Genomic DNA, 56,995 nt, shown 5'->3' with positions numbered 1-56,995 from the left:
ACTCTCGGGCTACTGTCGTAGCCCGATTTTGTTTTACCCACCGGCCAGTTTTACCTTCAGGCCCTTCGCTTCCAGCAGCTGTTTAAGCAGATCGCGTTTATCGCCCTGAATTTCAATCACGCCCTCTTTCACTGAGCCGCCGCATCCGCATTTTTTTTTCAGTTCTGCGCCCAGCTTGTTCAGCGCATCGTCGTCGAGATCGAGTCCGGTAATCAGGCAGACCCCTTTGCCTTTGCGGCCGCTGGTCTGACGCTGAATGCGCACAATGCCGTCGCCTTTAGGACGTTCGATTTTGTCTTTCGGCTGCTCGATGCGGCCCGCATCGGTTGAGTAGACCAGAGGATTATCGCGGCTCATGAGGACTCCTTAAGGCTGGTTAAAATAGCGGTCAGCGTGGCGGCCGGATCGGCCGACTGGGTAATGGGACGTCCGATCACCATATAGTCTACCCCCGCCAGTTTCGCCTGTTGCGGCGTCATAATGCGGCGCTGATCGCCAGCGTCGCTGCCCGCCGGACGGATGCCCGGCGTCACCAGCGTAAAATCCGCGCCGATGGCCGACTTGAAACGTGCGGCCTCATGCGCTGAACAGACTACGCCGTCGAGGCCGCACTCACGGGTTAGCTTCGCCAGACGCTCGGCCTGTTCGGCAGGCGATAAGGTGATGCCGAGGCCGCGCAGATCCTCCGCATCCATGCTGGTTAATACCGTTACGGCAATCAACAACGGCGCCTCCTTGCCGAACGGCACCAGCGCTTCGCGCGCGGCATTCATCATGCGCGCCCCGCCGCTGGCGTGCACGTTGACCATCCAGACGCCAAGATCCGCCGCCGCCGCGACCGCATGTGCGGTGGTATTGGGAATGTCATGAAATTTGAGGTCGAGAAAGACCTCAAACCCGCGCTGCTGCAGCTCTTTTACCAGCGAGGGCCCAAACAGGGTAAACATCTCTTTACCGACTTTTAGCCGACAGCTCTGGGGATCAACCTGGTCGACGAAACGCAATGCGCTGTTGAGATCGTGATAATCGAGCGCCACAAGAATGGGCGAAGCGGTCACGGCTGATGATAAGGGCATGGCATTTCCTCATAGTTAACGGCAGCGGGCGTGTAGGACAAACGGCAAGCATTCTACCCGCGCGTTATGTCAGGGACAACGTTTGCGGCCACCTTCCCACCTGCGTGGCGATAAGTTGCACGTTGCCGCGTGGGTGTTAATTGGCTTTTTAGTATGTTGTAACTATTGCGAAGGCGTTAAGCGAAAGTCTAACGGCCAGTTACTGACCGTCGAGTCCGCGAATAGGTTTGACGGAGGACCAGGTGCGGCAGGAAGGACAATGCCAGTAGAGCGCATGCGCGGTAAAACCACACTTCTGGCAGCGGTAGCGCGGCTTGGTGCGAATCTGTTCGCCGACCATATCGCGCAGCACCATCAGGCTCTCTTTCGCGCGCCCGTCTTCCGCCTCATGCAGGTGAAAGTCCATCAGGCGATGGAAAACGCGCATAGTGGGATGACGCTGCAGCTGACGGTTGATATAGAGCTGCGCGGCATCTGGCCCTTCCTGTCGCTCCAGGATATCAGACATATAGAGTTCAGCCGCCGCGCCCGTATTCTCTTCCACGCAGCGCTGCAAAAATGCCGCCCAGGCATCGGGCTGATTAAGCCGCTGATAACAGGTTTCCAGCATCGGCAGAGTTTCGCTCACCAGCTCTTTATCCTGATCCAGCACGCGCTGCAGATGCTCAATAGCTTTGGCATACTCGCCTTTTTCAATCAGGATGCGTCCCATCATGATCGACACGCGCGCGCTCTGGCGATCGGCGGCCTCGCCTTTTTTCAGCAGCCCCATGGCGCGATCGAGATCGTCGCTGCTCATCGCCTGCAGCGCCAGTTCGCAGTAGAAGTGGGCTATCTCCCCTTTCTGCTTATCTTTGCCGAGCTTCACCAGCCTTTCGGCCACCTCAATCGCCTGATGCCAGTCGCTGGTCGCCTGATGGATCAGCAGCAGCTGTTGCAGCGCGCTAATGCGGAAATCGGTTTCATCTGTCAGCTGCTTGAACATATCCTCGGCGCGATCGTAAAGTCCGGCGGCCATATAATCGCGGCCCAGCTGCTGGATCGCCAGCAGGCGCTGGTCGTAGTTAAGCGAGGCGCTCTCCATCAGCGACTGGTGAATACGTATCGCGCGATCCACCTCGCCCCGCGAGCGGAACAGATTGCCCAGCGTCAGGTGCGCCTCTACCGTGCCGCTGTCCTCTTTCAGCATATCGAGAAAGAGATCGACCGCTTTATCCTGCTGGTTAGAGAGCAAGAAGTTAACGCCTGCAACATAATCACGCGACAGGCGACTCGCTTCCTGTTGCTTGTCCTGCTGCGCGCTGCGTCGCCCCATATACCAGCCGTAAGCCGCAGCGACGGGCAATAACAGAAACAGCAATTCGTGCATGGAGGACTATTCCCGACCCGCGACGGCGGCCGATGAGGTCGCAGGCGGATTGCTTTTATCCAGCTGCGTCTGCATACGTTTGATTTTGCGTTGCGCATGCGCCAGCGAGACGCGGGCGCGCAGCCAGAAGAGACCGCAGATGGCCCAGCCCAGCACAAACCCTGCGCCGAACAGCGAGGCCAGCAGCGTAGAGATACGGAATTCGCCCTGCGCCAGCAGATAGTTGAAGGTGATGACCTGGTCGTTATGCGCGCCTAAGGTGACGGAAATAATAAAAATGACCAATACCACTAAAAAAATCAGCAAATATTTCACAGTGCATCCTGTTGTGAGGTTATCCAGTAGAAGTATGCCAAAAAAGCGGCAACAATGCTGCTCCCTGCAGCGCCAGGCGAATGGCTTTTACGCAAGCGCAATCAATAATATGGGGATAAAGTACGGAATTACAATCCGTTTTCCCTTTGCGCCACGTCCTTTCGCTCTTCCGGCGGTACGGTAAGCGGGCCGCAAAAGCGCTGCGCCAGCCAGGTGGCAAAGGAGACCAGCAGCCAGGAGAGCACTACCGCCATCGCCAGATCGCCCGGCCAGTGCATACCCAGCAGCAGCCGGCTGGCCATGACCGCGCCCGCCCAGACGCCGATCGCCGCGATGGTGATATAGCGGCGGCGAGGCCAGAGCAGACCTACCGCCAGCAGCGCCCAGCTGGCAGCGAATAGCGTATGGCCAGAAGGAAAGGCAAAGCCGGTTTCAAATGCCCAGTGCCGCTTCAGCCAGCCCGGCAGCAGCTGGTCGCTGGCGAGCAGCTGATCGACGCGCTGGCTGCGCTCTTTGCGCGTCATGCTGTAAAACTCGCGATCGTCCAGTCCGTGATTATGTTCAAGCCAGACCACATAGGGACGCGGTTCCTGTACCTGATCTTTGATATAAGATTTGGTGTATTGTCCGGTCAGGATCGTGGCGTTCATGATCAGCAGCAGCAGTAACGCGGGCTTGAGGCGAAAACGCAAACACCACAGCACCCACAGGCTGAGCACCAGGCTCGTCAGGGTTCCCCAGGGGCGCGTCACGGTTTCCGTCATCCAGTAGAGTACGCGCAGCAGCGCGTCGCTTTGGCCGGGCTGCCAATGCCAGCTGGTCAGCCAGACCGTTGCCGGAATAATCATCAGCAGCAACATGCCTGCCGTGGTGCGACGCAAAATCTGCAGCATCCTTTCTCCTTCGATTTGGCGCCCTTGCGCCGCTGGCGAATAATTTTATCTTAAAAAATAATAATATAACTTATTGCGCATTGGATAATTGTGCTTTATCGCTACAATCGCTCTGACAAATTACCAGCCCAACTTCTCGTTGTGGCACAATATTGCCAATTTTTTCAGGCCATACTGGCCTGTGCGCTATTTTAGAATAGCGCATCCTCTGAAGGTTCTGGAGAGTCACATGCAGCTTAAACGGGTGGCAGAAGCCAAACTGCCCACGCCCTGGGGCGATTTCCTCATGGTAGGTTTTGAAGAAGTGGCAACCGGTCACGATCACGTCGCGCTGGTATTCGGCGACATCAGCGATAACACGCCCGTACTGGCGCGCGTTCATTCGGAATGCTTGACCGGTGATGCGCTGTTCAGTTTACGCTGCGATTGTGGTTTTCAACTGGAGGCGGCGCTGAATGCCATTGCCGAAGAGGGCCGCGGCGCGCTGCTTTACCATCGTCAGGAAGGTCGTAATATCGGCCTGCTGAATAAGATCCGCGCCTACGCGCTGCAGGATAAAGGCTATGACACTGTCGAAGCCAACCACCAGCTCGGCTTTGCGGCAGACGAGCGTGATTTCACACTGTGCGCCGATATGTTCAAACTGCTGGGGGTAAATGAAGTGCGTTTGCTGACCAATAATCCGCGTAAGGTGGAGATCCTCAGCGAAGCGGGGATTAATATCGTCGAGCGCGTGCCGCTGATTGTCGGCCGTAACCCGAAGAACGCGCACTATCTCGATACTAAAGCGGAAAAGATGGGCCACCTGCTGCCTAAATCTGAATAAGGTAGCTGTTACAGGCCAGGCAGACGGCGCGGTTGGCAAGGGCCGATCGCAAAGTCGCTCAAGGCATCCCTGCTCGCTCGGCCCGCGCCATCCCTGGCGCGGGACGCTTTGCTCTTCTGCCCATGCCAACCGCGCTTTATACTCAAGCGCTGTTGTATAAGCCGGGTTTCCCCGGCTTTATCATTAGTTCAGCATATTGCGAATCACATAGTGCAGAATGCCGTCGTTGCGGTAATAGGTCAGCTCATTACCGGTATCAATTCGGCAGCGCGTCTCCAGCGTTTCCTGCGTGCCATTCGGGCGCGTCATCGTCACTTTCACCGTGCAGCCCGGCTGCAGCTGCGACAGATTTTCAATGTCGAACACCTCTTCGCCGGTAAGCTGCAGGGTTTTACGCGTCACGCCTGGCGCAAATTCCAGCGGAAGAATGCCCATGCCGATCAGGTTGGAACGGTGGATACGCTCGAAAGATTCCGCTATCACCACGCGAACACCCTGCAGACGCGGACCTTTCGCCGCCCAGTCGCGGCTAGAGCCGGAGCCATACTCTTTACCGGCAATTATCGCCAGCGGCGTCCCCTCTTCCTGATACTTCATCGCCGCATCGTAGATCGCCAGCTGTTCGCCGCTCGGTATATGACGGGTATAACCGCCTTCGACGCCCGGCACCATCTCATTGCGAATACGGATATTGGCGAAGGTACCGCGCATCATCACTTCATGGTTGCCGCGCCTTGAACCGTAAGAGTTGAAGTCAGCTTTATCGACGCCATGTGACTGAAGATAACGTCCTGCGGGACTGTCCGCTTTAATACTGCCCGCGGGCGAGATATGGTCAGTAGTCACCGAGTCGCCCAGCATCGCCAGCACCCGCGCGCCTTTGATATCCTGGACAGGTTTCGGTTCACGCTCCATATCGTCAAAGAACGGCGACAGGCGAATATAGGTCGATCCTTCGTCCCATTCATAGGTGGCCGCTTCGCTCACCTTGATCTGCTGCCAGTCCTTCGTGCCGTAGAACACCTCGGCATACTCTTTATGGAACATATCACTGGTCACCTGCTGCACGGCCGTGGCGATCTCTTCCGGCGACGGCCAGATATCCTTCAGGAAAACGTCGTTGCCCTGCCGATCCTGACCCAGCGGCTCGGTCTGCAGGTTGACCTTCATATTGCCCGCCAGCGCATAGGCGACCACCAGCGGCGGCGACGCCAGCCAGTTGGTTTTCACCAGCGGATGGATACGTCCTTCAAAGTTACGGTTGCCGGAAAGCACGGCGCCGACGGTAATATCGCCCTCTTTAATTGCGGCTTCTATTTCATCGGGCAGCGGCCCAGAGTTGCCGATACAGGTGGTGCAGCCGTAACCGACAAGATTAAAACCGAGCTTATCGAGGTAAGGCGTCAGCTGCGCTACCGCCAGATAATCGGAGACGACTTTCGAACCCGGCGCCAGCGACGCTTTTACCCACGGCTGACGCTTAAGGCCACGCTCTACCGCTTTTTTCGCCAGCAGCCCCGCCGCCATCAGCACGCTCGGGTTAGAGGTGTTGGTACAGGAGGTAATGGCGCTGATGACCACCGCGCCATCCTCGATCTGATGGCTGAGGCCGGTTTTGCTGTCGGTATAGGTAACGGATTTATGCGCCGGCTGGCTATGATTAACCTCAAGCTCGTGGCTGGCGTTGAACGCAGCGGGCACATCGCCAAGAGAGACGCGATCCTGGGGGCGTTTGGGACCGGCGATGCTGGACTCCACGCTCTGCATATCGAGCGACAGCGAGCTGGTAAAAATCGGCTCGTCGCCAGGATTACGCCACAGCCCCTGCGTTTTCGCGTAGGCTTCGACCAGCGCGACCTGCTCGGCATCGCGCCCCGTCAGCGTCAGGTAGCCCAGCGTCACGTCATCAATCGGGAAGAATCCGCAGGTGGCACCATATTCGGGCGCCATATTGGCGATAGTAGCGCGGTCCGCCAGCGGCAGATCGGCCAAACCGTCGCCGTAAAACTCTACAAACTTCCCGACCACACCATGCTTACGCAGCATCTGGGTGACGGTCAGCACTAAATCAGTCGCGGTAATGCCCGGACGCAGCTTACCGGTCAGCTTAAAGCCAACCACATCAGGGATCAGCATAGAAACCGGCTGGCCCAGCATCGCCGCCTCGGCTTCGATACCGCCGACGCCCCAGCCCAGTACGCCCAGCGCGTTAATCATTGTGGTATGCGAATCGGTGCCGACCAGCGTATCTGGCCAGGCAAACTGCTTGCCGTCTATCTGCTCATGCCAGACAGATTTACCGAGGTATTCCAGGTTAACCTGGTGGCAAATACCGGTTCCCGGCGGCACAACGCGGAATTTATTGAACGCTTTCTGGCCCCAGCGCAAAAACACATAGCGTTCATGGTTGCGCTCCATCTCCAGCTGCACGTTCTCTTCAAAGGCGCTGTCGTCGCCGAAGCGGTCTACGGTGACGGAGTGGTCGATCACCAGATCGACCGGCGACAGCGGATTCACCTTCGCCACATCGCCGCCTAAGCGTTTCACCGCCTCGCGCATCGCCGCCAGATCCACCACCGCCGGGACGCCGGTGAAATCCTGCATCAGCACGCGCGCAGGCCGGTAAGCAATTTCTCTGTCGGCATGGCCGGTCTGCTGCCAGCCGACCAGCGCATGAATATCTTCTTCCGTTACGGAATCGCCATCCTGCCAGCGCAGGAGATTCTCCAGCAGCACTTTTAATGATTTAGGAAGGCGGTCGATGTTACCAAGATGTTGGGCGGCGCGGGGTAGGCTGAAAATATGGTACTGCTGCTCGTCGACCTGCAGCGTGTCCTGACTCTGCTCGCGTAGGGTTTCCGACATAGCTCCTCCTTTTCTTATCGTGATCGCGTTAACCTCAGAGAAAACAAGGTTTATGTTAAAGATAGACTACATTTTCCTTAACGTTTTGATTACAACACAAAATGCTACACTATCGCGCACACAAACGAAAACGCCCCGCAGGTTATGCGGGGCGTAAGCGAAAAGAATGAGGGAGAATACTACTTTCAGGTTATACAGCAATCCATACGGCCGCGGCCCAGAATGCAAATGAGAATGCATATGCGCTCAGCCAGGACATCTTAATCATATTGATGTTCATACGTCACTCCTCCCGAAAACGGGCGTAAAAAAGTCCTGCTGTCATCATTTATGTGATGACACCCTTTTTATATGCTGAGTGTAAAGAGTGGGCTTTTAATTTGCCCGCCGGATAACCGGAAAGAAGTATTGCACTGGCGAAGCCAGGTAACGCTGACAGCTTATTTGGCTTTCGGGTCCATGAAAGACTCGATGAAGTGACGCTGATTTTCACTCAGTTCCCAGCTATCCGGGATAGTCACTTTGTGTTCCGTCACGCTGCTCTCTTTGCCTTTACAGGCAGGGGCTTTAAGCTGAGGCGCGGATAACGACTGTTTACTGCTGAGTGTGTTCGCCCACATGGTTTAACCCCATATACGCCAGATCATCAATGCCACAACCACCCAGAACAGCGCAGAAGCAGCTATTACGGTTAACCAGGCCTTGCGACGGATATTACCAGAGCGCTCAACCTTGGTGCTTTTTGCCCGGAAGTCGGGTTGTACAGTCAGTCTCGTAGCCATAGTTTCTGATAATCACTCTCAATAAAACGATTGATAACATCGATTAAGATTTAGGACGAATCCTAAACTCATTAAGGCCTAAAATCCAGTTATTTTTATTGAGCACAACGATTAACGCTATTAATCAACGTGGCCAGAAAACTTAAGGAATAATGAATCGCGACATATTTCCTTAATTGAATTATTAGATTGCAAATTTGAGTTAAATTGCGATTAGGGCCATTTCAAATTTGAGTTAACTTTAAAGAACCTGATAAAAAGCGCTTTCACATCAGGTCTTAACTGGAGTATGGGAATAATCCTGGCAGCACGCAAAGCGGCAAAGTAAATTTTGTGTACTGTTTCTCATTTAAGTAATGCAAACAGAAAAACATGTGATCGGTGTTTCATTTACAAAAAAATAATAACAATTTTCGACATTAAGGTGGCGCTAACGACTACAGACAAAAAAGGCTGCCCAGGGCAGCCTTTAACATTATTAAACGATACGCGGATTTACTTAAACGGCAGCTTAATATCTTTGAACATCGCCTCAATATCTTCATTGGAGCGTAACGCCACCGCCGCATCGACCACGTCGCGCGTAAGATGAGGCGCAAAGCGCTGAATAAAATCATACATATAGCTGCGTAAAAAGGTGCTGCGGCGGAAGCCGATTTTCGTGGTGCTGTTGGTGAAAATTTCCGCCGCTTCGATGCGCACCAGGTCAGGATCGGCAATCGGATCCACGGCCATACTGGCGATAACACCCACCCCCAGGCCTAAGCGAACATAAGTTTTAATAACGTCTGCGTCGGTGGCGGTAAAGACGATACGCGGCGTAAGGCCTGCGCGATTGAAAGCGGTATCCAGTTCCGAGCGTCCGGTAAAGCCGAAGGTGTAAGTAACCAGAGGGTATTCTGCCAGCTCCTCGATAGAAACCTGCTCCTGGCCCGCCAGCGGATGATCGGGCGTGACAACAATTGAGCGATTCCAGTGATAGCATGGCAGCATGATCAGGTCATCATAGAGATGCAGCGCTTCGGTGGCGATAGCGAAATCCGCATTGCCTTTGGAAACCGCTTCGGCGATCTGCGTCGGCGAGCCCTGATGCATATGCAGCGAGACGCGCGGATAGCGCTCGATAAAGCCTTTGATAACGCCTGGCAGCGCGTAACGCGCCTGCGTATGGGTCGTCGCCACGTAGAGCGAGCCTTTATCCGGCCAGGTATGTTCCCCCGCCACTGACTTTATCGCATCGACTTTAGACAAGACTTCGCGGGCGATGCGAATAATCTCCTCGCCTGCTGGCGTGACCTGCGTTAAATGTTTGCCGCTGCGCGCAAAGATCTGCACGCCCAGTTCATCCTCCAGCATGCGCACCTGCTTACTGATGCCCGGCTGAGAAGTATAAAGTCCTTCTGCTGTCGAAGAGACGTTGAGGTTGTGATTAACCACTTCGACGATATAGCGCAACTGCTGCAATTTCATATCTGTTCCATCCCAGTAAGCTACAGAGCGGCATCCCCGATTGACGTATTTTCGCCGGATCGGTGAGAAATGAGGCAAAGCACAGGAACATGTCGGAAATGCTATAACCACTATATCATTGTAAGAAGGAATGTAGAACGTTTTGATATAAGGCTAAGAAAAAGGCCAGCATCGCTGGCCTTTATGAGGGAAAAGAGCTTACTTTTTGGCTTCCTGCCACTTGCCGTCGATATAAAACACCGACCAGCCTGTTGCTTTGCCCTCTTTTTCAGAGGCGACATACTGCTGTTTGGTTTTACGGCTAAAGCGAACCATCGTCTTATTGCCGTCAGGGTCGGTCGCTGGCGCATCTGCCAGATAGCGCAGTTTTTCCGGCAGACGATCTTTAAAGCGCTGCAGCTCTTCCACCAGAGGCGCGCGCGTTTCGCGCGATTTGGGGAACGTGTTCGCCGCCAGGAAGACGCCCGCCGCGCCGTCGCGCAGCACGAAGTAAGCGTCTGATTTCTCGCAGGGCAGCTCAGGCAACGGCACCGGATCTTCTTTCGGCGGCGCAACTTCGCCGTTACGCAGAATTTTGCGCGTATTCTTACAGTCGTCGTTGGTGCACGCCATGTACTTGCCGAAACGGCCCATTTTCAGGTGCATTTCCGAACCGCACTTCTCGCATTCCACCACCGGACCGTCATAGCCTTTGATACGGAATTCGCCCTGTTCGATCTCGTATCCGTCGCACTCTGGATTGTTGCCGCAGACGTGCAGCTTACGCTGCGGATCGATCAGGTAGCTGTCCATCGCCGTACCGCACTTCTGGCAGCGGCGACGCGCGCGCAACGCGTTGGTTTCGGCGTCGTCGCCTTCCAGCACGTTGAGCACTTCGTTTTCCGGGATCAGATTGATGGTCTGCTTGCAACGCTCCTTCGGCGGCAGCGCGTAGCCGGAACAGCCGAGGAAAACGCCGGTGCTGGCGGTGCGGATACCCATTTTCCGTCCACAGGTGGGACAGTCGATAGAGGTGAGCACCATCTGGTTCGGCTGCATGCCGCCCTCTTCCGGATCTTTCTCCGCTTTGTCCAGCTGCTGAGTAAAGTCGCTGAAGAAGTTATCCAGTACGCCTTTCCATTCCGCCTCATTGTTCGCGACCCGATCGAGGCTGTCTTCCATGGTGGCGGTAAAGTCGTAGTTCATCAGATCGCGGAAATTCTCTTCCAGACGATCGGTGACGATTTCGCCCATTTTCTCAGCGTAAAAACGGCGGTTTTCCACCCGCACGTAACCGCGGTCCTGAATGGTCGAGATAATGGCGGCGTAAGTAGAGGGACGACCGATGCCGCGCTTTTCCAGTTCGCGCACCAGCGAAGCTTCGCTGAAGCGCGCCGGTGGTTTAGTAAAGTGCTGGCTCGGGACCAGCTGCTGCAGATCCAGCGTCTCGCCCGTTGCGACATGCGGCAACGTGCGGTCTTCATCATTTTTACGCAGCGCAGGCATCACGCGCGTCCAGCCGTCGAAGCGCAGCGTGCGCCCTTTCGCCTTCAGCTTAAATCCGGCGGCGGCGACGGTCAGCGTCGTGGAATCATACTGCGCAGGCACCATCTGACAGGCGACAAACTGACGCCAGATCAGCTGATAGAGCTTCTGCGCGTCCGCTTCCATATCTTTAAGTTTTTCCGCCACCACGTTAACGTCGGAGGGACGGATCGCTTCGTGCGCTTCCTGGGAATTCTCTTTGCTGGCGTAGGTGTTCGCCGTCTCCGGCAGATACTTTTTGCCGAAGTTCTTGTCGATATAGCCGCGCGCCATCGCCAGCGCATCCTGACTCAGATTGGTCGAGTCGGTACGCATATAGGTAATGTGGCCCGCTTCATACAGCCGCTGCGCCATCATCATGGTTTTCTTGACGCCAAAGCCGAGTCGCGTGCTGGCCGCCTGCTGCAGCGTCGAGGTAATAAAAGGTGCGCCAGGCTTGCTGCTGGTCGGTTTATCTTCGCGGTCCACCACTTCATAGCGCGCATTTTCCAGCAGCGCGACGGCGGCCTGCGTCTGTTCGCCGTTGACCGGACGGAACGGGCTGTCGTTCTGGTGCGTAACGGACATCGCCAGCAGATCGCCTTTCGCCGTATGCAGATCGGCGTTCAGCTCCCAGTATTCTTCCGGCACAAACGCTTTGATTTCACGTTCGCGCTCAACCACCAGGCGCACGGCGACAGACTGAACGCGACCGGCAGAAAGGCCGCGCGCAATCTTCTTCCACAGCAGCGGCGATACCATATAGCCGACGACGCGGTCCATAAAGCGGCGCGCCTGCTGCGCATTGACGCGATCGATATTGAGTTCGCCCGGCGTTTCGAACGCCTGACGAATCGCATTTTTGGTGATTTCGTTAAAGACTACGCGGCTAAAGCGCTTATCGTCGCCGCCGATCACTTCCCGCAGGTGCCAGGCGATGGCTTCCCCTTCGCGGTCAAGGTCGGTTGCGAGGTAAATGTGGTCAGCATTGGCTGCCAGCGCTTTGAGTTCGGAGACGACTTTTTCCTTGCCGGGCAGGATCTGATAGTCAGCTTTCCAGCCGTGATACGGGTCAACGCCCATTCGACTGACTAGCGCAGCTTTTTCGTCTTTTTTAACCTTTTTGGTTTTTTTATCGCCGGCCCCGTCAGCACTCTTTTTCGCTGTTGAACCACTGGTCGGCAAATCACGGATATGACCGACGCTGGATTTCACCACGTAGTCACTACCGAGGTATTTATTGATTGTTTTGGCCTTTGCCGGGGACTCAACGATGACGAGTGCTTTACCCATATGTACCTTTACCTAATGAAAACGTCCTGATAAACGGGAGAGGATTTGATGCCCTGAAACCCATTGGGTTCAATATTGTTGCGCCTTTTTTGCTTTTCAAGGCTGCGGGGTCAATCTCGGGCCAGCTGGCATATGCTTATGCAAGGGTATGAATAAGAGCGACTTTTTCATCTGACTCAACCACACTTCCCGGTGTGATCTCCCTGAAATCTGAATCGCCCACACTCTACCTGATAAAATTCGTTACGCAACTTAATTAGCACTCAGTTGATTTTTGCGCCAGATTTTCGCGCTTTTTGCTGATTTGCCGCGCAGCGGTTTTGGCAAGTAATATAGAAAGGATTTTGTGCATGTCAAAAAGGCGCTATTCAATGCAGAAGAATACTCAGGCCATTTCACGCCAGGCGCTACTGGAAAAAGCCAATGCGCTCATTCGGGAACATGATGATTATTTCGCCGGGCTTGAAGCAGACGACGTGATTCAGCAAGGAGACGTTCTGGTCTTCCGCGGTCCCTTTTTCCTCGATGACGAGGGGCTGCCGACGGCGAAGACCACGGCGGTGTTTAACGTGTTTAAATATCTGGCGCTGACGCTCTCGTCACGCTACCACCTGGCATAAAAAACCCGGCGTAAGCCGGGTTCGTTTATCGCAAGCGCGCGGACGCCCTTTACAGCAGCGGCTTTTCGCCGCGCTGCCACCACTTCATCAGCAGGCGCTCCGCTACCGAGCCGGCGCTGTGAGTGACGCGGTCGATCATTTTGCGGCGGCGCGCATAGTGCACGCCCAGCACGTTAAACAGATCCATCTGGCTGATGATCAGCTCGTCGCTGGTGCTGATATCGTCAATAAGCTTTAAGTCGAGCGCCTGTCGGCCATACCAGTGCTCGCCTGTCGCCACTTTGTCGATATCCAGCGTTGGGCGCATCTGGTGTACGAACTCTTTGAACAGCACATGCGTTTCGTTGAGATCTTCCTGAAACTTCTCACGGCCTTCGTCGGTATTTTCACCAAACAGCGTCAGGGTGCGTTTGTACTGCCCTGCGGTGTGCAGTTCGACATCGATGTCATTACGCTTGAGCAGACGATTGAAGTTAGGGATTTGCGCCACGACGCCGATAGAGCCGAGAATGGCGAAGGGCGCAGCCACGATGCGATCCGCCACGCAGGCCATCATATAGCCGCCGCTGGCGGCCACCTTGTCGACCGCCGCTGTCAGGCGCAGGCCGCGATCGCGCAGGCGCTGCAGCTGCGACGCCGCCAGGCCGTAGCCATGCACTACGCCGCCTGGGCTCTCCAGCCGCAGCAGCACTTCATCGCCCTTTTCCGCTACCGCCAGTACGGCGGAAACTTCTTCGCGCAGCGCCGTCACTTCGCTGGCGTCCATGCTGCCCTTAAAATCAATAACGTAAAGCGTCGGTTTCTGATGCTCAGCAACGCCTTGCTTCGCGGCGCGCTTCTCCGCTTTCGCCTTCTGCTTTTCCGCTTTTTTATGCTGCTTCAGCCACACTTTCTGTACCTGCGGCTTCATTTTAGCCAGCTGCAGATCTTCCTTCATTTGCTGATAATCATCGCCCAGATGCGTCAGCCGGAGCTGCCCGGCCGCCTGGCCGCGCTTGCGCAGCGCCGCGTTCACAATAATCGCCACGACGGCGCCGACGGCTACAACAACCGTCACCGCTTTGGCCAGAAATAATCCATAACTGGAGAGTAAATCCATTCTGCCGCCTTATTAAACAGAGAATTAGCACTAATCAGAGAGTTTACCGGGTTTAGCGCCGCGCGTCGCCTGAAATGCCAGCGCCCGGCACAGAAAGCGCCTGTGGATGATTGCGCCCTACGGCGAATTAAGGCATAAAGCCAAAAACCCGTTTAGCGCTCAAGGAAATCGCCGTGCACTATCAACCGAAAAGCGACCTGCTGCAAAACCGCATCATTCTTGTCACCGGCGCCTCAGACGGCATCGGCCGCGAAGCCGCCATTACCTATGCGCGCTACGGCGCGGAAGTCATTCTGCTTGGCCGCAATCTGGCGCGTCTGGAGCAGACCCAGCAGGCGATCGGCCAGCTGGGCCTGCGTCCGGCGCACTGCGTGGTGTTCGATCTGGCGCAGGCGACCCCGGATGCCTGTCGCCAGCTGGCTGACCAGCTGGCGCAGCAGTTCCCGCGCCTCGATGGCGTGCTGCACAACGCCGGCATTCTGGGCGAAATCGTGCCGCTGGCCGAGCTGGATCCGCAAATCTGGCAAGAGGTGATGAAGATCAATCTTGACGCCACCTTCTTCCTGACGCAGGCCTTGCTGCCGCTGCTGCTGAAATCGAGCGCGGGTTCGCTGGTGTTCACTACCTCCAGCGTGGGACGCACCGGTCGCGCAGGCTGGGGCGCCTATGCCGTTTCGAAGTTCGCGACCGAAGGGATGATGCAGGTGCTGGCGGATGAGTATAAAAACCAGTCGCTGCGCGTTAACTGCATCAACCCAGGCGGCACGCGCACCAAAATGCGCGCCTCGGCCTTCCCGCAGGAAGATGCCGGTAAGCTGAAAACGCCAGCCGACCTGATGCCGCTCTACCTTTATGTCATGGGCGACGACAGCCGCCGTAAAACAGGCGTCAGCTTCGACGCGCAGCCCGGCCGCAAACCCGGAGCCGCAGAGTAATGAGCGACGATCGCCACCAGCAGCGCCAGCAGCGGCTGAAAGAGCAGGTTGATGCACGCATCGCCGCGGCAACGGAAACGCGCGGTATCCTGATGGTCTTTACCGGCAATGGTAAAGGCAAAACCACCGCCGCCTTCGGCACCGCGCTGCGCGCCGTCGGGCATGATAAAAGGGTGGGCGTGATCCAGTTTATCAAAGGGGAATGGCCTAACGGCGAGCGCAACCTGCTGTCGCAGCACGGGGTGGAATTTCAGGTCATGTCTACTGGCTTTACCTGGGAGACGCAAAATCGTGAGACCGATACGGCCGCCTGCCTTGCGGTATGGCAGCACGCCAGGCGCATGCTGTCGGACGAGCGTCTCGATCTGGTGCTACTGGATGAGATCACCTATATGGTGAGCATGGATTATCTGCCGCTGGAAGAGCTGGAGCGCGCGCTTCGTGAGCGTCCGGCGCATCAGAGCGTCATCCTGACTGGACGCGGCTGCCATCGCGCGCTGGTGGAGATGGCGGACACCGTAACTGAAATGCGGCCAGTTAAGCACGCCTTCGATGCGGGTATTCAGGCGCAGCAAGGCATCGACTGGTAAAAAAAACGCAGCCCGAGAGCTGCGTTATTTATTAGCCGCGTTTGCTGCCGCCGCCGTTGCTGCGTCGGCCGTTGCCGCTGACCTGCGTGTGGCGCTTGACCGCACGACGAATTTGATTCGCCTTGGTGCGACGGCGATCTTTCTCAACCGCCAGCTTGGTGACCGTCTCGTCATCCATGCCGACCAGCGAGCGCAGATAGTTAACCGCCGCCAGATCCATTTCCATCCAGCCGCCGCGCGGCAAACCTTTCGGCAGATGGATATCGCCATAGCGCACGCGCATCAGGCGGCTGACCTGCACGCCGACCGCTTCCCACAGACGACGCACTTCACGGTTGCGTCCTTCTGTCAGGGTGACGTTATACCACTGGTTCACCCCTTCGCCGCCGGCGAAGCGCAGCGTTTTAAAGGCTGCCGGGCCATCTTCCAGCTGTACGCCTTTGCTCAGCTGACGAATTTTATCATCGTCCACCTGACCAAACACGCGCACGGCATATTCGCGCTCAACTTCACGGCTTGGATGCATCAGGCGGTTCGCCAGTTCGCCATCGGTGGTGAACAGCAGCAGGCCGCAGGTATTAACGTCCAGACGCCCTACCGCAATCCAGCGGGAGCCGCGCAGGCGCGGCAGGCGATCGAATACCGTTGGGCGACCTTCCGGATCGCTTCGGGTACAGAGTTCGCCTTCAGGCTTGTAATAGGCAAGCACGCGGCATACTTCTGTCGCCGACTCGGCGATAGAAACCAGATGGCCATCGATGCGGATTTTCAGGGATTTATCGTTTTCAATGCGGTCGCCCAGCGTGGCGAGTTTGCCGTCGATACTGACGCGACCAGCGGCGATTTTTGCTTCGATTTCACGACGGGAACCGTGGCCTGCACGTGCCAGGACTTTCTGTAACTTTTCGCTCATAGCGGCCTCACTGTCGCCTTCCCAGGCGTCATTTGGGTTAAACTTCTTTAAAATCAATAACTTAAGTTATGATGTTCCGCCCATTATACCTTTAATTTACTGATTTGTAACCTGCTTTATCAGAATAGCAGCGCAGCTGTTTTACGGCGTATAAAGGCGACGATGACGGCTTTTAGCGTCGCCTCTCCTCCACATGTCCCCTGTTTAACATCTGTGATCATCTTCGCAACGAAAGAGTTTGCAGACTTGTATGGTAGATAAGCCTCTGACAAACGGGAGACCTTTATGACCTCTGTATCCACGCCATCTGCTGGCGCAACCGTTGAAACCGCTCACAGCCATCGGGTCATACGCCGGGTCGCCAGCGCATCGGCTATCGGCACCGCAGCGGAATATTATGATTTCTTCGCCTATGGAACCGCAGCGGTACTCTTCTTTGGCCACCTCTTCTTCCCGAGCGATAATCCGCTGGTCAGTACGCTGGCCGCCTTCGCCACTTATGCTGTCGGGTTTCTGGCGCGTCCGGTTGGCGGGATTATTTTTGGCCATATCGGCGATAAGGTGGGACGTAAAAAAGCGCTGGTCGCCACTATTCTGATTGTCGGCCTTGGCACCTTCTGCATCGGTCTGTTGCCGACCTACGCCACCCTTGGTATCTGGGCGCCGGTCTCGTTAATCGTTATCCGCCTGCTGCAGGGATTCGGCGTCGGCGGCGAGCAGGCTGGCGCGGTGCTGATGACGGCGGAGTATGCCCAGCCCGCGCGGAGAGGTTACTTCGCCAGCTGGGTACAGACGGGCGCGCCGGCCGGCTTTCTGCTGCCGCTGGCGCTGTTCGCCCTTCTGAATGCGTTCCTGACTGCAGATCAGATGATGAGCTGGGGCTGGCGCGTCCCTTTTTTGCTGAGCGCCCTGCTGGTAATCGTTGGTCTGTTTATCCGGCTGCGAATTGACGAGTCGCCGGTTTTCGCAGAGATCCGCGCGACCAAAGCTGCAGAATCGCGCCCGCTGAAAGAGGTAATTCAGGCTTATCCCGGGCTGGTAATCAACGGCGTAGCGGCGAAGCTGATTGAAGCCTGCGCCTTTGCCCTGTTCACCGTGATTATTCTGGCCTGGGCTAAAGCTAATCAGCTCGACAGTAATATCCTGATGGACAGCATGATTGTCGCCGTCATTCTGGAAATCTTCGCTATTCCGCTGATGGGCGCGCTTTCTGACCGCATCGGCCGGAAACCTGTCTACCTGCTGGGCGCGCTGCTGATTGTGCTGTCAATCGTGCCCTTTTTCCTCGCTCTGCAGCAAAACAGCTACTGGCTGACCCAGATCGCTATGATCGTGGCGCTGACGCTCGGTCACAGTATGTGTTACGCGCCTCAGGCCTCGTGGTTTCCGGAGCTGTTTCCAACCCATATTCGCTGCAGCGGCATTGCCGTGATTTGGCAAATTGGCTCGTTAATCGGCAGCGGCCTTCTCGGTCTGGCCGCTGTGAAAATTTTACAGGTTACGAATGGCCACTGGTATGGCCTGGCGATCTATATCGGCGTGCTCGGCGTTATGTCTCTGGTGGGTCTGATTCGTTTGCCCGAGACCGCGCCAGGACGGCGCGGCGAGGAGTATCACAGCTGGCGACGACGTTAACTCTCCTCTTTTTCTCCCTGTTGCCGTCTTCGTGGACGGCAATCATTAATCCGCTGCCGTCAGGCTATCAGCGCGGCTTCGTGACCAACCCACTGAAGCGAAAATGCTTTTTTCTTATTATCAGATCTGGTTTGCACGGCTAATATATCGAGCACACAGAGGATTCATCAGGTAAATGAAACAGTTAAAAGTGCGTTAAGCTTAATTCGCTTTTTCACTGCTTTTTTCATCTGGTAATGCGCAGCGTGGTAGTGAATCATTCTATATTTCGAGGATAAATCGCAATATTAATATAGCTAACGCACTTTAATCCCATTTTTAAAACCAGAGATTGAATTAGCACCCTATTTCCCTGCATTTCTTTTTAGGATTAATCTTAATCGATTGTCTGTTGATAATTTATAAGTACAATCAGAGCCAGAAACGCAAAAAATAACTTTCGCATTATTAATCTTAAGTTGTTGCCCGACCGGAAGTTATTAACAAGCCTTTAACTAACTTTTGCCGTTTCTTTAAAAATAAACCGGCGCTACCGGAAATGCAGCGTTAATACGGCTCAATGATGAGTCTTAAATTGCATGTCAAAAGCCTTCACCAGGGATTTTCCGACATGCCAGCATAAAGATAATCACCATGAGAAAACTGTTCTTATGGCCGGCGTTTGCTGCGCTGGCTCTGAGCGGTTGCTCTGTGGGCCATACCGAATACAGCCGTACGGCAATGCAGCATGTGGACATGAGTTTCACCGGCATTCCTACGATTCTCGGGCTTGGCACGCTAGGCAGCAGCATTCCCATTACGCCTGAATATAGCCTGACGGCAGCGCACGTGGCGAAATTCGCCGTACAGCGCGTAAAGGCTTACCACCCCTATTGCGATCTGGCGATCATTTACCACAAAAACGACGCGACCACGCTGGCTAAATTCCGTAGCAGCGACATCGGCGACCCGGTAAAAATGTACGGTTATAGTTTTATATCCGCCATGCCGGTTGAGTCTTCGGGCACTAATTTAGCGCGCACCGCTATTCGTAACAGCTGGAATAAAAAACCCTGTATGGCGATGGCGTCAAATGCGGGCGTGGTAAAAGGGATGTCGGGCGGCGCGGTTTATAATGCGGATAATACGCTGGGCGGGGTTATTGTCGGATTCAGCGACGAGATAAAAAGCAACCGCAGCGGCAAAATCGTTTTAAAAGATGTGTCGCTCTATATCCCCTATTCAGATTTTCAAAACTGGCTGAAACAGAATATTGGTCAGGCGGCGCAGAGCGGCACCTGACCAGACTGTTACAGGAAAGGCCGGATATCGCCTGAACCTTCGCGCGCTATCAGGGGTGCATCGCTGGTGAGATCGACAACCGTTGTCGGCTGCTGTCCCAGCGTGCCCCCGTCAATAATCAAATCGACCAGCTTGCCGATGCTGTGCTGGATCTCTTCCGGATCCGATTCGGTAAAATCGTTGCCCGGCAGGATCAGCGAGGTCGACATCATCGGCTCGTTAAGCGCTTCCAGCAGCGCCAGCGCAATCGGGTTGGACGGCACGCGCAGCCCGATAGTTTTCCGCTTGTCATTCATCAGACGACGCGGCACCACCTTGGTCGCCTTCAGAATAAAGGTATAGCTGCCTGGCGTATTGTTTTTCAGCAGACGAAAGGCGCTGTTATCAACCTGCGAATAGTTGGAGATTTCCGACAGATCGCGGCACATCAGCGTAAAGTTATGGTTGCCATCCAGCTGACGAATGCGGCAAATGCGCTCCAGCGCATTTTTCTCTTCCAGACGACAGCCCAGCGCATAGCCAGAATCGGTGGGATAGACGATGACGCCACCCTTATTAAGATAGTCGACGGCCTGAGAAACCAGACGCGGCTGCGGGTTTTCCGGGTGAATGTGAAAAAGTTGACTCATAAAAAACCTCTTATCACCTGTCCGCGTCAGAGCCTGCGGGCGCCAGCGCCGGGAAACGCTCCCATACTGGCTCAACGCCAGCCGGAAGCCAGAGTTTGCGGCCCAGCTCAATCCACGGGCAGGGTTGATGAAAATCGGAACCTTGCGACGCAGCCAGATCGTAATCACGGGCGTATTGCGCCAGCTGCGTTCGTTCATTTGGCGCCTGTTGACACTGCGCCACCTCCATGGCGTCGCCGCCCGCTTCGCGGAAATGCGCGATCAGACGCTTCAGCCATTTTGCCGACAAACCGTAGCGGCCAGGGTGCGCCAGCACCGCACAGCCGCCAGAATGGTGAATAGCATCAATAGCTTGTTTAATTGTACACCATTGCGGCGGAACATAGCCGGTTTTGCCGCGCGCCAGATAGCTTTTGAAAACCTGTGCTATCGTGTCGGCTTTTCCCTGCTCAATGAGAAAACGGGCAAAGTGGCCGCGCGTAATCACACCGCCATCGGCCAGTCGGGCCGCACCAGCCAGCGCGTCAGGGATGCGCGCCTTTTCCAGCCGTTCGGCGATCAGCTCCGCCCGTTCCTGACGGCAGCGGGCTTGCTCCGCCAGAAAAGTAGTTATTGCCGGGTGGCTGATATCGATGTTCAGCCCGACAATATGGATTTCATGATTTTCCCACAGCGTCGAGGCTTCCACCCCCGCCAGCACTTTCAGCGGCAGCGCCTGCTCAGCGACGGCGCGCTGCGCCGCTGCAACGCCAGCCACGCTGTCATGGTCAGTAATGGCCAGTACGCCGACGCGCATAGTAACGGCGCGCTGCACCAGCGCTTCCGGCGTCAGCAGCCCATCGGAAGCGCGCGTATGGCTGTGTAAATCATAAAGAGGGAAACGGGCAATCTCGTTCAAATGGCACTCCTGCTGCACGTTGAAGCGGCCAGCATGATAACGATTTTATGCTCAGGTGAAAAAGCGTATTGACTTTTATCCGCTGAACCCGTTAACTAGTACACAAGTTCACAACTAAACGGGTCTTTTCTCATGGCGACGATTTTTATGCTTTCTGCAGGCTGGTGGCGCGATGTTTCCCATAACGGGCAACGTCTGGCACGCCTTGCGTAACGCAGTGCAGAGACCCGAGCCCGCTTAAAGCGGGCTTTTTTTTAGGCGAATTTCAGAGAGACCACCATGCCAAATGCGAAACCTACATTGAAGTTGATTACCGGCACCGCGCCCTACCGCGAAGATCCGGCCGCAGTGTTTCACCAGTTATGCGGCGCACGTCCGGCAACTCTGCTGCTCGAGTCGGCGGATATTGACAGCAAACGTAACCTGAAAAGCCTGCTGATTGTCGACAGCGCCCTACGCGTCAGCGCGCTGGGATCCTGCGTGACGGTGCAGGCCCTGTCCGAAAATGGCCGCGCGCTGCTGCCGCTGCTGGATGCCGCGCTGCCCGACAGTGTCAATATCGAGGCGCGTCCGGATGGCCGCGAACTGCATTTCCCTTCCGTTGACGCCGTGCAGGATGAGGACTCCCGCCTGCAGGCGCTGTCGGTTTTCGACGCGCTGCGCCTGATCCCTCACCTGGTAAACTCGCCCGCTGACGAACGCGAAGCGATGCTGCTCGGCGGCCTGTTCGCCTATGACCTGGTAGCGGGATTTGAAGAACTGCCCGCGCTGAAGAATCAGCAGCGCTGCCCTGACTACTGCTTTTACCTGGCAGAGACCCTGCTGATGCTCGATCATCAGACGCGCAGCGCCACGCTGCAGGCAAGCCTGTTCTGCCCGTCTACCAGCGAATTCCAGCGTCTGCAGAGCCGCATCGAACAGCTGCACGGCCAGATGCTGCAGCCCGCGCCTGCGCTGCCGGTTCAGACGGTCGAGCAGATGACGCTGAGCGTCAGCCAGAGCGACGAAGCCTATTGCGATACCGTGCGCCAGATGCAGGAAGCGATTCGCCTTGGCGAGATTTTCCAGGTGGTGCCGTCGCGCCGCTTCTCGCTGCCCTGCCCATCGCCGCTCGCCGCCTATGAGACGCTGAAGAACAGCAATCCCAGCCCCTATATGTTTTTTATGCAGGATCGCGATTTCGCGCTGTTCGGTGCCTCGCCGGAAAGTTCGCTGAAGTACGACGCCGTCACGCGTCAGATCGAAATCTACCCGATTGCCGGCACGCGCCCGCGCGGTCGCCACGCTGACGGCTCGCTGGACCGGGATCTCGACAGCCGTATTGAGCTGGAGATGCGCACCGACCATAAAGAGCTGGCAGAACACCTGATGCTGGTAGATCTGGCGCGCAACGATCTGGCGCGTATCTGCGTGCCGGGCAGCCGCTATGTCGCCGATCTGACCAAGGTCGACCGCTACTCTTTCGTGATGCATCTGGTCTCCCGCGTGATCGGCACGCTGCGCGAAGACCTCGACGTGCTGCACGCCTACCGCGCCTGCATGAATATGGGCACGCTGAGCGGCGCGCCGAAAGTACGCGCCATGCAACTGATCGCCGCGGCGGAAGGCACGCGACGCGGCAGCTACGGCGGCGCGGTCGGGTACTTCACCGCGCACGGCGATCTCGACACCTGCATCGTGATCCGCTCGGCCTGGGTAGAAGATGGCATCGCCACGGTGCAGGCCGGCGCTGGCGTAGTGCTCGACTCTGATCCGCAGGCGGAAGCGGACGAAAGCCGCAATAAAGCCCGCGCCGTTCTGCGCGCTATCGCGACCGCCCATCACTGCAAGGAGATTTTCTGATGGCCGATATCCTGCTGCTCGATAACATCGACTCTTTTACCTACAACCTCGTTGATCAGCTGCGATCCTTCGGCCACAACGTGGTGATCTACCGCAACAACGTCCCGGCGGCGCTGCTGGCTGAACGCCTGCAGCGTATGGAGAACCCCGTGCTGATGCTTTCGCCGGGCCCTGGCGCGCCGAAAGACGCAGGCTGTATGCCGGAGCTGCTGCAAACCCTGCGCGGACGCCTGCCGATCATCGGCATCTGCCTGGGCCATCAGGCGATTATCGAAGCCTATGGCGGTCACGTCGGCCAGGCGGGCGAAATCCTGCACGGCAAAGCTTCCGCTATTACTCACGACGGAGAAGCGATGTTCGCCGGGCTGAGCAATCCCCTGCCGGTGGCGCGCTATCACTCGCTGGTGGGCAGCAATACGCCTGCGGAGCTGACGGTTAACGCCAGCTACAACGGCATGGTAATGGCAGTACGCCACGACGCCGATCGCGTCTGCGGCTTCCAGTTCCATCCTGAATCCATCCTGACCACTCAGGGCGCCCGTCTGCTGGAGCAGACGCTGGCCTGGGCGCTGGCGACATCACAGGGAGAATGAACATGCATGCCATCCTGGAAAAACTTTATCAGGCGCAGACGTTGACGCAGGGCGAGAGCCATCAGCTCTTCAGCGCCATTATTACCGGCCAGCTGGAGCCCACCCAACTCGCCGCCGCGCTGATCGCCATGAAGGTGCGCGGCGAATCGCCGCAGGAGATCGCTGGCGCGGCCAGCGCGCTGCTGGAAGATGCCAGACCCTTCCCACGCCCCAGCTACGCCTTTGCTGATATCGTCGGCACCGGCGGCGACGGCAGCAACAGCATTAATATCTCTACCGCCAGCGCCTTTGTCGCTGCGACCTGCGGGCTGAAAGTGGCGAAGCACGGCAACCGCAGCGTATCCAGCAAGTCGGGCTCCTCCGATCTGCTGGCGGCGTTCGGCATCAGCCTGGATATGCCCGCTGAGCGGGCGCGCGCGGCACTGGACGATCTCAACGTCTGCTTCCTGTTCGCGCCGCAGTATCACACCGGCTTTCGTCATGCGATGCCGGTGCGTCAGCAGCTGAAAACGCGCACGCTGTTCAACGTGCTTGGCCCGCTGATTAACCCGGCGCGACCGCCGCTGGCGGTTATCGGCGTCTACAGTCCCGAACTGGTGCTGCCGATCGCCCAGACGCTGAAAGTGCTGGGCTACCAGCGCGCCGCGGTGGTGCACGGCGGGGGTATGGACGAGGTGGCGCTGCACAGCGAAACCCACGTCGCCGAACTGCGCGACGGCGAAATCACCCGCTATCAGCTGACCCCGGAAGACTTCGGTTTCGGCTTCCATCCCAAGGAGGCGCTGGCTGGCGGCACGCCCGAAGAAAACCGTGACATTCTTACCCGTTTACTTCAGGGTAATGGCCAGCAGGCCCATGAGGAAGCGGTTGCCGTCAACGTGGCGATGTTGTTAAAAGTATTCGGTCATGAAGATTTGCGCGAAAACGCGCAGCGTGCGCGACAGGCTATCCACAGCGGACAGGCCTACGAGCGCGTTGTCGCTCTGGCAGCGAGAGGATAACCATGCAAGGCACGATTTTAGAGAAGATTGTTCAGGATAAAGCGCAGTGGGTAGACGCGCGCAAGGCGCAGCAGCCGCTGGCGTCCTTTCAGAATGACGTACAGCCCGCATCCCGCAACTTTTATGATGCCCTGCAGGGCGCCCGCACCGTTTTTATTCTTGAGTGCAAAAAGGCGTCTCCTTCCAAAGGGCTGATCCGCGAAGATTTCGATCCGGCGACGATTGCAGGCATTTATCGTCACTACGCCTCCGCCGTCTCGGTGCTGACCGATGAAAAATATTTCCAGGGCAGCTTCGATTTTCTGCCGATTGTCAGCGCGGCGCTCACGCAACCGGTGCTGTGCAAAGATTTCATTATCGATCCGTACCAAATCTATCTGGCGCGTCACTACCAGGCTGACGCCATTCTGCTGATGCTGTCGGTACTGAATGACAGCGAGTATCGTCAGCTGGCCGCCGTGGCGCACAGCCTGAACATGGGCATACTGACTGAGGTCAGCAACGAAGCGGAGCTGGAGCGCGCCATTGCGCTGGAGGCGAAAGTCGTCGGCATTAATAACCGCGATCTGCGCGATATGTCGATCGATCTTAACCGCACGCGTCAGCTGGCGTCCCGCCTGTCGCACGGCGTGACCGTTATCAGCGAATCCGGCATTCATAACTATGCGCAGGTGCGCGAGCTGAGCCGTTTCGCTAACGGCTTCCTGATTGGCTCGGCGCTGATGGAAGAGCCGGATCTGGCGGGCGCGGTGCGCCGCGTGCTGCTGGGCGACAATAAAGTATGCGGTCTGACGCGAGCGGAAGAGGCGCGGGCAGCCTTTGAAGCGGGCGCGCTTTACGGCGGTCTGATTTTCGCCGAAGGATCCCCGCGCCGAATCGATGTGCCGCAGGCGCAGCAGGTAATGGCTGGCGCGCCGCTGCGCTATGCAGGCGTGTTCCGCAATGCACCTATCGGTGACGTTGTCACAAAAGCGACCACACTGAATCTCAACGCTGTCCAGCTGCACGGCGACGAAGACCAGGCGTATGTGGCGGAACTGCGCGCCGCGCTGCCCGCCGGGATCGCTATCTGGAAAGCCCTGAGCATTCAAAACGCGCTGCCCGCGCGCGACTGGCCGCACGTTGACCGCTACGTCTTCGACAACGGCAACGGTGGCAGCGGCGCACGCTTCGACTGGTCGCTGCTGAAGGACCAGGAGTTAAGCAACGTGCTGCTTGCCGGTGGCCTGAGCGCGGATAACTGCGTGGAAGCGGCACGCCTCGGCTGCGCGGGCCTTGACTTCAACTCCGGCGTGGAAAGCGCGCCCGGCATTAAAGATGCCAGCAAAATCGCGGCGGTTTTCCGCACGCTTCGCGCCTACTGATTTGTCAGGTCCGCTGCGGCGGGCCCATAAGGAAGATGAAACCATGACACTACTGAACCCCTATTTTGGCGACTTTGGCGGCATGTATGTGCCGCAGATCCTGATGCCGGCGCTGCAACAGCTGGAAGCGGCCTTTGTCGAGGCGCAGAAAGATCCCGCTTTTCAGGCGGAATTTAATGACCTGCTGAAAAACTATGCGGGACGCCCGACGGCGCTGACGCTCTGCAGCAACCTGACAAAAGGCACCAAAACCCGCCTTTATCTTAAGCGCGAAGATCTGCTGCATGGCGGCGCGCACAAAACCAATCAGGTACTGGGTCAGGCGCTGCTGGCGAAGCGCATGGGCAAGAGCGAAATCATTGCGGAAACCGGCGCAGGCCAGCATGGCGTCGCTTCGGCGCTGGCGTGCGCGCTGCTCGGTATGAAGTGCCGCATCTATATGGGCGCGAAAGATGTTGAGCGTCAGTCGCCAAACGTCTTCCGTATGCGTCTGATGGGCGCGGAAGTGATCCCGGTGCACAGCGGCTCCGCGACGCTGAAAGATGCCTGTAACGAGGCGCTGCGCGACTGGTCCGGCAGCTATGAAACCGCGCACTATATGCTCGGCACCGCAGCGGGTCCGCACCCCTATCCGACCATTGTGCGCGAGTTCCAGCGCATGATCGGCGAAGAGACCAAAGCGCAGATTCTGGAAAAAGAGGGTCGCTTGCCGGATGCGGTTATCGCCTGCGTCGGTGGCGGATCTAACGCGATCGGCATGTTCGCCGACTTTCTTATGGATGAAAGCGTCGGCCTGATCGGTGTCGAACCGGCCGGGCACGGCATTGAGACCGGCGAGCACGGCGCGCCGCTCAAGCATGGCCGCGTCGGTATCTATTTCGGTATGAAAGCGCCGATGATGCAGACCGAAGAGGGCCAGATCGAAGAGTCCTACTCTATCTCTGCCGGGCTCGATTTTCCCTCCGTCGGCCCGCAGCACGCGCATCTCAACAGCATCGGCCGCGCCGACTACGTGTCGATTACCGATAATGAAGCGCTGTCCGCCTTTAAAGAACTCTGTCGTGCGGAAGGCATTATCCCGGCGCTGGAGTCCTCGCACGCCCTGGCCCACGCGCTGAAGATGATCCGCGAGAACCCGGAGAAAGAGCAGCTGCTGGTGGTGAACCTTTCGGGCCGCGGCGATAAAGACATCTTTACCGTTCACGATATTCTGACTGCGCAGGGAGAAATCTGATGGAGCGTTATCAACAGCTGTTTAAGCGTTTACAGGCCAGCAAAGAAGGCGCGTTCGTTCCCTTCGTCACGCTGGGCGATCCCTCGCCGGCGCTGTCGCTGAAGGTTATTGACGCGCTGGTCGCAGGCGGCGCGGACGCGCTGGAACTGGGCATCCCCTTCTCCGATCCGCTGGCGGACGGCCCGACGATTCAGAACGCCACCCTGCGCGCCTTCGCGTCCGGCACCACTACCGCGCAGTGCTTCGAGATACTTAGCAGCGTGCGCCAGAAATATCCCGATCTGCCCATCGGCCTGCTGATGTACGCCAACCTGGTGTTCACCAACGGCATCGACGCCTTCTATGCGCGCTGCGCCGAGGCGGGCGTGGATTCGGTGCTGGTGGCGGATGTGCCGGTCGAAGAGTCGGCGCCTTTCCGTCAGGCAGCGCTGCGTCATGGCATCGCGCCGATCTTTATCTGTCCGCCCAACGCCAGCGATGAACTGCTGCGCGAAGTCGCCTCTCACGGCCGCGGCTACACCTATCTGCTGTCGCGCGCGGGCGTGACCGGCGCGGAAAATCGCGCCAGCAGCCTGCCGCTGCAGCGCCTGATCGACAAACTGTGCGAATATAACGCCGCACCGCCGCTGCAGGGATTCGGCATCTCCGAACCGGCGCAGGTTAAAGAGGCGATCGGCGCGGGCGCGGCGGGCGCCATCTCCGGCTCGGCTATTGTGAAAATTATCGAGCAGTATCATGCGCAGCCGGAAGAGATGCTGGCGAAGCTGACCGCGTTCGTCAGCAGCCTTAAAGCGGCCACCCGCTGAACATTTCATGCCCTGTCTGCGGATGGGGCATGATTTTTCACTCTTTTTTACATTCCAACGTTGCCGCTTTCGTTTTTCCCACCCACACTTGTTTTGCGCCGTTATGGGAACGACGCATCTTGTTTGAGACAGGGAGAGAAGCAATGAAACTGTTTAAAGTCCTTGCAGGCGCACTGGCCGCCGTTGTAGTCGCGCTGACGCTGAGCGCCTGTGCGCCTACCGCAAAGCAGGAAGGCACCGGCGGTTATATTGACGATACGGTGATCACGACCAAAGTCAAAGCAGAGCTGCTGAATGACGATCAGCTTAAGTCGCGTGAGATCAACGTTGAAACCTTTAAGGGCCGTGTGCAGCTCAGCGGCTTCGTCAGCTCGCCGCAGATGGCCAGCCACGCGGTAGAAGTGACGCGTACCGTAAAAGGCGTGAAGTCTGTTGTGAACAATATGCAGATTAAATAACGCAGAAAAGCAAAAGGCCGCGAGCGATTCGCGGCCTTTTTTTATCAGAAGCGGTAACCCGCGCCGAAAAAGAAGACCCAGGGGTCGATGCGCGTATCAATATTTTGTTTCTGTCCGTTCGCCTTAAACTTCACTTCCGTATCGATATCCATATACCAGAGCGAGGCGTTCAGCATCCAGTCACGGTTGATCTGGTAGTCGAGGCCGACCTGTCCAGCCACACCCCATGAATCTTTCACGCTGAGGTCGCTCAGTCCGGCATCGCGGCCGGTCTGGTTGAAATCGGCATCGTAAAACGTGGTGTAGTTAACGCCAACGCCAATGTAAGGACGTACTTTGCTGCGGCTGTCGAAGAAATAATATTGCGCCATCAGGGTCGGCGGCAGCTGACGCACTGTCGCCAGCGTACCGGTGGCGGCAAGCCCCACCTTGTGGCGGAACGGCGTCGCGGCCAGCAGTTCGACGCCGATATTGTCGGTCGCCATATAGGTAAAGGTCAGGCCGAGCTGGGTATTGTTGCTGACGTCAAAGCCGCCCATACCCAGGACATTGTCGGAGCCTTCGGTAGGACGAACCGTCGCGCTGCCCGCGCGCATAAAGAAATCACCCGCTTCATGAGCCAGTGCCAGTTGCGGTAAAGCCATTGCCAGTAATAAAGCGCATTTTGTCAGTTTCATGATCGCTCCTTTGCACAAAATAAACGTAGGGAATTATGGTGTGACGTTGTGGGCAACGTTCTAACGCGATTTAACAAAAAATGCACCTGAATCAACTGCAATAAAGCGCTTAAAAAACAATGGATTGATTCAGATCAATTTTGGCGGGGAGGACTCACCTGAAATTTTGCTTGAAGAAATTCATCGGCGTGATTATTTTGATTTTTCTCCGTGTTGATTTTGGTTCGATGCCTCAGGAGTGGCGGGCGATCAAATGAGCGATAATTCCAACCCTTGCATGACCTGCGGCGCCTGCTGCGCCCACTTCCGCGTCTCTTTTTACTGGGCCGAAGCCGATGACGCCGGTGGCATCGTCCCGACTGAACTCACTGAACCCTTAAGCCTGCTGATGCGCAATATGCGCGGCACCAACGCGCGCGAACCGCGCTGTGTGGCGCTGCAGGGCGAGCCTGGCGGCTGCGTCTCCTGCGGTATCTATGAGCAGCGTCCTTCGCCCTGCCGCGAGTTCGCCATGTCGGGCGAAAACGGCATCCATAATGAAGCCTGCGATCGCGCCCGCGCGCGCTATGGCCTGCCGCCGCTTTTTCACCCTTCTTTACCTTCCATGACAGAAAGTTATCTCGCTGCGGGTGCCAGCTTCGGGCCAGACCATGTACAATCGCCGGGTTAATCAACCCGGTTCCACCAAGGAGTGTACATGTCTATCACGGCAAGCTCGTTATACCGTGACACAGGAAATTTTTTCCGCCACCAGCTGCTGACCATCGTGCTGATGTCGTTACTGACGGCCTTCATCACGGTCATTCTGGTGCACGCTTTTACCCCGGGCGGCGATCAGCTGGCCCAGCTCCAGCAGGGCGATACCAGCGCCTCTTCGCTGTTTGAACTGGTGCAGAATATGTCGCCAGATCAGCAGCGTATCCTGCTGCGCGCCTCTGCGGCCGGCACCTTCTCGGCATTGATCGGCAATACGCTGTTGCTAGGCGGCATGCTCTGCCTGATCCCGATGGTTTCCGCCGGACATCGCGTCAGCGCGCTGCGCGCTATCGGCGCCGCTGCGCCGCTGCTGCCGAAGCTGCTGCTGCAGACATTTTTGATTACCCTGGTGGTGCAGCTGGGCTTTATGGTAGTGATGGTGCCGGGCATTATTCTGGCGATACTGCTGTCGCTCTCGCCGGTTATCCTGGCGAACGAAAAAAGCGGCATTCTGGCTGCGATGCGCGGCAGCTGCCGGCTGGCATGGAAAAACGTTAAGCTGATCGCTCCAGCGATTATTCTCTGGCTGCTGGCGAAAATGGTGCTGCTGTTCGCCTCCTCCTCGCTGACGGCGCTGCCGGATAACGTGCTGGCCGTTACGATAACCGCTATCGGCAACCTCATCTCCGCGCTATTGGTTATCTATCTTTTCCGGCTTTATATGCTGGTCCGTTAAGCCCGCAGCGCCCCTTCGGGCGCGCGGCTTTTTACTGTTTTAGCTGAACTGGAATGACTATGAAGCAGTTACTCGATTTCCTTCCTTTAGTGGTCTTCTTTATTTTCTATAAGCTTTACGACATTTTTGTCGCCTCCGGCGCGCTGATTGTCGCTACCGGCCTGGCGCTGGTGGCGAGCTGGGTGCTCTATCGCAAGCTGGAGAAGATGACCATTTTCACCTTCGCGCTGGTGGCGATATTCGGCACCCTGACGCTGGTTTTCCATAATGATGAATTTATTAAATGGAAAGTTACCGTCATCTACAGTCTGTTCGCGCTCGCGCTGCTCTACAGCCAGTTCTTTATGGCGCAGCCGTTGATCAAAAGCCTGCTGGGCAAAGAGATTAAGCTGCCGGAAATCACCTGGCGCCGCCTTAACGTCGCCTGGGCGATCTTTTTCCTTGCCTGCGGCCTGGCGAATATTTATGTGGCGTTTTGGTTGCCCGAAGCCTTTTGGGTTAACTTTAAAGTATTCGGTCTGACCGCGCTGACTCTGCTGTTTACCCTGCTTAGCGGGCTCTACATCTGGCGACAGATGCCGCAACAAGAAGAAAAATAAACGAGGCCCGGCCAGACCGGGCATGACGGGCGCAGCGCGCCTTCACCTGCATAAGAAGTTGAGCAATGGGCGAAAGACATAAGTTGCCGCAAGGCGAAATGGTGTTGCGTACCCTGGCGATGCCGGCGGACACCAACGCCAATGGCGATATTTTCGGCGGCTGGCTGATGTCGCAGATGGATATGGGCGGCGCCATTCTGGCGAAAGAGATTGCCGAAGGACGCGTCGTTACCGTGCGCGTTGACGGCATGTCGTTTCTGAAGCCGGTGGCGGTTGGCGATGTGGTGAGCTGTCACGCGCGCTGTATACGCACCGGTAACAGTTCGATGACCATCAATGTAGAGGTATGGATCAAGAAGGTCTCTTCCGAACCTATCGGTCAGACCTACTGTGCCACCGAAGCGGTGTTTATCTATGTCGCCGTGGATAGTGAAGGTAAATCGCGCCCGCTGCCGCCGGGACGCGCGAATCTCGAACCGGCGGAGTAAGGTAAAAGCGGTCAGAGGACCGCTTTTTTTATTCGATGCTGGTGCCGCCGTTGATCTTGAAGACGATATTCATCTTCAGGTTTTTACCGGGACGGCCAGGCTGATAGCGCCACTGCTTCATCGCCTGTTTAACCTCGCGCTCGAACATATTGCGCGGCTGGGCGGAAAGAATAGTGACATTTTCCACCCTTCCGTCAGCGCCTACGTCAAACTGCACCTGCACCCGTCCTTCAATGCGCAGCGCCAGCGCGCGCGTGGGATATCCCGGCTTCGAGACGCTGATCGCCTTAGGCCCCTGCGAAACTGACTGCGTCGGCGACGGGTTCGATTTCGGCGCGGTCGTCGGTTTCGTCTGCGTAGCGGGCGCGTCCTGATTAAATGGATTCTCCTGCGGCTTCGCCTCCTGACGCGGTTTCACCTCGCGCTTGTGCTCGACCTTAGGTTTGGGCTTGGGTTTCGGCTTCGGCTTAGGTTGCGGCACAGGAATCGGCACCGGCTCGGCCTTAGGCGGTTCCGGTACCGGCTGAGGTTCCGGCTCCGGCTCAGGCTGGGGTTCCGGTTCCGCCTGCGGCTGCTTTACCACAGGCGCGGGTTCAGGCTGCACTTCCGGCGCGACCAGACTGACGCTGATCGGCTGCGATACCTTGGGTACGTTGATAACCTGATGAAACGAGGCATAGAGAATGCCGGCAATTACTGCACCGTGCAGGACAACAGAGAGCAGCACGGAAACAGGCGTACGTTTATGAATGGGCATTGTCAACGTGGTCATAGCAGTCGCAGTCAAAGAATGAAGCAACGATTTTAAATGCAAATAGCAATCAGTTTCAATAACTGCTGAAAAATGGTCAGATATTGCTGTTTTTTAAACTAACCTGCTCCACCTCATACATTACGCCATCTTTCGTTTGCACTCTTATTTACGATCCCTTACCGTGTTGCGAAAATATGATGAGCCAATGGGGGCTTTCAAGTGCTGTACATCATCTACGCCGAAGATAACGCTGATTCTCTGGAAAAACGCACCTCTGTGCGCCCTGCCCACCTGGCGCGCCTGCAGCTGCTGCAGGATGAAGGCCGTTTGATCGTCGCCGGTCCAATGCCGGCCGTCGACAGCAACGATCCGGGCGTCGCAGGTTTTACCGGCTCAGCTATCATCGCGGAGTTCAGCTCGCTGGAAGCCGCGCAGGCCTGGGCGGAAGCCGATCCCTATATCGCGGCTGGCGTCTATAAAAACGTCTCGGTAAAACCGTTCAAACGCGTTTTCTGACTGTTCGCCCGGTTCTGTCCTGATGGCTTCCGCGTCCGCGCCGAAGCCATTTTTATTTCGCTAACGGAGTCACCGCTATGCAATGGCTGGTTATTGCGCTGCTGGCGCTGGTCCTGGTTCTGATTGCCAGCGCGCTGCTGCTCTGGCGTCGTCACGGCTGGAAGCAGAAAAAACACTTGATTGTGATGCTGATCGTTATCGCCGCGGCGGCGCAGCTGGTGAATCTGGTGCTGGTCAGTCGACCACACTGAGCAGAAACGTCAACCTTTCGTAAAGAAAGCCTCCTTACAACATTAAGAATTCCCTCAATTACCGTTATACTGCGCCTCCTTTTAGCCCTCTGGCGCGTATGACGTATGGAAAATAAACAGATAAATTCTGTTCAGGCATTGCGGGGCATCGCTGCGCTTGCTGTTCTGGCCTTTCACTATCGCTACACCATTAATATGCAGTTTCCAGGAGCAGGCGATCGTCTGTTCGGCTGGGGCGCTATCGGCGTGGATCTTTTCTTTGCTCTCAGCGGTTTTGTCATTACGCTATCTGTTGCGCGTATGTCTACCGGACCGCAAGTCGCATGGCGCTTTATTCAGCGTCGCCTGCTGCGTTTATTGCCTGCTTATTATTTCCTGCTTTTACTGAGTTTTGCGCTGGGTGGTGGCATGAGTCTTTTGCACTATCAGGATAAACTCGACAACCTGATTAGTGCCCTGACGTTTACTACGGTTAGTGCTGATAATGGCCCCTTTTACGTTGATGATTCAGGTCTCTACGGGATCCGCTGGACGCTGAATTATGAGATCTGGTTCTATTTGCTAATGGCCTTCAGCCTGTTACTGCGTCATCGCTGGATAGTGCTGGCTGCGTTGCTGGTAGCGTCGCTAATTCTTTTTCCTCTGTTACAGGGGCAATCTTTGTCGCTGGAAACACAGGGTTATGCTTTCCGCTACGGAATGCTTAATCTAATTACTAACCCCATTATCTGGGAGTTTGCAGCCGGTGTGGCTGTAGGACTGGCATGGCCTGCGCTGCTGCGCTTACCGACGCTCACTCGGCGACTAATGCTTATCGTAAGCGTGGCCTGGACTATCTTTCATATCCTGGACCGCACGCATGTCGCGCACGGCATTACCTATTCTGGCGGGGTAGTGTGTCTGCTGCTGATGTCGGTAGCGATTAATGACGATTTGCTGGCCCGGCTGACGCCACGCTTTTTGATTTGGCTTGGCGATATTTCTTATTCGCTCTACCTGATCCACAACGTTATTATGAGAATGGTAGACAGAAGAGTGCCTGTACATGGCGTTATGCAGTTTCTGGTCGCGCTGGCGCTCTCTCTTCTCGTCGCATGGCTTTCGCAGCGCTATATTGAAAAGCCAGGATACCGACTCTTTACTTCACGATCCGCCGCGCGTATCAAATCAACATAAAAAAAGCCGCCCTTGCGGCGGCTCTGGTCAGATATTCTGCGTGATGAACAGAATCGAACGGCGCTGCTGCTGCGCCAGCTGCTGGCGAATCGCGTGGATACGACTGTAGCGACGCGACTGGCCTTCCAGCCAGCGGGCGCGTCGGCGATGCACCTGGCGCAACATTCTCCAGCGTGCCACTTCATTTCTGCTCTTTCTCATCACCTGCTCTCCTGCTTCGACATCACGCGGCCGCATTATAAACATCTTCGCGCCAATGCCAACTCGGATCTCTTATCGAACTCCTGCGGCGATTGGGGGTTTCGTTGTCCTCTGTCAGCACGTAAACTTCTCTGACCAAGCGCGAACGGGATGTCCACTTAATGACCACTTTTTACACTTTAATCAGCTGGTTGCTGCTGTTTGGCTACTGGTTGCTGATTGCCGGCGTCACGCTACGTATTTTGATGAAGCGCCGTACGGTCACTTCCGCCATGGCCTGGCTGTTGATTATCTATATCATTCCTCTGGTGGGCATCATTGCATACCTCTCTTTTGGCGAATTGCATCTGGGCAAGCGCCGCGCGGAGCGGGCGCGCACCATGTGGCCCGCCACGGCAAAGTGGCTAAGCGACCTTAGACAGCGCAGCCATATTTTCGCCACCGAGCACAGCGACGTTGCACGCTCACTGTTTCAGCTCTGCCAGAATCGCCAGGGGATCGCCGGTGTCAAAGGCAATCAGCTACAGCTGCTCACCAGTTCGGATGACGTCATGCATGCGCTCATCCGTGATATTCAGCTGGCGCGCCACAATATTGAGATGGTTTTTTATATCTGGCATCCCGGCGGGCTGGCGGACGAGGTGGCCGAGTCCCTGATGGCGGCCTCGCGGCGCGGCGTGCACTGCCGTCTGATGCTCGACTCCGCAGGTAGCGTGACCTTTTTCCGCAGCCCCTGGGTGGGCATGATGCGCAATGCTGGCATCGACGTGGTGGAAGCGCTGCAGGTCAGCCTGCTGCGCGTATTCCTGCGCCGAATGGACCTGCGTCAGCATCGCAAGGTGGTGCTGATTGATAACTACATCGCCTATACCGGCAGCATGAATCTGGTCGATCCGCGCTTTTTCAAGCAGGACGCGGGCGTCGGCCAGTGGGTCGATCTGATGGCGCGGATGGAAGGCCCGGTCGCAACCACCATGGGCATCGTCTACAGCTGCGACTGGGAGATCGAAACCGGCAAACGTATTCTGCCGCCGCCGCCCGACGGTAATATCATGCCGTTCGAGCGCGAAAGCGGTCATACCGTGCAGGTCATCGCCTCCGGGCCCGGCTTCCCGGAGGATATGATCCACCAGGCGCTGCTGACTGCCGTCTATTCGGCACGCGAGCAGCTGATTATGACCACGCCCTATTTCGTGCCGAGCGACGACCTGCTGCACGCCATCTGCACCGCGGCGCTGCGCGGCGTCGAAGTGAGTATTATCGTGCCACGCCATAATGATTCTCTGCTGGTCGGCTGGGCGAGCCGCGCCTTTTTTAGCGAGCTGCTGGAGGCAGGCGTCCGGATCTATCAGTTTGAGGATGGTTTGCTGCACACCAAGAGCGTGCTAGTGGATGGACAGCTTAGCCTGGTCGGGACGGTGAATCTGGATATGCGCAGCCTGTGGCTCAATTTTGAAATCACGCTGGTTGTGGATGATGCGGGCTTCGGCAGTGATTTAGCCTGCGTGCAGGATGATTATATCGCGCGAGCGCGCCTGCTGGACGCAAAGCGCTGGTCAAAACGTGCCTGGTGGCAACGCATTGTTGAACGACTGTTTTACTTCTTTAGCCCTTTACTGTAAAACGAGCGGAAATTGCAACGCGGCCACAGGCAGACAGAACCGATGATGGATTTAAATAATCGCCTTACCGAAGACGAAACGCTGGAACAGGCTTACGACATTTTTCTTGAACTGGCAGGCGACAACCTCGATCCGGCGGATATTATTCTTTTCAACCTGCAGTTTGAAGAACGCGGCGGCGCAGAGCTGTTCGATCCTTCGGAAGACTGGAAGGAGCATGTCGATTTTGATCTCAACCCGGACTTCTTCTCTGAAGTGGTGATTGGGCTGGGTGAGGCGGACGGCGAGCCGATTACCGATGTTTTCGCGCGCGTGCTGCTGTGCCGCGAAAAAGATCACAAGCTGTGCCATATTCTCTGGCGCGAGTAAGCGACCCGACAAACTGCTACAGCAAATAACAGGGACCGAAAGCCGCAGACAGCTCCGGCAGCGAAGCCTTTTTGCGAACGGCCCTGTTACACATTAGTCAATAAAACGCCGGGCTCCTGCCCGGCGTTTTGTTTACAGCGGATCCACCTTCAGGCAGGAGACCGCATGGCGGAAACTCCCCTCGAGCAGCGGCCGCGTTTTAGCGCACTCCGGACCGGCAATCGGGCAGCGGGTACGGAACACGCAGCCTGACGGCGGATTGATCGGCGACGGCAGCTCCCCTTCCAGCAGCTGAATCTGCTTGTTCTTCTCCAGATCGGGATCGGGAATCGGCACCGCCGACATCAGCGCGCGCGTATAAGGGTGCTGCGGATTGTTATAGACCGCATCGTAGGTGCCCAGCTCTACCGCATGTCCAAGATACATCACCAGCACGCGGTCGGAGATATGCTTCACTACCGCCAGATCGTGCGCGATAAAGATTAGCGACAGCCCCATCTCGCGCTGCAGCTGCTGCAGCAGATTGACCACCTGCGCCTGAATCGAGACGTCGAGCGCTGACACCGGCTCGTCGCAAATAATCAGCTTCGGCTCCAGGATCAGCGCGCGCGCGATGCCGATACGCTGGCACTGGCCGCCCGAAAACTCATGCGGATAGCGGTTAATCAGGTTCGGCAACAAACCCACTTTCATCATCATATTTTTGACGCGGTCTTTCACTTCCTGACGCGGCATCTTTGGATGATAGGTACGCAGCGGCTCGGCAATGATATCGCCGATGGTCATACGCGGGTTAAGCGACGCCAGTGGATCCTGGAAGATCATCTGGATATCGCTGCGTGCCTTACGCCACTCCTCTTCGCTCTGGCCGAGCAGATCGCGCCCCAGCCAGGCGACGCGGCCCTCGGTGGCCTTTACCAGACCGATAATCGCGCGCGCCAGCGTCGATTTGCCGCAGCCGGACTCGCCGACCACGCCCAGGGTTTCGCCCTCATAAAGGCGCAGGCTGACGCCATCCACCGCCTTCAGGGATTTTGGCGGCTGCCAGAACCACTGACGACCATCTTTAATGTCGAAATGCACCTTGAGATCGGCGATTTCCAGCAGAACTTTTTTCTCAGCGACGGTACTCATACTAACTCCTCCACCGGCTTAAAGCAGGCGCGCAGGCGCCCTTCACCAAACGGCAGCAGCGGCGGCGACTGGGTGCAGATATCCATCGCATGCGGACAGCGCGGCTGGAACGGGCAGCCCTGGGGCAGACGCAGCAGGTTTGGCGGGTTGCCAGGAATGGTGGTCAGGCTTTCGCCTTCGGCGTCCAGGCGCGGCACCGCGCTCAACAGGCCGATTGAATAGGGATGCGCCGGCTGGTAAAAGACGTCGCGCGCGCGGCCATATTCCATGGTGCGCCCGGCGTACATTACCAGCACCTTGTCGCAGATGCCTGCGACCACGCCCAGGTCGTGGGTAATCATAATAATCGCGGTATTGAACTCGCGCTTCAGCTCGTTGAGCAGCGTCATGATCTGCGCCTGAACCGTTACGTCGAGCGCCGTAGTCGGCTCATCGGCAATCAGTAGCTTAGGCCGACAGAGCAGCGCCATGGCGATCATTACGCGCTGGCGCATCCCACCGGAAAACTCATGCGGGAACATTTTCATGCGCTTGCGCGCTTCCGGCATTTTCACCGCGTCCAGCATGCGCACCGACTCTTCAAAGGCCTGCGCCCCACTCATCCCTTTATGCAGCTTCAGCACTTCCATCAGCTGATCGCCGACGCGCATATAAGGATTAAGCGAGGTCATCGGATCCTGAAAGATCATCGCAATCTGCTCGGCGCGCAATTTATTCAGCGCTTTTTCCGGCAGGTTGAGGATCTCTTTGCCATTAAACAGCGCGGTGCCGCCGATGCGGCCGTTTTTCGCCAGCAGTCCCATCAGGGCGAACGCCGTCTGCGACTTGCCGGAGCCCGACTCGCCGACGATGCCCAGGGTTTCGCCGGCGCGCAGCGAAAAGTTCAGGTCGTTGACCGCCGTGACGTCGCCATCATGGGTCTGGAAAGTCACGCGTAAATCCTTCACTTCCAGTAACAGGTCGCTTCCCGCGCGGGCAGCCATCGCTGGCTGAAATTCATGAATAGTCATCGGGAAACTCCTTAGCGATCTTTCGGGTCGAGGGCGTCACGCAGGCCATCGCCGATAAAGTTGAAACAGAACAGCGTCACCACCAGAAAACCAGCCGGGAACAGCAGCAGCCACGGCGCGACTTCCATTGAGTTAGCGCCATCGCTGAGCAGCGCACCCCAGCTGCTCAGCGGCTCCTGGGTGCCGAGGCCGAGGAAGCTGAGGAAGGACTCAAACAGGATCATGCTCGGCACCAGCAGCGAGGCGTACACCACCACCACACCCAGCACGTTCGGCACGATATGGCGCAGCACGATGCTGGGGGTCGAGACACCACCGACGTGTGCCGCTTCGATAAACTCTTTACGCTTCAGGCCCAGCGTCTGGCCGCGCACGATACGCGCCATATCGAGCCACGAAACCATGCCGATAGCGGCAAAAATCAGCAGGATATTGCGACCGAAAAAGGTCACCAGCAGGATAACGAAGAACATAAACGGAAAAGAGTTCAGGATCTCCAGAATACGCATCATCACCGAGTCGATTTTGCCGCCGAGATAGCCAGCGAGCGAGCCGTAGAGCGTGCCGACGATCACCGCGATCAGCGCCGAGGCGATACCGACCATCAGCGAGATACGTCCGCCGATGGCGACGCGCACCAGCAGATCGCGCCCGGACGAGTCCGTGCCGAACCAGTGACCGGAAGTGGTATCCGGCATGGCTGACATCATTCCCCAGTCGGTATCGTCATAGGCGAACTGAGAAAACATCGGGGCGAAAATTACAAATAACGTAATCAGCATCAGCACCAGCAGACTGATCAGCGCCGCACGGTTATGGATAAAACGGCGACGCGCATCCTGCCACAGGCTGCGCCCTTCTACCTCCAGCTTTTCGCTGAAGGCATCAAGAGCTTCGCTGTTCTTCTTACTCAACATCATCGCGAGCTCCAGCTTTAGTAACGGATTTTCGGATCGATCACGGCGTAGAGCACGTCCACGATCGCATTGAAAATAATGGTAAGCACCCCGACCAGGATAGTCAGGCTCATGACCAGCGAGTAATCACGGTTCAGCGCGCCGTTCACAAACAGCTGTCCGATGCCCGGCAGGCCGTAAATTGACTCAATCACCATTGAACCGGTGATAATGCCGACAAACGCCGGACCGAGATAAGAGAGCACCGGCAGCAGCGCAGGCTTAAGCGCATGGCGCATCACGATGCGTCGCAGCGGCAGGCCTTTGGCGCGCGCGGTGCGGATGAAGTTGGAGTGCATCACTTCAATCATCGAGCCGCGGGTAATACGCGCGATACTGGCGATATAGGCCAGCGACAGCGCCACCATCGGCAGCAGCATATAGCGCAGCTGTCCGCCGTTCCAGCCACCGCCGGGCAGCCATTTCAGGGTAATGGCGAAAAGCAGCACCAGCAGCGGCGCCACCACGAAGCTGGGTATCACCACGCCGGTCATGGCGACCCCCATCACCGCATAATCCCACAGGCTGTTCTGCTTCAGCGCCGCAATGACGCCCGCCGTCACGCCAAGTATCACCGCCAGCACAAAGGCCGCCAGGCCAAGTTTGGCGGAAACCGGGAAGGCGTGAGAGACCAGATAGTTAACCGTATAATCTTTGTATTTGAACGAAGGGCCGAAATCGCCGTGCGCCAGCTGGATCAGATAATCGAGATACTGCTTGCCGATGGGATCGTTCAGATGGTACTTCGCTTCGATATTCGCCATCACTTCAGGCGCCAGCGTGCGTTCGCCGGTAAAAGGACTGCCTGGCGCGAGGCGCATCATAAAGAACGAGATAGTGATCAGCACGAAGAGCGTGGGAATCGCTTCGAGCAGTCGACGCAGGATAAATTTTAACATTGCCGTACCTACCAGGCTTATTGCTTCATAAAGCGTACAAAGTACATAAGGGCGACGCGCCATGCGCCGCCCTTGCCGATAGCCTGTTTGCTATTAGTGTTTGATAATATAGAAATTCTTGTCGAGAGTTTTATCCAGCGGATCTTTCCCGGTATAGCCGCCGACGTAAGGTTTCACCAGGCGTGCGTTCACGTAGTAGTAAACCGGCACGATGGTGCTGTCCTTATCCATAATCTGCTCTGCTTTGGCATAATCCGCCGCGCGCGCTTTGTCGTCTGCCGCCTTGATCGCATCGTGGATCACTTTATCAAACTCGGCGCTCTTGTAATGCGACGTGTTGTTGCTGCTGTCGGAGAGCATGGTATTCAGGAACGACGTCGGTTCGTTATAGTCCGCGCACCAGGCCGCGCGCGCCACGTCAAAATTGCCCTGATGACGCGTATCCAGGAAGGTTTTCCACTCCTGGTTTTCCAGCTTGATATTGACGCCGATATTTTTCTTCCAGATTGAAGAAGCGGCGATCGCCAGCTTTTTATGCAGATCGGAGGTGTTATAGAGCAGATTGAACGTCAGCGGCTTATCGGCGGTATAGCCCGCTTCCGCCAGCAGTTTTTTCGCCTCTTCGTTACGTTTATCCTGCGACCACTTGAACCAGTCCGGCGGGAGAATATCCATACCGTCTGTCGCTGGCGGCGTATAGCTGTAAGCCGGCAGCTGGCCCTGCGCCAGCACTTTGTTCACGATAATATCGCGGTCCAGACCCAGCTTGAGTGCGGCGCGCACGCGCGGATCGGTAAATGGCGCTTTCTGGTTGTTGATTTCATAGTAATAGGTGCAGAGATAGGGATCGACATGCAGCTCTTTGCCGTTTTCGCGCTGCAGTTTTTTGAACAGCTCAATCGGCATGTTGTTGTAGGTCATGTCGCTGCCGTTTTCCGAGAAATAGCGGTTAACGTCGCTGACTTCGGAGTTGATCGGCAGGAAGGTTACCTTGTTCAGTACGGTATGGGCGTTGTCCCAGTATTGCGTGTTGCGCACCAGGGTAATGCGTTCGTTAATCACGTGCGCTTCCAGCTTGAACGCGCCGTTGCCGACCCAGTTCTGCGCCTGCGTCCACTGGTCGCCGAATTTTTCAATCGCCGGCTTATAAACCGGTGACATCACAGCGTTAATCAGCAGTTTGTAAAAATAGGGCACCGGCTCGCTCAGCGTCACCTGCAGCGTATGATCGTCCAGCGCTTTGACGCCCAGCTCAGAGGTCGGCTTTTTACCGGCGATAATGTCATCGACGTTCTCAATATGGCCATACTGCAGATAGCTGGCGTACGGCGAGGCGGTTTTCGGATCGGCCAGACGCTGCCAGCTGTAAACGAAGTCCTGTGCGGTCACCGGCTCGCCGTTTGACCATTTGGCATTGTTGCGCAGATGGAATGTCCAGACTTTAAAATCTTTGTTTTCCCACTTTTCTGCTACGCCCGGCACCGGGTGGCCGTCGCTGTCGCTGACCAGCAGCCCTTCATAGAGATCGCGCGCAACGTTATCTTCCGGCACGCCTTCAATCTTGTGCGGATCCAGCGACTGCACTTCATCGCCGTTGCCGCGCACCAGCTCTTGTTTCGCCGCCAGTTCGACGCCCGCCGGAACGTTTGCCGCCACTGCATTCCCTGCCAGTGCACCGATCGCCGCCAGCACGCCAGCGGCAATCAGGCTTTTTTTCGTGATGTTGTTCATTATTACACTCCAGTTTTTTATCTTCACCGAGACGGCAAGCCGTATCGGCGTCCCCCGTTAGCGGGTTCCTCATTTTGGCTGAGGATAGTCATGTGCCCCGAAAGGCTTCGGCACTGCGCGCGCTTCCCGGCTTATGTTGCCGGGTAAGCCTCAGTGCTTTTTAATGTAGTAATATTTCAAACCGGTCATATCGAGCGGGTCTTTACCGGTGAAACCGCCTGTCCAGGGTTTCACCAGCCGCACGCTGACGCGGTAATAAACTGGCACAATCGCCGAGTCGCTGTCGAGTTGCGCTTCAGCCTGCTGATAGAGAGCGGCGCGCGCCTCCTCGCTGCTGGCGGATAAAGTTTGCGCCAGCAGACGATCGTATTTTTCGCTGTGGTAAAAGGCGGTATTGATAGAAGCGTTGCCGATCAGCATATTGAGAAAGGTCGACGGCTCGTTGTAATCGGCGCACCAGGTGGCGCGCACCACGTCATACTGTGCCTGATGCCGCGTCTCCAGCAGGGTTTTCCATTCCTGATTTTGCAGGCTGACCTGCGCACCGAGGTTCTTTTGCCACATAGACGCGGCCGCAATTGCCTGCTTTTTGTTTTGATCCGAGGTGTTATAAAGCAGCGTAAAGCGCAGCGGATGTTGCGCATTGTAGCCCGCCTCGGCCAGCAGCTTTTTGGCCGCCGCGTTGCGCTCCGCCTGGCTCCAGGTAAACCACGCGGGCGGCGTCAACGTTATGCCCGCCGTCGAGGGCGGCGTCAGACTGTAAGCGGGGATCTGCCCCTGCCCCATGATCTTCTGCGTAATGATATCCCGATCCAGCGTCAGCTTGATGGCGGTGCGTACGCGCGCATCAGTAAACGGCGGCTTTTTGTTATTAATCTCATAATAAAAGGTGCAGAGCAGCGGACTGACTTTCACCTGATCGCCCAGCTCGTTCTGAAGCTTATGGAAAAGCTCAGGCGGCACCACGCTGTTGGTCATGTCGGTATTGCCGCTGCGATAGCGGTTAACGTCGTTATGATCCGACTCGATCGGCAGGAAGGTACCCTGCTCAATCACCGTATGGGCGTTATCCCAGTAGCCCGGATTGCGCTTCAGCACCAGCTTCTCGTTGATCACCCATTCGCTCAGCAGATAGGCGCCGTTACTGACGTAGTGCTCTGGACGGGTCCAGGCGTCGCCCCACTTCTCTACCGTCGCCGCATTAACTGGCGACAGCGCGGCATTTGCCAGCATGGAGACAAAATAGGGGACGGGTTCGCTCAGCGTGACCTGCAAATGATGGTCGTCCAGCGCCTTAACGCCAAGACGATCGGGCGGGGCTTTCCCGGCAACGATTTCATCGACACTGGTGAGGTGCGCCGCCTGGAGATAGCTGGCATAGGGTGATGCGGTTTTGGGATCGGCGAGACGTCGCCAGCTGTAAACGAAATCCTGCGCGGTAACGGGCGCGCCGTTGCTCCATTTTGCGTCGTCGCGCAGGGTAAAGGTCCAGACCTTCCCGCCCTCGTTTTGCCATGATTGCGCCACGCCCGGCACGATAGTGCCGTTGTTGTCGGTCGTCACCAGCCCTTCCAGCAGATTGGCTATGATGCGCGACTCAGGCACGCCTTCGATCTTTTGCGGATCAAGCGACGAGACCTCTGTGCCATTGTTAATAACGATATTTTGCGTGGCGGCGATTTCAGTGCCTGAGGGTATGGTTGCGGCGTGCGCGGCGCCGAACATTATCATTAAGCTGACTGACAGCGGCGTAATCTTCCATTTCATCAAAAAAGTAACCCTTCTTTTTTTTTAAGCCCTTTAGCTCATAAGCAAGAAGCGTTCTCACTTTGAGACCAAATGAAAAACTATTGCGCCGAAAATTAGCAGACCGGCCGACCTGCCGACAAAGTAAAAATAACAAAAATGTTACCTGATTCTCTTTTATCACATCTGCATGCGGGAGCATAGCGTTAATTTTTACGGGGAAATAAGGCTTATCACTCTGTTTCTACAGGCATTTATCAGCTTTACCAGCTTTACAGGCGCTTTACCCTTCTTTCACTCTTTAAAATGCGCGACCCTTCTGCGTTTTTCATCTTTGTAAAAACAAAACGCAAGTAATTGCAGCTTTCGTGCCAGTTTATTGTGGCATTTCTGCAGAAGCTGACATTTTATGATGTGAAAATAGTCACAGCGAGATGAGATCGTGCCTGGTGCGACAGGCAGACTAGTAATTTACTTAATAATTTTTGCAGCCGATTAAGCCGCAGGAATAATTGCATGGTTATGGTGCAATAAAAGAAGCAATTGCACCATTAAGAGACATAAGGAGATTTGCGAAGGAAATTAAGCAGCGATTAATTTACCAGGCCGGGAAACAGCGCTTTGATGCCTGTGACGACAAACTCAATTCCCAGCGCCATCAGCAGCAAACCCATAATACGTGTGATAACGTTGATGCCGGTCTGGCCAAGCACGCGCACCATGAGCGGCGCGGCGCGAAACAGCAGCCAACAACAAAAAGCGAACAGAGCAATCGCGACGCTAAAGCCCAGCAGGTTTTGCCAGCTGTGATAGCGGGTGCTCCAGACAATAGTCGAGCTAATGGCACCAGGCCCTGCCATAAGCGGCAGCGCGAGCGGCACCACGCCGATGCTTTCGCGGATGGCGGTTTCTGATTTTTCCTGTTTGTTCTGTTTATCTTCGCCCAGCTTGCCGCTGATCATCGACATCGCAATGGTCACCACCAGAATGCCGCCCGCGATGCGGAAAGAATCGATAGAAATGCCAAAGATATGCAGGATAGCGTCGCCGAGAAACAGCGAGGTCCAGAGAATAATGGCGACCGCAAGATTAGCGGTCATATTGGTTTTATTACGCTCAACCGCCGCCTGATAGCTGGTCATGCTGATAAAAACCGGAATAATGCCGACTGGATTCACCAGCGCGAACAGGCCAACAAAGAATTTGATATAGCCCGAAAGATCAAGCAAAGCAGGGTTCACGGTTCGCTCCGATGAGGGAAAAGAAATCGCCCTTAATTTACGCAAAAACCAGGCCGTTAACCAGTCGGGGCAACAGAAAATTCTGCTGCATTACGGCAGAACAGCGAGTCTGTTACGCCGGCAAGTCATGCGAAAGAAGAATAAAGAGGGGCGACGCGCGTTGATGCGCAAACTTTAGCAAAAATGGCTGCTGAAAGGAGTCAGCTTGGGCTTAAATTGATTTACATCAATATTGACCTACCCCATTCCAGGTAATCTTTTCACATCGAAACTAAACAGTAAGGTTCTTTACCAGGGCAAAAACTCTTTCAGTAAGCCGACAAAAATTCTGTCTTTTTGGCTTAGACCAAAATATTAGCGCAGTATGGCTATAATCAGGACTCCAGGCAGGTTTACTAACAGAGTTTAACTTCCTTCAGGAGAGCACCATGGCCGTTACTAATGTCGCTGAACTTAACGCACTGGTAGAACGCGTAAAACAAGCACAGCGTGAATACGCCAGTTTCACTCAAGAACAGGTTGACGCAATCTTCCGCGCTGCCGCCCTTGCCGCCGCTGACGCCCGCATCCCTCTCGCTAAAATGGCGGTCGCTGAATCGGGTATGGGTATCGTCGAAGATAAAGTTATTAAAAACCACTTTGCCTCAGAATATATCTATAACGCTTATAAAGACGAAAAGACCTGCGGTGTGCTGGATACCGACGATACCTTCGGCACCATCACTATCGCAGAGCCGATCGGCCTGATTTGCGGTATTGTTCCAACCACCAACCCAACCTCAACGGCGATTTTCAAAGCGCTGATTAGCCTGAAAACGCGTAACGGCATTATCTTCTCGCCACATCCGCGTGCGAAAGACGCTACCAATAAAGCAGCTGATATTGTATTGCAGGCCGCGATTGCCGCAGGCGCACCTAAAGATATTATCGGCTGGATCGACACCCCGTCCGTCGAGCTCTCTAATCAGCTGATGCATCACCCTGATATCAATCTGATCCTGGCGACAGGCGGCCCCGGCATGGTGAAAGCCGCTTACAGCTCTGGTAAACCGGCGATCGGCGTCGGCGCGGGCAACACGCCGGTGGTGATTGACGAAACGGCCGATATCAAGCGCGCCGTCGCGTCTATCCTGATGTCGAAAACCTTCGATAACGGCGTCATTTGCGCATCTGAACAGTCTGTTATCGTGGTTGATTCCGTTTATGACGCGGTGCGCGAGCGTTTCGCCAGCCATGGCGGCTATCTGCTGCAGGGCGAAGAGCTGAAAGCCGTACAAAACGTCATTTTGAAAAACGGCGCGCTTAACGCGGCGATCGTCGGTCAGCCCGCCTTTAAAATTGCCGAGCTGGCAGGCATCAGCGTGCCGGGCAGCACCAAAATTCTGATTGGCGAAGTGAAGCTGGTCGATGAATCTGAGCCTTTCGCCCATGAAAAACTGTCACCGACGCTGGCAATGTACCGCGCCAGAGATTTCGAAGATGCCGTTGCGAAAGCGGAGAAACTGGTAGCGATGGGCGGCATCGGCCACACCTCCTGTCTCTATACCGATCAGGACAACCAGAAAGCGCGCGTGAACTACTTCGGCGACCGCATGAAAACCGCGCGTATCCTGATTAATACGCCAGCCTCTCAGGGCGGTATCGGCGACCTTTATAACTTCAAGCTGGCGCCTTCGCTGACGCTGGGCTGCGGCTCCTGGGGCGGTAACTCCATTTCTGAAAACGTGGGACCGAAACACCTTATCAACAAGAAAACCGTGGCTAAGCGAGCTGAAAACATGTTGTGGCATAAACTTCCGAAGTCCATCTACTTCCGCCGCGGCTCGCTGCCGATTGCGCTGGAAGAGGTGGCCGCCGACGGTGCGAAACGCGCCTTTATCGTCACTGACCGCTTCCTGTTCAACAACGGTTATGCCGATCAGGTTACGCGCGTGCTGAAATCGCACGGCATTGAAACCGAAGTGTTCTTTGAAGTAGAAGCCGATCCGACGCTGAGCATCGTGCGTAAAGGCACTGAACAGATGAACAGCTTTAAACCAGACGTAATTATCGCGCTGGGCGGCGGCTCCCCGATGGATGCTGCGAAAATCATGTGGGTGATGTATGAACATCCTGAAACCCATTTTGAAGAGCTGGCGCTGCGCTTTATGGATATCCGGAAACGTATCTATAAGTTCCCAAAAATGGGCGTGAAGGCGCGCATGATCGCCATCACCACCACGTCAGGCACCGGCTCGGAAGTAACACCGTTTGCGGTAGTAACAGATGACGCAACCGGTCAGAAATATCCGCTGGCGGACTACGCTCTGACGCCGGATATGGCGATTGTCGATGCCAACCTGGTGATGGAAATGCCTCGCTCACTCTGCGCCTTCGGTGGTCTGGATGCGGTTACTCACGCCCTGGAAGCCTATGTTTCAGTGCTGGCTAATGAATACTCCGACGGTCAGGCACTACAGGCGCTGAAGCTGCTGAAAGAAAACCTGCCGGCCAGCTATCGGGAAGGCGCGAAAAACCCGGTAGCGCGTGAACGCGTGCACAATGCTGCGACCATCGCCGGTATCGCCTTTGCCAACGCCTTCCTCGGCGTGTGTCACTCAATGGCGCATAAGCTGGGTTCTGAGTTCCATATTCCGCATGGCCTGGCGAATGCGCTGCTGATTTGCAACGTTATCCGCTATAACGCCAACGACAACCCGACCAAGCAGACGGCGTTCAGCCAGTATGACCGTCCGCAGGCGCGCCGTCGCTACGCGGAAATCGCGGACCATTTAGGCCTGTCGGCGCCTGGCGACCGTACCGCGCAGAAAATCGAGAAGCTGCTGGCATGGCTGGATGAAATGAAAACTCAGCTGGGCATCCCCACTTCTATCCGCGAAGCGGGCGTACAGGAAGCGGACTTCCTGGCTAAAGTCGACAAACTGGCTGAAGACGCCTTCGACGACCAGTGCACCGGCGCTAACCCGCGCTATCCGCTGATTGCCGAACTGAAACAGATTATGCTGGACACCTTCTACGGTCGCGAATATGCCGAGCCTTTCTCCGACGTGGCGCAGGCTCAGGCCGCACAGCCGGTGAAACTGGAGAAAGCAGAGAAGAAAGCGAAGAAAGCCTGATTACCAGCCTGAAAAAAACCCGCTTCGGCGGGTTTTTTTATTGCTGTAAACGACCACATTAAGCGGGCTTATGCTGGCCATAGATCGCCGCCAGCGAGCCCTGTTCTATCGCCTGCTTGTAGTGCTTACGGCATACCGAGATATAACGCTCATTGCCACCGATCACCACCTGTTCCCCTTCGCTGAAGGGACGGCCTTCGGCGTCGAGTCGCAATACCATGCCCGCTTTTCTTCCGCAGTGGCAGACGGTTTTTAACTCCACCAACTTATCGGCCCAGGCAAGCAGATACTGGCTTCCGCCAAAGAGCTCGCCGCGGAAATCGGTGCGCAGCCCGTAGCAGAGCACCGGGATATCCATATTATCGACAACGTCGGAGAGCGCCTTGACCTGATCACGCGTTAAAAACTGACACTCATCCACCAGCACACAGTGCACCGGCTGACGCGCATGTTCGGCCGCAATCTCCTCATCCAGCCGCGTTTGCGCATTAAACAGTGCCGCAGGCGATGAAAGACCAATACGGGAACTGACCTTGCCCGCGCCGAAACGATCGTCAATTTCAGCGGTATAGACCAGCGTCCGCATGCCGCGTTCCTGATAATTGTAAGATGACTGTAATAAGGCGGTAGATTTCCCTGCATTCATTGCGGAATAATAAAAATAGAGCTGAGCCATTAGCGTGATTTCTCAAAGCATTGCAAACCGAATGGGCGGAATTCTATCACAGTTAAACACAAATTATGGCGGCGATTATTTTACACAAGCTGTTTACAACTTCGCCAGCGCGGGATAAAAAACCGCTTCGTCTCTGCAGAATTTTTTAATCATTAAGCCAGGACTTAATTGCCGAAGAAGCTGTCTTACGCTGAGACGCGGGCTTCGCCTCGCTTCTGACTGAACGCCCTGCTCGCTTTAACGTATCAGATTTTCATATCGTGCTAATGGGCGAATATCAACCGGCTTATCGTTTCCTTTGATTAAACCTCAATGGTAAATTTAATTATCATTCTTTCCTGTTCCACTTATTTACTATTGCAGTAATTTTTTGCCACCACTATTATTAGCTGGCAGAACACCTCTTCATTAATATATTCAGAGATCAGGACAATGAGCGAAGCACTAAAAATCCTTAATAATATCCGTACATTACGCGCGCAGGCTCGAGAGTGTTCACTGGAAACGCTGGAAGAAATGCTGGAAAAACTCGAGGTTGTGGTTAATGAACGCCGCGAAGAAGAGACGCATGCGAAAGCAGAAAGTGAAGAACGCACGCGTAAACTTGAACAATACAGAGAAATGCTGCTGGCTGATGGAATCGATCCCAATGAGCTGTTAAGCACAATTTCTGAAAATAAAGCGCCAGCTAAAACAAAACGCGCTGCGCGTCCGGCTAAATATCAGTATGTGGATGAAAATGGCGAAACCCGTACCTGGACCGGTCAGGGACGCACGCCAGCCGTAATCAAAAAAGCGATTGAAGAAGAAGGTAAACAGCTGGACAGCTTTCTGCTTTAATAACTGACGGTGCTTCTATCATTTGGGTCACACTTGTTATGTGACCCCCAGATTAATCAGGGAAAGGAAGCGCAGGCTTCCTTTTTTATCAGACGTTATAAAACTCACGATACCAGCTAACAAAGCGTTCTACGCCCTCTTCCACGCTGGTTTGCGGTTTAAAGCCAATCGCCTTGTATAACGCTGTGGTATCCGCGCTGGTCTCCAGCACGTCGCCCGGCTGCATAGGCAACAGATTTTTTTTCGCCGTCACGCCCAGCGCCTTTTCAATCGCCTCGATATATTTTATCAGGGTGGTCGGCTGGCTGTTTCCGATGTTATATACGCGGTAAGGCGCGGAACTGGTAGCAGGCGAGCCATTTTCCACCGTCCAGCTTTCATCTTTCTGCGGAATAACATCCTGCAGGCGCACAATGGCTTCGGCAATATCGTCAATATAGGTGAAGTCGCGTTTCATCTCGCCGCGGTTATAAACATCAATCGCTTCACCGGCAATCATCGCGCGCGTAAATTTAAACAGCGCCATATCCGGCCGACCCCAGGGTCCATATACGGTAAAAAAGCGTAAACCGGTAGTGGGCAGCTGATAAAGATGCGAATAAGTATGCGACATCAGTTCATTGGCTTTTTTGGTCGCCGCATAAAGCGATACGGGATGGTCTACGCTGTCGTCCGTAGAAAACGGCATTTTGCGGTTTAGTCCATAAACAGAACTGGAGGATGCATAGAGCAGATGCTCAATTTTATGATGGCGACACCCTTCCAGAATATTTAAATGACCAATCAGGTTAGCGTCAGCATAAGCGTGGGGATTGTCGATAGAATAACGAACCCCCGCCTGAGCGCCCAGATGAATGACGCGTTGAAAAGCGTGTTGTTCGAATAGCGAGGCAATGGCTGCGCGATCCGCCAGCTCCATTTTAATAAACGTGAAGCCAGGGTGCTGCGAAATTAAATCAAGACGTGATTGTTTCAGACCGACATCATAATAGTCATTCAGATTATCGATGCCGACAATCTGGTGACCGGCGGCCAACAGGCGTTGAGTAACGTGAAATCCAATAAAGCCTGCGGCGCCAGTCACCAGAATGTTCATACTTCCCTCGTTAATTACGCAATTTGAATAGATGCTCCGCGGCCGATTGCATAATAAACGAAACCGCGTTTGCTGATACGCTCTGGATCATACAGGTTGCGACCATCAAAAATCACGGGTTGTTTGAGGGAATTTTTAATAACGTCGAAGTCCGGCGCACGGAAATTCTGCCACTCCGTACAGATCACCAGGCCATCCGCACCCTGCAGCGCCGCTTCTTTGGTCCCCATCAGCTTCAGATCGCTGCGGTGACCATAGATACGCTGCGCTTCATCCATCGCTTCCGGATCGAACGCCTGAACGCTTGCGCCTGCTTCCCACAGCGATTCCATCAGCACGCGGCTGGAGGCTTCACGCATATCGTCGGTGTTCGGTTTAAACGACAGACCCCAGAGGGCGAAGGTTTTACCGCTTAAATCGTCGCCGAAGTGGCGCTTGATAAAAGTAGGCAGCTTGGTTTTCTGGCTGTCATTGACATCTTCCACCGCCTGCAGCAGGCGCGGTTTGTAGCCAATCGACTCAGCGGTACGGATCAGCGCCTGCACATCTTTCGGGAAGCAGGAACCGCCGTAGCCGCAGCCAGGGTAGATAAAGTGGTAGCCGATACGTGAATCAGAACCGATGCCCTGACGCACTTTCTCGACGTCCGCACCCAGACGCTCGGCAAGGTTGGAAATCTCATTCATGAAGCTGATTTTGGTCGCCAGCATGCAGTTCGCCGCGTATTTAGTCAGCTCCGCGCTGCGGATATCCATCACGATCATTCGATCGTGATTGCGGTTGAACGGCTCATAGAGTTCGCGCAACAGCTCTTCAACTTCATCATTATCCGTACCCACCACGATGCGCTCAGGACGCATACAGTCGTTAACGGCTGCGCCTTCCTTGAGAAACTCCGGGTTAGATACGACGTCAAACGTCAGGCTGACGCCGCGATCGCGCAGGGTTTCTTCCATCACGCGACGCACTTTATCCGCTGTTCCAACTGGAACGGTGGATTTATCCAGCACAACCTTGTGATCCTTCATATGCTGCGCAATGGTACGAGCAACGGCGGTCACATATTTAAGGTCAGCCGAACCGTCCTCATCCGGCGGCGTGCCCACGGCGATAAACTGCATCACACCGTGATTGACGCCCTCTTCCGCATCTGTGCTGAACTTAAGGCGACCGGCCTCATAGTTCGACATAACCAGCGGCGTAAGGCCGGGTTCGAAAATGGGGATGATGCCTTTTTTCAGGTTTTCGACTTTTTTTGCGTCGACATCAATGCAGAGAACGTCATGTCCGACTTCGGCCAACACCGCAGCCTGAACCAGACCGACATAGCCGATACCAAATACAGTGACTTTCATTGAGTTATCCTGTGTTTATGAATTACTTTTTATTGCCAACTGCGCTATCGAGCCACTGAGAAAAATCTTTGCCCAGTACCGGATGGCGAACACCGTACTCAACGAATGCCTGCATATAACCCAGTTTGTTACCGCAGTCATGGCTTACGCCTTTCAGGTGGTAAGCTTCTACCGTCTCTTTCTCCATCAGCATGGCGATTGAGTCGGTCAGCTGAACTTCGCCGCCTGCGCCCGGAGGCGTTTTCGCCAGCAGAGGCCAGATGTCCGCAGAAAGAACGTAACGACCTACAACCGCGAGGTTAGACGGCGCTTCGTTAGCTTTCGGCTTCTCAACCACGCCCACCATCGGCGCGCTGTCGCCCGGCTGCAGTTCAGCGCCCTGGCAGTCAACTACGCCATAAGCGGTGACGTCTGCTACCGGCTCAACCATGATCTGGCTACGGCCTGACTCGTCGAAACGGCTCAGCATTTCCGCCAGGTTATCTTTGGTCGGGTTAGATTCATATTCGTCGATGATTACGTCAGGCAGGATCACTGCGACCGGCTCATCGCCAATCAGCGGATGTGCACACATTACCGCATGGCCGAGGCCTTTCGCGATGCCCTGACGCACCTGCATGATGGTAACGTGCGGCGGACAGATTGACTGGATTTCGTCCAGCAGCTGACGCTTAACACGTTTTTCCAGCATCGCTTCCAGCTCAAAGCTAGTATCGAAGTGGTTTTCAATGGAGTTTTTAGAAGAGTGCGTAACCAGCACAATTTCGTTAATTCCTGCTGCGATGCACTCGTTAACGACATACTGAATTAACGGCTTATCGACCAGCGGTAACATCTCTTTCGGAATCGCTTTTGTCGCAGGGAGCATACGGGTGCCCAAACCTGCTACAGGGATTACCGCTTTTTTTACTTTGGACTTATAGGCAGACATCAAGATACCTCTCTTATAGGCCGTTCAAGTTAATACTTGATATGTCGGTTGAAATTCGGAAATGAGTATATCAGTTACCATCGAACGGATTTATCCTGGAAGGAGTCAATCCGCAGAATTTAAGACTATTACCCAAGTGTAAAGCTAACCTCTGGACCTGTCTTCAGACCCTGACGAAATTAAATTTTTTCGCCTATTCTTCAGCCGCTAACATCAGACGGATCCTGCCGCCAGCGCCCCAGACGTGGCATTGCCAGTTGTCGGCTCGCTGACTGATTTGATTAAGGTGGGTGCTTCCCATAGTGCCAAGGGGAACGCCATTACTGAGTTGAATTTGGTGGGCGTGAACATGAAGCGTCGCGTTTAATCCAGCAGAAACCAGAATGAGGTTTTTATAGGTACGATGGTAGTAACCCACCAGCAGCGGAAACTGTCCGGTCAGGTTCGCCTGACGCAACAGTAAATTGACCTGCCGCAAAAGCCCGTTTAGCTCTGGCAGTCGCTGCTTCTGACCCGAAAGCTGCTCCTGCAGCAGGCCGTTGAATAAGGCGCGCAGTAACAGCGCGGCCAGCACGCCGTTATCGCCAGCGCGCGTTACGTCAAGGCAGTAGAACGCGAGATCTTTATCTGAGAGCGCCGCAATATCCAGCACCAGCCCCGGCTGTTCAGCCATGGTAAGCTGGCGGTAATTGATGCGACAGCTGGCGACCGTCTGCTGTACTGGCGGCTGCAGCTGCTTAAGCAGTTTTGCCGCGGCGGCCGGGTCGCGCACCAGCGCATCCCAGTCCTGGAATAGTTGCTCATCCTCCTCCACCTTAGAGGTGAACATGGAAGGATAGAGACATTCATAGACCGCTTCGCGGAAGCGCTCGAAATTTTTCAGCGGCTTAAGCAGCACATCCTGCACGCCGAGGCGCAGCACATGGGCGATATCCGCCATGTTTTCGGTGGCGGAGATAATCAGAATCGGCACGCTGTTGCCGCGCGTGCGAATATGCTCCACAAACTGAATGCCGTTCATGCGCGGCATTTCCAGATCGCAGATCACCAAATCCACAGCGTGCTGCTGCAGATGACTAATTCCATCAATGCCGTCGCCGGCTTCAAACGTACTGGCGCCAAGCGCCAGCAAGAAGTTGTTTACCAGAGAACGGAAAACGACCTCATCTTCGACAATGAGTATCTTTTTGCCGATTAGTGGTTTCTCCATTCTTTCCCCCTGCGTACCAGATCAATCAATAGTGGTTCATAAAACGCAGTTGCGCCTTTCAGAATTAGCCGAAGTAACACCTGTGAATGAACAACCTGATTATCTGTTTCGCACCAGCGGTAATAGTTCATCCATTTTTTTCTCAACGGCGGCCTTGCCTGCCTCGATAGCCTCTTTAGCGCGATGGAAGTCCAGCGTTGAAATCTGCGGACAAAACGGCTGAATCAGGACATCGGGAGGATCGCCTGCCATACGGTTGCGCTTCAGGCGATTTTCCAGCACCTGGATGGATGTCGACATAATCTCCATCGCACCCGGCGTTTGCGTTGCGCGGCGGTGAGTCAAGCCTACCAGCCGCTGACGTATTTTTTTGGCCCAGCTAAGGGCCGCGGCCGAAACCGCTTCGTCGCTGTTTTGCGGCGTCACTGACAGGAGATCCTGCTGCATCAGATGCGCGTCATGCTGGAGATCAACAGCAATAACGATATCCGCGCCAAGCGCTCGCGTAAGCGAAACGGGTACGGGATTCACAACCGCCCCATCGACCAGCCAGTAACCATTGTAGCCGACCGGCGGTAATAAGCCTGGCATACTACAGGATGCGCGCACAGCCTGATGTAGATCGCCTTCGGTCAGCCATAGTTCCCGACCGGTGCTTAAATTTGTCGCCACCACGCCGAAAGGCTTGCCGCAGCTCTCGAGCGCATTATGGGTAATCAACTGTCGGACATGATTAAAAACGCGTTCGCCGCGCAGTAACCCGCCGCGCTGCCAGGAGAGATCCATCAGACGAATAACGTCCCAGTAGCGAAAAGCGCTGACCCATTTTTCCATTTGCGGCAGCTTATCGTTCACGTAAGCCGCGCCGACCAGCGCACCGACGGAGCAGCCCGCCACCACGTCTATTTCGACGCCCGCTCGCGTCAGCGCATTGATGACACCAATATGCGCCCATCCTTTGGCTGCGCCTGACCCTAACGCCAGTCCAATTTTAACCTTTCTCATTTACCCTCTGCCGCCGACGACTGTGCATAGCTTCACTGCGCCAGGTCGGCTACCATATGGCGTCATCCTATTTTATCGCTCACAGGAGTTATTGTGTCCGAACCCTGTCCTTGCTGCAGCGGGAAGCAGTATAGCCTATGTTGCGCTCCCTTTCTGGCGGGCGAGCAGCTGCCTGAATCGGCTGAGCAGTTAATGCGCTCGCGCTACACCGCTTACGCCATGCAAAACAGCGACTGGCTGATCGCCAGCTGGCATCCGAGCCAGCGTGAGCCTGAGATGGCGCAGCGATTATCCGAAAGTTTCGCCGGTACCGAATGGCTGAGCCTGAATGTAACCTGTTGTAATCATGGAAGCCATGATAATGAAGCTTTCGTCACTTTTTTTGCGCGTTACCGCGAAAATTCGCAGATACGCGCTATCCACGAGTGTTCTCGCTTTCTTCGCGAGGATCATCGCTGGTACTATGTCGACGGAACGGCGCCTCAGGTAGGGCGCAACGATCGCTGTCCATGTGGCTCCGATAAAAAATACAAGAAATGTTGTGGCTGAACAGCATACGGCCCAACGGTTTTACCCAATCGCTTTGACAGGACTCTGATCGAGATGCAAGCGCAAACTATGCAACGAAAAGTTTTACGTACCATTTGCCCTGACGCGAAAGGTCTAATCGCTAAAATTACGAATATCTGTTACAAGCACGAGCTGAATATCGTGCAAAACAATGAATTTGTTGATCATCGTACCGGACGCTTTTTTATGCGTACCGAACTGGAAGGCATTTTCAACGACAACACGCTGCTGGCGGATTTAGACAGCGCGCTGCCGACCGGATCGACCCGCGAGCTGAACAGCGCAGGCCGCCGTCGCGTGGTGATTCTGGTTACCAAAGAGGCGCACTGCCTTGGCGACCTGCTAATGAAGAGCGCCTTTGGCGGACTGGATATGGAGATTGCTGCGGTTATCGGCAATCACGACACCCTGCGTTCGCTGGTTGAGCGTTTCGATATTCCTTTCGTTCTGGTCAGCCATGAAGGTTTGTCGCGCGAAGAGCATGACAACCGTATGGCGGACGAGATTGATCGCTACCAGCCTGATTATGTGGTGCTGGCAAAATATATGCGTGTGCTGACGCCCGCGTTTGTGCAGCGCTACCCGAACCAGATCATCAATATTCACCACTCGTTCCTGCCTGCGTTTATCGGCGCGCGCCCTTATCATCAGGCTTACGAGCGCGGCGTAAAGATCATCGGCGCAACGGCGCACTACGTGAACGATAATCTGGATGAAGGCCCAATCATCATGCAGGACGTGATTAACGTTGATCACAGCTACACGGCTGAAGAGATGATGCGCGCCGGACGCGACGTAGAAAAGAACGTATTAAGCCGCGCGCTTTATAAAGTGCTGGGGCAGCGCGTGTTTGTTTACGGCAACCGCACGATTATTCTTTAAGCGCATCGGGCGCTGAATTGCCTGTGAATTCAGCGCCACGGGCAAAAAGTGGGCAAACGGTTCACATTTTTCTGTTGGGCGCTTTACACCCTGAACGCATTTGGTATGATGCGCCCCGCTTTCAGGCACAATGATTCAGGCCAGTGGTGGGATTCCCGAGCGGCCAAAGGGAGCAGACTGTAAATCTGCCGTCACAGACTTCGAAGGTTCGAATCCTTCTCC

Annotated in this window: 53 protein-coding genes and 1 pseudogene; 25 read left to right on the top strand and 29 right to left on the bottom strand. The window is 55.6% G+C overall.

All coding sequences use genetic code 11. The features are described from left to right. Positions 1-33: 33 nt before the first annotated feature. The 5 genes from yciH to pgpB all read right to left on the bottom strand — a co-directional run bounded on the left by yciH (position 34) and on the right by pgpB (position 3,653). On the bottom strand, positions 34-357 hold the full coding sequence (gene yciH, locus EKL29_RS19025) for a stress response translation initiation inhibitor YciH (RefSeq protein WP_126690444.1): 324 nt from the start codon (positions 355-357) through the stop codon (positions 34-36). Further along, positions 354-1,076: an orotidine-5'-phosphate decarboxylase gene (gene pyrF / locus EKL29_RS19020; RefSeq protein ID WP_126690443.1), complete on the bottom strand. Its 723-nt coding sequence runs from the start codon at positions 1,074-1,076 to the stop codon at positions 354-356. The genes yciH and pyrF overlap by 4 nt, the downstream gene beginning before the upstream one ends. Before the next feature lie 199 nt (positions 1,077-1,275). Next, positions 1,276-2,445: a lipopolysaccharide assembly protein LapB gene (gene lapB, locus EKL29_RS19015; RefSeq protein WP_120454086.1), complete on the bottom strand. Its 1,170-nt coding sequence runs from the start codon at positions 2,443-2,445 to the stop codon at positions 1,276-1,278. Between the two features lie 6 nt (positions 2,446-2,451). Then, positions 2,452-2,760 (bottom strand): LapA family protein, encoded by a 309-nt coding sequence (locus EKL29_RS19010; RefSeq protein ID WP_120454084.1) that lies wholly within the window; start codon positions 2,758-2,760, stop codon positions 2,452-2,454. 128 nt (positions 2,761-2,888) lie between these two features. Next, on the bottom strand, positions 2,889-3,653 hold the full coding sequence (gene pgpB / locus EKL29_RS19005; RefSeq protein ID WP_126690442.1) for a phosphatidylglycerophosphatase B: 765 nt from the start codon (positions 3,651-3,653) through the stop codon (positions 2,889-2,891). 229 nt (positions 3,654-3,882) lie between these two features. Here pgpB and ribA point away from each other — a divergent pair, with 229 nt between their 5' ends. After that, entirely contained in the window at positions 3,883-4,479 is a 597-nt protein-coding gene (gene ribA / locus EKL29_RS19000) for a GTP cyclohydrolase II (protein WP_120454080.1), read from the top strand. Between the two features lie 183 nt (positions 4,480-4,662). Here ribA and acnA read toward each other — a convergent pair whose 3' ends face one another. The 4 genes from acnA to topA form a co-directional block, all read right to left on the bottom strand. Then, positions 4,663-7,344: an aconitate hydratase AcnA gene (gene acnA, locus EKL29_RS18995; RefSeq protein WP_126690441.1), complete on the bottom strand. Its 2,682-nt coding sequence runs from the start codon at positions 7,342-7,344 to the stop codon at positions 4,663-4,665. A 623-nt stretch (positions 7,345-7,967) separates the two neighbouring features. After that, positions 7,968-8,126, bottom strand: a complete 159-nt coding sequence (locus EKL29_RS18985; protein ID WP_120454073.1) for a YmiA family putative membrane protein — start codon at positions 8,124-8,126, stop codon at positions 7,968-7,970. A gap of 495 nt (positions 8,127-8,621) precedes the next feature. After that, entirely contained in the window at positions 8,622-9,596 is a 975-nt protein-coding gene (gene cysB / locus EKL29_RS18980; RefSeq protein WP_120454071.1) for an HTH-type transcriptional regulator CysB, read from the bottom strand. A gap of 198 nt (positions 9,597-9,794) precedes the next feature. Continuing rightward, on the bottom strand, positions 9,795-12,392 hold the full coding sequence (topA, locus tag EKL29_RS18975; RefSeq protein ID WP_120454069.1) for a type I DNA topoisomerase: 2,598 nt from the start codon (positions 12,390-12,392) through the stop codon (positions 9,795-9,797). 371 nt (positions 12,393-12,763) lie between these two features. Between topA and EKL29_RS18970 the strand changes: the two genes are divergently transcribed. Further along, the gene (locus EKL29_RS18970; RefSeq protein WP_120454067.1) at positions 12,764-13,012 is read left to right on the top strand and encodes a YciN family protein; all 249 of its coding nucleotides are present in this window, start codon (positions 12,764-12,766) and stop codon (positions 13,010-13,012) included. Positions 13,013-13,061: 49 nt separating this feature from the next. Here EKL29_RS18970 and sohB read toward each other — a convergent pair whose 3' ends face one another. Continuing rightward, on the bottom strand, positions 13,062-14,111 hold the full coding sequence (gene sohB, locus EKL29_RS18965) for a protease SohB (protein WP_126690440.1): 1,050 nt from the start codon (positions 14,109-14,111) through the stop codon (positions 13,062-13,064). 173 nt (positions 14,112-14,284) lie between these two features. Here sohB and EKL29_RS18960 point away from each other — a divergent pair, with 173 nt between their 5' ends. After that, positions 14,285-15,046, top strand: a complete 762-nt coding sequence (locus tag EKL29_RS18960; protein WP_126690439.1) for a YciK family oxidoreductase — start codon at positions 14,285-14,287, stop codon at positions 15,044-15,046. Then, complete coding sequence (gene cobO / locus EKL29_RS18955; protein ID WP_126690438.1) at positions 15,046-15,636, top strand: cob(I)yrinic acid a,c-diamide adenosyltransferase; 591 nt, start codon at positions 15,046-15,048, stop codon at positions 15,634-15,636. The genes EKL29_RS18960 and cobO overlap by 1 nt, the downstream gene beginning before the upstream one ends. Positions 15,637-15,667: 31 nt before the next feature. Here cobO and rluB read toward each other — a convergent pair whose 3' ends face one another. Continuing rightward, a complete protein-coding gene (gene rluB / locus EKL29_RS18950) occupies positions 15,668-16,549 on the bottom strand; it encodes a 23S rRNA pseudouridine(2605) synthase RluB (RefSeq protein ID WP_126690437.1) in 882 nt (293 codons plus the stop codon). 285 nt (positions 16,550-16,834) lie between these two features. On the opposite strand from rluB, the gene EKL29_RS18945 reads away from it, so the two are divergent. After that, entirely contained in the window at positions 16,835-18,184 is a 1,350-nt protein-coding gene (locus tag EKL29_RS18945) for an MFS transporter (protein WP_126690436.1), read from the top strand. Between the two features lie 633 nt (positions 18,185-18,817). Beyond that, on the top strand, positions 18,818-19,465 hold the full coding sequence (locus EKL29_RS18940; protein ID WP_126690435.1) for a trypsin-like peptidase domain-containing protein: 648 nt from the start codon (positions 18,818-18,820) through the stop codon (positions 19,463-19,465). An 8-nt stretch (positions 19,466-19,473) separates the two neighbouring features. On the opposite strand, the gene EKL29_RS18935 is transcribed toward EKL29_RS18940, so the two are convergent. Together EKL29_RS18935 and rnm are read right to left on the bottom strand one after the other, a co-directional pair. Beyond that, complete coding sequence (locus EKL29_RS18935; RefSeq protein ID WP_120454055.1) at positions 19,474-20,094, bottom strand: L-threonylcarbamoyladenylate synthase; 621 nt, start codon at positions 20,092-20,094, stop codon at positions 19,474-19,476. A gap of 13 nt (positions 20,095-20,107) precedes the next feature. Then, positions 20,108-20,992 (bottom strand): RNase RNM, encoded by an 885-nt coding sequence (rnm, locus tag EKL29_RS18930; RefSeq protein WP_126690434.1) that lies wholly within the window; start codon positions 20,990-20,992, stop codon positions 20,108-20,110. Between the two features lie 279 nt (positions 20,993-21,271). On the opposite strand from rnm, the gene EKL29_RS18925 reads away from it, so the two are divergent. From EKL29_RS18925 to EKL29_RS18895, 6 genes and pseudogenes are all read left to right on the top strand, one after another. Continuing rightward, entirely contained in the window at positions 21,272-22,834 is a 1,563-nt protein-coding gene (locus tag EKL29_RS18925; protein WP_126690433.1) for an anthranilate synthase component 1, read from the top strand. Next, a pseudogene (gene trpD, locus EKL29_RS23395) lies at positions 22,834-24,428 on the top strand (bifunctional anthranilate synthase glutamate amidotransferase component TrpG/anthranilate phosphoribosyltransferase TrpD). Before EKL29_RS18925 ends, trpD begins: the two are co-directional and overlap by 1 nt. Positions 24,429-24,430: 2 nt before the next feature. Continuing rightward, positions 24,431-25,792: a bifunctional indole-3-glycerol-phosphate synthase TrpC/phosphoribosylanthranilate isomerase TrpF gene (gene trpCF, locus EKL29_RS18910; RefSeq protein ID WP_311779044.1), complete on the top strand. Its 1,362-nt coding sequence runs from the start codon at positions 24,431-24,433 to the stop codon at positions 25,790-25,792. Between the two features lie 43 nt (positions 25,793-25,835). Further along, positions 25,836-27,026, top strand: coding sequence for a tryptophan synthase subunit beta (trpB, locus tag EKL29_RS18905; RefSeq protein WP_126690429.1), 1,191 nt, complete (start codon positions 25,836-25,838; stop codon positions 27,024-27,026). Next, positions 27,026-27,832 (top strand): tryptophan synthase subunit alpha, encoded by an 807-nt coding sequence (gene trpA / locus EKL29_RS18900; RefSeq protein ID WP_126690428.1) that lies wholly within the window; start codon positions 27,026-27,028, stop codon positions 27,830-27,832. The genes trpB and trpA overlap by 1 nt, the downstream gene beginning before the upstream one ends. A 143-nt stretch (positions 27,833-27,975) precedes the next feature. Beyond that, the gene (locus tag EKL29_RS18895; protein WP_126690427.1) at positions 27,976-28,290 is read left to right on the top strand and encodes a BON domain-containing protein; all 315 of its coding nucleotides are present in this window, start codon (positions 27,976-27,978) and stop codon (positions 28,288-28,290) included. Between the two features lie 44 nt (positions 28,291-28,334). Here EKL29_RS18895 and ompW read toward each other — a convergent pair whose 3' ends face one another. After that, positions 28,335-28,967: an outer membrane protein OmpW gene (gene ompW, locus EKL29_RS18890; protein WP_126690426.1), complete on the bottom strand. Its 633-nt coding sequence runs from the start codon at positions 28,965-28,967 to the stop codon at positions 28,335-28,337. Positions 28,968-29,220: 253 nt separating this feature from the next. Between ompW and EKL29_RS18885 the strand changes: the two genes are divergently transcribed. The 4 genes from EKL29_RS18885 to yciA all read left to right on the top strand — a co-directional run bounded on the left by EKL29_RS18885 (position 29,221) and on the right by yciA (position 31,486). Continuing rightward, positions 29,221-29,637, top strand: coding sequence for a YkgJ family cysteine cluster protein (locus EKL29_RS18885; protein ID WP_126690425.1), 417 nt, complete (start codon positions 29,221-29,223; stop codon positions 29,635-29,637). A 27-nt stretch (positions 29,638-29,664) separates the two neighbouring features. Then, entirely contained in the window at positions 29,665-30,399 is a 735-nt protein-coding gene (locus EKL29_RS18880; protein WP_120454033.1) for a YciC family protein, read from the top strand. A 59-nt stretch (positions 30,400-30,458) separates the two neighbouring features. Beyond that, entirely contained in the window at positions 30,459-30,998 is a 540-nt protein-coding gene (locus EKL29_RS18875; protein WP_120454031.1) for a septation protein A, read from the top strand. A 65-nt stretch (positions 30,999-31,063) separates the two neighbouring features. Next, on the top strand, positions 31,064-31,486 hold the full coding sequence (gene yciA / locus EKL29_RS18870) for an acyl-CoA thioester hydrolase YciA (RefSeq protein WP_103795988.1): 423 nt from the start codon (positions 31,064-31,066) through the stop codon (positions 31,484-31,486). 28 nt (positions 31,487-31,514) lie between these two features. On the opposite strand, the gene tonB is transcribed toward yciA, so the two are convergent. Continuing rightward, a complete protein-coding gene (gene tonB / locus EKL29_RS18865; RefSeq protein ID WP_120454029.1) occupies positions 31,515-32,258 on the bottom strand; it encodes a TonB system transport protein TonB in 744 nt (247 codons plus the stop codon). A gap of 201 nt (positions 32,259-32,459) precedes the next feature. On the opposite strand from tonB, the gene EKL29_RS18860 reads away from it, so the two are divergent. From EKL29_RS18860 to EKL29_RS18855, 3 genes are all read left to right on the top strand, one after another. Next, positions 32,460-32,756 (top strand): YciI family protein, encoded by a 297-nt coding sequence (locus EKL29_RS18860; protein ID WP_120454027.1) that lies wholly within the window; start codon positions 32,460-32,462, stop codon positions 32,754-32,756. Positions 32,757-32,833: 77 nt separating this feature from the next. Beyond that, positions 32,834-33,007 carry a hypothetical protein gene (locus EKL29_RS23390; RefSeq protein ID WP_311779043.1) on the top strand — a complete coding sequence of 58 codons (174 nt, stop codon included), beginning with the start codon at positions 32,834-32,836 and terminating at the stop codon, positions 33,005-33,007. Between the two features lie 105 nt (positions 33,008-33,112). Then, positions 33,113-34,183: an acyltransferase gene (locus EKL29_RS18855; RefSeq protein WP_126690424.1), complete on the top strand. Its 1,071-nt coding sequence runs from the start codon at positions 33,113-33,115 to the stop codon at positions 34,181-34,183. A 27-nt stretch (positions 34,184-34,210) separates the two neighbouring features. On the opposite strand, the gene EKL29_RS18850 is transcribed toward EKL29_RS18855, so the two are convergent. After that, entirely contained in the window at positions 34,211-34,384 is a 174-nt protein-coding gene (locus EKL29_RS18850; RefSeq protein WP_126690423.1) for a YciY family protein, read from the bottom strand. Positions 34,385-34,545: 161 nt separating this feature from the next. On the opposite strand from EKL29_RS18850, the gene cls reads away from it, so the two are divergent. Both cls and EKL29_RS18840 read left to right on the top strand, forming a co-directional pair. Then, positions 34,546-36,006, top strand: a complete 1,461-nt coding sequence (gene cls / locus EKL29_RS18845; RefSeq protein ID WP_120454025.1) for a cardiolipin synthase — start codon at positions 34,546-34,548, stop codon at positions 36,004-36,006. A gap of 45 nt (positions 36,007-36,051) precedes the next feature. Beyond that, complete coding sequence (locus tag EKL29_RS18840; protein WP_033746744.1) at positions 36,052-36,375, top strand: HI1450 family dsDNA-mimic protein; 324 nt, start codon at positions 36,052-36,054, stop codon at positions 36,373-36,375. Positions 36,376-36,507: 132 nt separating this feature from the next. On the opposite strand, the gene oppF is transcribed toward EKL29_RS18840, so the two are convergent. The 7 genes from oppF to EKL29_RS18805 form a co-directional block, all read right to left on the bottom strand. Beyond that, on the bottom strand, positions 36,508-37,509 hold the full coding sequence (oppF, locus tag EKL29_RS18835; protein ID WP_120454023.1) for a murein tripeptide/oligopeptide ABC transporter ATP binding protein OppF: 1,002 nt from the start codon (positions 37,507-37,509) through the stop codon (positions 36,508-36,510). Continuing rightward, the gene (locus EKL29_RS18830; protein ID WP_120454020.1) at positions 37,506-38,519 is read right to left on the bottom strand and encodes an ABC transporter ATP-binding protein; all 1,014 of its coding nucleotides are present in this window, start codon (positions 38,517-38,519) and stop codon (positions 37,506-37,508) included. Before EKL29_RS18830 ends, oppF begins: the two co-directional genes overlap by 4 nt. A gap of 11 nt (positions 38,520-38,530) precedes the next feature. After that, positions 38,531-39,439: an oligopeptide ABC transporter permease OppC gene (gene oppC / locus EKL29_RS18825; RefSeq protein WP_120454019.1), complete on the bottom strand. Its 909-nt coding sequence runs from the start codon at positions 39,437-39,439 to the stop codon at positions 38,531-38,533. Positions 39,440-39,453: 14 nt separating this feature from the next. Next, the gene (gene oppB, locus EKL29_RS18820) at positions 39,454-40,374 is read right to left on the bottom strand and encodes an oligopeptide ABC transporter permease OppB (RefSeq protein ID WP_120454017.1); all 921 of its coding nucleotides are present in this window, start codon (positions 40,372-40,374) and stop codon (positions 39,454-39,456) included. Between the two features lie 93 nt (positions 40,375-40,467). After that, entirely contained in the window at positions 40,468-42,105 is a 1,638-nt protein-coding gene (oppA, locus tag EKL29_RS18815) for an oligopeptide ABC transporter substrate-binding protein OppA (RefSeq protein ID WP_120454015.1), read from the bottom strand. Between the two features lie 150 nt (positions 42,106-42,255). Continuing rightward, positions 42,256-43,872 carry an ABC transporter substrate-binding protein gene (locus EKL29_RS18810; protein ID WP_126690422.1) on the bottom strand — a complete coding sequence of 539 codons (1,617 nt, stop codon included), beginning with the start codon at positions 43,870-43,872 and terminating at the stop codon, positions 42,256-42,258. Between the two features lie 572 nt (positions 43,873-44,444). After that, positions 44,445-45,092 carry a YchE family NAAT transporter gene (locus tag EKL29_RS18805; RefSeq protein ID WP_120454011.1) on the bottom strand — a complete coding sequence of 216 codons (648 nt, stop codon included), beginning with the start codon at positions 45,090-45,092 and terminating at the stop codon, positions 44,445-44,447. Positions 45,093-45,520: 428 nt separating this feature from the next. Here EKL29_RS18805 and adhE point away from each other — a divergent pair, with 428 nt between their 5' ends. Beyond that, positions 45,521-48,208, top strand: coding sequence for a bifunctional acetaldehyde-CoA/alcohol dehydrogenase (gene adhE / locus EKL29_RS18800; RefSeq protein WP_126690421.1), 2,688 nt, complete (start codon positions 45,521-45,523; stop codon positions 48,206-48,208). Positions 48,209-48,266: 58 nt separating this feature from the next. On the opposite strand, the gene tdk is transcribed toward adhE, so the two are convergent. Continuing rightward, on the bottom strand, positions 48,267-48,884 hold the full coding sequence (gene tdk, locus EKL29_RS18795; RefSeq protein ID WP_120454008.1) for a thymidine kinase: 618 nt from the start codon (positions 48,882-48,884) through the stop codon (positions 48,267-48,269). Between the two features lie 432 nt (positions 48,885-49,316). Here tdk and hns point away from each other — a divergent pair, with 432 nt between their 5' ends. After that, complete coding sequence (hns, locus tag EKL29_RS18790) at positions 49,317-49,724, top strand: histone-like nucleoid-structuring protein H-NS (protein ID WP_120454006.1); 408 nt, start codon at positions 49,317-49,319, stop codon at positions 49,722-49,724. A gap of 88 nt (positions 49,725-49,812) precedes the next feature. Here hns and EKL29_RS18785 read toward each other — a convergent pair whose 3' ends face one another. From EKL29_RS18785 to rssA, 5 genes are all read right to left on the bottom strand, one after another. Further along, a complete protein-coding gene (locus EKL29_RS18785; RefSeq protein ID WP_120454004.1) occupies positions 49,813-50,820 on the bottom strand; it encodes an NAD-dependent epimerase in 1,008 nt (335 codons plus the stop codon). 14 nt (positions 50,821-50,834) lie between these two features. Then, positions 50,835-52,175: a UDP-glucose/GDP-mannose dehydrogenase family protein gene (locus EKL29_RS18780; RefSeq protein WP_120454002.1), complete on the bottom strand. Its 1,341-nt coding sequence runs from the start codon at positions 52,173-52,175 to the stop codon at positions 50,835-50,837. A 22-nt stretch (positions 52,176-52,197) separates the two neighbouring features. Then, positions 52,198-53,106: a UTP--glucose-1-phosphate uridylyltransferase GalU gene (galU, locus tag EKL29_RS18775; RefSeq protein WP_120454000.1), complete on the bottom strand. Its 909-nt coding sequence runs from the start codon at positions 53,104-53,106 to the stop codon at positions 52,198-52,200. A 193-nt stretch (positions 53,107-53,299) separates the two neighbouring features. After that, on the bottom strand, positions 53,300-54,316 hold the full coding sequence (gene rssB, locus EKL29_RS18770) for a two-component system response regulator RssB (RefSeq protein ID WP_120453998.1): 1,017 nt from the start codon (positions 54,314-54,316) through the stop codon (positions 53,300-53,302). Positions 54,317-54,415: 99 nt separating this feature from the next. Beyond that, a complete protein-coding gene (rssA, locus tag EKL29_RS18765) occupies positions 54,416-55,321 on the bottom strand; it encodes a patatin-like phospholipase RssA (protein ID WP_120453996.1) in 906 nt (301 codons plus the stop codon). Between the two features lie 93 nt (positions 55,322-55,414). Between rssA and EKL29_RS18760 the strand changes: the two genes are divergently transcribed. Together EKL29_RS18760 and purU are read left to right on the top strand one after the other, a co-directional pair. Next, positions 55,415-55,870: a YchJ family protein gene (locus EKL29_RS18760; RefSeq protein WP_126690420.1), complete on the top strand. Its 456-nt coding sequence runs from the start codon at positions 55,415-55,417 to the stop codon at positions 55,868-55,870. Positions 55,871-55,924: 54 nt separating this feature from the next. Next, positions 55,925-56,773 carry a formyltetrahydrofolate deformylase gene (purU, locus tag EKL29_RS18755; RefSeq protein ID WP_120453992.1) on the top strand — a complete coding sequence of 283 codons (849 nt, stop codon included), beginning with the start codon at positions 55,925-55,927 and terminating at the stop codon, positions 56,771-56,773. Positions 56,774-56,995 lie beyond the last annotated feature (222 nt).

Source organism: Pantoea sp. YU22, assembly GCF_003970755.1.
Classification (GTDB): Bacteria; Pseudomonadota; Gammaproteobacteria; order Enterobacterales; family Enterobacteriaceae; genus Pantoea; species Pantoea piersonii.
Note: the sequence above shows the minus strand (reverse complement) of the source record. Positions and strands in the feature narration are given on the sequence as shown.

Bases quoted from the DNA above. Each gene is read 5' to 3' on its own strand.
- yciH (WP_126690444.1), bottom strand. From the start codon at position 357: ATGAGCCGCGATAATCCTCTGGTCTACTCAACCGATGCGGGCCGCATC.
- pyrF (WP_126690443.1), bottom strand. From the start codon at position 1,076: ATGCCCTTATCATCAGCCGTGACCGCTTCGCCCATTCTTGTGGCGCTC.
- lapB (WP_120454086.1), bottom strand. From the start codon at position 2,445: ATGCACGAATTGCTGTTTCTGTTATTGCCCGTCGCTGCGGCTTACGGC.
- pgpB (WP_126690442.1), bottom strand. From the start codon at position 3,653: ATGCTGCAGATTTTGCGTCGCACCACGGCAGGCATGTTGCTGCTGATG.
- ribA (WP_120454080.1), top strand. From the start codon at position 3,883: ATGCAGCTTAAACGGGTGGCAGAAGCCAAACTGCCCACGCCCTGGGGC.
- acnA (WP_126690441.1), bottom strand. From the start codon at position 7,344: ATGTCGGAAACCCTACGCGAGCAGAGTCAGGACACGCTGCAGGTCGAC.
- EKL29_RS18985 (WP_120454073.1), bottom strand. From the start codon at position 8,126: ATGGCTACGAGACTGACTGTACAACCCGACTTCCGGGCAAAAAGCACC.
- cysB (WP_120454071.1), bottom strand. From the start codon at position 9,596: ATGAAATTGCAGCAGTTGCGCTATATCGTCGAAGTGGTTAATCACAAC.
- topA (WP_120454069.1), bottom strand. From the start codon at position 12,392: ATGGGTAAAGCACTCGTCATCGTTGAGTCCCCGGCAAAGGCCAAAACA.
- EKL29_RS18970 (WP_120454067.1), top strand. From the start codon at position 12,764: ATGCAGAAGAATACTCAGGCCATTTCACGCCAGGCGCTACTGGAAAAA.
- sohB (WP_126690440.1), bottom strand. From the start codon at position 14,111: ATGGATTTACTCTCCAGTTATGGATTATTTCTGGCCAAAGCGGTGACG.
- cobO (WP_126690438.1), top strand. From the start codon at position 15,046: ATGAGCGACGATCGCCACCAGCAGCGCCAGCAGCGGCTGAAAGAGCAG.
- rluB (WP_126690437.1), bottom strand. From the start codon at position 16,549: ATGAGCGAAAAGTTACAGAAAGTCCTGGCACGTGCAGGCCACGGTTCC.
- EKL29_RS18945 (WP_126690436.1), top strand. From the start codon at position 16,835: ATGACCTCTGTATCCACGCCATCTGCTGGCGCAACCGTTGAAACCGCT.
- EKL29_RS18940 (WP_126690435.1), top strand. From the start codon at position 18,818: ATGAGAAAACTGTTCTTATGGCCGGCGTTTGCTGCGCTGGCTCTGAGC.
- EKL29_RS18935 (WP_120454055.1), bottom strand. From the start codon at position 20,094: ATGAGTCAACTTTTTCACATTCACCCGGAAAACCCGCAGCCGCGTCTG.
- EKL29_RS18925 (WP_126690433.1), top strand. From the start codon at position 21,272: ATGCCAAATGCGAAACCTACATTGAAGTTGATTACCGGCACCGCGCCC.
- trpCF (WP_311779044.1), top strand. From the start codon at position 24,431: ATGCAAGGCACGATTTTAGAGAAGATTGTTCAGGATAAAGCGCAGTGG.
- trpB (WP_126690429.1), top strand. From the start codon at position 25,836: ATGACACTACTGAACCCCTATTTTGGCGACTTTGGCGGCATGTATGTG.
- trpA (WP_126690428.1), top strand. From the start codon at position 27,026: ATGGAGCGTTATCAACAGCTGTTTAAGCGTTTACAGGCCAGCAAAGAA.
- EKL29_RS18895 (WP_126690427.1), top strand. From the start codon at position 27,976: ATGAAACTGTTTAAAGTCCTTGCAGGCGCACTGGCCGCCGTTGTAGTC.
- ompW (WP_126690426.1), bottom strand. From the start codon at position 28,967: ATGAAACTGACAAAATGCGCTTTATTACTGGCAATGGCTTTACCGCAA.
- EKL29_RS18885 (WP_126690425.1), top strand. From the start codon at position 29,221: ATGAGCGATAATTCCAACCCTTGCATGACCTGCGGCGCCTGCTGCGCC.
- EKL29_RS18880 (WP_120454033.1), top strand. From the start codon at position 29,665: ATGTCTATCACGGCAAGCTCGTTATACCGTGACACAGGAAATTTTTTC.
- EKL29_RS18875 (WP_120454031.1), top strand. From the start codon at position 30,459: ATGAAGCAGTTACTCGATTTCCTTCCTTTAGTGGTCTTCTTTATTTTC.
- yciA (WP_103795988.1), top strand. From the start codon at position 31,064: ATGGGCGAAAGACATAAGTTGCCGCAAGGCGAAATGGTGTTGCGTACC.
- tonB (WP_120454029.1), bottom strand. From the start codon at position 32,258: ATGACCACGTTGACAATGCCCATTCATAAACGTACGCCTGTTTCCGTG.
- EKL29_RS23390 (WP_311779043.1), top strand. From the start codon at position 32,834: ATGCAATGGCTGGTTATTGCGCTGCTGGCGCTGGTCCTGGTTCTGATT.
- EKL29_RS18855 (WP_126690424.1), top strand. From the start codon at position 33,113: ATGGAAAATAAACAGATAAATTCTGTTCAGGCATTGCGGGGCATCGCT.
- EKL29_RS18850 (WP_126690423.1), bottom strand. From the start codon at position 34,384: ATGAGAAAGAGCAGAAATGAAGTGGCACGCTGGAGAATGTTGCGCCAG.
- cls (WP_120454025.1), top strand. From the start codon at position 34,546: ATGACCACTTTTTACACTTTAATCAGCTGGTTGCTGCTGTTTGGCTAC.
- EKL29_RS18840 (WP_033746744.1), top strand. From the start codon at position 36,052: ATGGATTTAAATAATCGCCTTACCGAAGACGAAACGCTGGAACAGGCT.
- oppF (WP_120454023.1), bottom strand. From the start codon at position 37,509: ATGAGTACCGTCGCTGAGAAAAAAGTTCTGCTGGAAATCGCCGATCTC.
- EKL29_RS18830 (WP_120454020.1), bottom strand. From the start codon at position 38,519: ATGACTATTCATGAATTTCAGCCAGCGATGGCTGCCCGCGCGGGAAGC.
- oppC (WP_120454019.1), bottom strand. From the start codon at position 39,439: ATGATGTTGAGTAAGAAGAACAGCGAAGCTCTTGATGCCTTCAGCGAA.
- oppB (WP_120454017.1), bottom strand. From the start codon at position 40,374: ATGTTAAAATTTATCCTGCGTCGACTGCTCGAAGCGATTCCCACGCTC.
- oppA (WP_120454015.1), bottom strand. From the start codon at position 42,105: ATGAACAACATCACGAAAAAAAGCCTGATTGCCGCTGGCGTGCTGGCG.
- EKL29_RS18810 (WP_126690422.1), bottom strand. From the start codon at position 43,872: ATGAAATGGAAGATTACGCCGCTGTCAGTCAGCTTAATGATAATGTTC.
- adhE (WP_126690421.1), top strand. From the start codon at position 45,521: ATGGCCGTTACTAATGTCGCTGAACTTAACGCACTGGTAGAACGCGTA.
- tdk (WP_120454008.1), bottom strand. From the start codon at position 48,884: ATGGCTCAGCTCTATTTTTATTATTCCGCAATGAATGCAGGGAAATCT.
- hns (WP_120454006.1), top strand. From the start codon at position 49,317: ATGAGCGAAGCACTAAAAATCCTTAATAATATCCGTACATTACGCGCG.
- EKL29_RS18785 (WP_120454004.1), bottom strand. From the start codon at position 50,820: ATGAACATTCTGGTGACTGGCGCCGCAGGCTTTATTGGATTTCACGTT.
- EKL29_RS18780 (WP_120454002.1), bottom strand. From the start codon at position 52,175: ATGAAAGTCACTGTATTTGGTATCGGCTATGTCGGTCTGGTTCAGGCT.
- galU (WP_120454000.1), bottom strand. From the start codon at position 53,106: ATGTCTGCCTATAAGTCCAAAGTAAAAAAAGCGGTAATCCCTGTAGCA.
- rssB (WP_120453998.1), bottom strand. From the start codon at position 54,316: ATGGAGAAACCACTAATCGGCAAAAAGATACTCATTGTCGAAGATGAG.
- rssA (WP_120453996.1), bottom strand. From the start codon at position 55,321: ATGAGAAAGGTTAAAATTGGACTGGCGTTAGGGTCAGGCGCAGCCAAA.
- purU (WP_120453992.1), top strand. From the start codon at position 55,925: ATGCAAGCGCAAACTATGCAACGAAAAGTTTTACGTACCATTTGCCCT.